Source organism: Microbacterium sp. cx-59 (assembly GCF_020805625.1).
Classification (GTDB): Bacteria; Actinomycetota; Actinomycetes; order Actinomycetales; family Microbacteriaceae; genus Microbacterium.
Window position 1 is genome coordinate 1 of the sequence record NZ_JAJHGO010000002.1, and the last position, 55,252, is coordinate 55,252.

General features: G+C 69.6%; 54 protein-coding genes, 1 tRNA gene and 1 pseudogene (1 of these 56 cut by a window edge). 38 read left to right on the forward strand and 18 right to left on the reverse strand.

Translation table 11 applies throughout. The features are described 5' to 3' along the window. Positions 1-3: 3 nt before the first annotated feature. The 4 genes from LMI96_RS01960 to LMI96_RS01975 are packed head-to-tail and all read left to right on the forward strand — an operon-like array spanning position 4 to position 4,726. The gene (locus LMI96_RS01960; protein ID WP_228360363.1) at positions 4-1,104 is read left to right on the forward strand and encodes a carbohydrate ABC transporter permease; all 1,101 of its coding nucleotides are present in this window, start codon (positions 4-6) and stop codon (positions 1,102-1,104) included. After that, the gene (locus LMI96_RS01965) at positions 1,101-2,027 is read left to right on the forward strand and encodes a carbohydrate ABC transporter permease (RefSeq protein ID WP_223720915.1); all 927 of its coding nucleotides are present in this window, start codon (positions 1,101-1,103) and stop codon (positions 2,025-2,027) included. The genes LMI96_RS01960 and LMI96_RS01965 overlap by 4 nt, the downstream gene beginning before the upstream one ends. After that, positions 2,024-3,970 carry a glycogen debranching N-terminal domain-containing protein gene (locus LMI96_RS01970; RefSeq protein WP_228360312.1) on the forward strand — a complete coding sequence of 649 codons (1,947 nt, stop codon included), beginning with the start codon at positions 2,024-2,026 and terminating at the stop codon, positions 3,968-3,970. Before LMI96_RS01965 ends, LMI96_RS01970 begins: the two co-directional genes overlap by 4 nt. A 9-nt stretch (positions 3,971-3,979) precedes the next feature. After that, positions 3,980-4,726 (forward strand): SUMF1/EgtB/PvdO family nonheme iron enzyme, encoded by a 747-nt coding sequence (locus tag LMI96_RS01975; protein WP_228360313.1) that lies wholly within the window; start codon positions 3,980-3,982, stop codon positions 4,724-4,726. Between the two features lie 28 nt (positions 4,727-4,754). On the opposite strand, the gene LMI96_RS01980 is transcribed toward LMI96_RS01975, so the two are convergent. After that, complete coding sequence (locus tag LMI96_RS01980; RefSeq protein ID WP_228360314.1) at positions 4,755-6,767, reverse strand: DUF262 domain-containing protein; 2,013 nt, start codon at positions 6,765-6,767, stop codon at positions 4,755-4,757. Between the two features lie 183 nt (positions 6,768-6,950). Here LMI96_RS01980 and LMI96_RS01985 point away from each other — a divergent pair, with 183 nt between their 5' ends. Further along, positions 6,951-7,724 (forward strand): hypothetical protein, encoded by a 774-nt coding sequence (locus tag LMI96_RS01985; protein WP_223720919.1) that lies wholly within the window; start codon positions 6,951-6,953, stop codon positions 7,722-7,724. A gap of 63 nt (positions 7,725-7,787) precedes the next feature. On the opposite strand, the gene LMI96_RS01990 is transcribed toward LMI96_RS01985, so the two are convergent. After that, positions 7,788-8,387 carry a helix-turn-helix domain-containing protein gene (locus LMI96_RS01990; RefSeq protein ID WP_228360315.1) on the reverse strand — a complete coding sequence of 200 codons (600 nt, stop codon included), beginning with the start codon at positions 8,385-8,387 and terminating at the stop codon, positions 7,788-7,790. 18 nt (positions 8,388-8,405) lie between these two features. On the opposite strand from LMI96_RS01990, the gene LMI96_RS01995 reads away from it, so the two are divergent. The 5 genes from LMI96_RS01995 (at position 8,406) to LMI96_RS02015 (ending at position 13,173) form a co-directional block, all read left to right on the forward strand. Beyond that, positions 8,406-8,945 carry a GNAT family N-acetyltransferase gene (locus tag LMI96_RS01995; protein WP_228360316.1) on the forward strand — a complete coding sequence of 180 codons (540 nt, stop codon included), beginning with the start codon at positions 8,406-8,408 and terminating at the stop codon, positions 8,943-8,945. Positions 8,946-9,072: 127 nt separating this feature from the next. Next, positions 9,073-9,858: a DeoR/GlpR family DNA-binding transcription regulator gene (locus LMI96_RS02000; protein ID WP_223720922.1), complete on the forward strand. Its 786-nt coding sequence runs from the start codon at positions 9,073-9,075 to the stop codon at positions 9,856-9,858. Then, complete coding sequence (gene pfkB / locus LMI96_RS02005; protein ID WP_228360317.1) at positions 9,855-10,799, forward strand: 1-phosphofructokinase; 945 nt, start codon at positions 9,855-9,857, stop codon at positions 10,797-10,799. The genes LMI96_RS02000 and pfkB overlap by 4 nt, the downstream gene beginning before the upstream one ends. A 23-nt stretch (positions 10,800-10,822) precedes the next feature. Further along, positions 10,823-12,871 (forward strand): fructose-specific PTS transporter subunit EIIC, encoded by a 2,049-nt coding sequence (locus tag LMI96_RS02010; RefSeq protein ID WP_228360318.1) that lies wholly within the window; start codon positions 10,823-10,825, stop codon positions 12,869-12,871. 32 nt (positions 12,872-12,903) lie between these two features. Continuing rightward, the gene (locus LMI96_RS02015) at positions 12,904-13,173 is read left to right on the forward strand and encodes an HPr family phosphocarrier protein (RefSeq protein ID WP_228360319.1); all 270 of its coding nucleotides are present in this window, start codon (positions 12,904-12,906) and stop codon (positions 13,171-13,173) included. A gap of 74 nt (positions 13,174-13,247) precedes the next feature. Here LMI96_RS02015 and LMI96_RS02020 read toward each other — a convergent pair whose 3' ends face one another. Continuing rightward, the gene (locus tag LMI96_RS02020; protein ID WP_228360320.1) at positions 13,248-13,886 is read right to left on the reverse strand and encodes an MBL fold metallo-hydrolase; all 639 of its coding nucleotides are present in this window, start codon (positions 13,884-13,886) and stop codon (positions 13,248-13,250) included. Between the two features lie 110 nt (positions 13,887-13,996). Between LMI96_RS02020 and LMI96_RS02025 the strand changes: the two genes are divergently transcribed. From LMI96_RS02025 to LMI96_RS16270, 4 genes are all read left to right on the forward strand, one after another. Next, positions 13,997-14,072: transfer RNA gene (locus LMI96_RS02025), tRNA-Glu, on the forward strand. Between the two features lie 237 nt (positions 14,073-14,309). Beyond that, positions 14,310-14,924, forward strand: coding sequence for a hypothetical protein (locus LMI96_RS02030; protein ID WP_228360321.1), 615 nt, complete (start codon positions 14,310-14,312; stop codon positions 14,922-14,924). A gap of 76 nt (positions 14,925-15,000) precedes the next feature. Next, positions 15,001-15,738, forward strand: a complete 738-nt coding sequence (locus LMI96_RS02035) for a YcnI family protein (protein WP_228360322.1) — start codon at positions 15,001-15,003, stop codon at positions 15,736-15,738. Between the two features lie 14 nt (positions 15,739-15,752). Next, positions 15,753-16,424, forward strand: coding sequence for a copper resistance protein CopC (locus LMI96_RS16270; protein ID WP_308015742.1), 672 nt, complete (start codon positions 15,753-15,755; stop codon positions 16,422-16,424). Between the two features lie 28 nt (positions 16,425-16,452). On the opposite strand, the gene LMI96_RS02045 is transcribed toward LMI96_RS16270, so the two are convergent. Further along, the gene (locus tag LMI96_RS02045) at positions 16,453-17,553 is read right to left on the reverse strand and encodes a DUF4349 domain-containing protein (protein ID WP_228360323.1); all 1,101 of its coding nucleotides are present in this window, start codon (positions 17,551-17,553) and stop codon (positions 16,453-16,455) included. Beyond that, positions 17,550-18,098 carry an RNA polymerase sigma factor gene (locus LMI96_RS02050; RefSeq protein ID WP_223720931.1) on the reverse strand — a complete coding sequence of 183 codons (549 nt, stop codon included), beginning with the start codon at positions 18,096-18,098 and terminating at the stop codon, positions 17,550-17,552. Before LMI96_RS02050 ends, LMI96_RS02045 begins: the two co-directional genes overlap by 4 nt. 143 nt (positions 18,099-18,241) lie before the next feature. Here LMI96_RS02050 and LMI96_RS02055 point away from each other — a divergent pair, with 143 nt between their 5' ends. Both LMI96_RS02055 and LMI96_RS02060 read left to right on the forward strand, forming a co-directional pair. Beyond that, entirely contained in the window at positions 18,242-19,303 is a 1,062-nt protein-coding gene (locus tag LMI96_RS02055; protein WP_228360324.1) for a TerC/Alx family metal homeostasis membrane protein, read from the forward strand. A 109-nt stretch (positions 19,304-19,412) separates the two neighbouring features. Beyond that, positions 19,413-20,400: pseudogene (locus tag LMI96_RS02060) on the forward strand (IS481 family transposase). A 748-nt stretch (positions 20,401-21,148) separates the two neighbouring features. Here the strand turns inward: LMI96_RS02060 and LMI96_RS02065 are convergent. Next, positions 21,149-22,462, reverse strand: a complete 1,314-nt coding sequence (locus LMI96_RS02065; RefSeq protein WP_228360325.1) for an LLM class flavin-dependent oxidoreductase — start codon at positions 22,460-22,462, stop codon at positions 21,149-21,151. Continuing rightward, positions 22,459-23,802: an O-acetylhomoserine aminocarboxypropyltransferase/cysteine synthase family protein gene (locus LMI96_RS02070; RefSeq protein WP_223720934.1), complete on the reverse strand. Its 1,344-nt coding sequence runs from the start codon at positions 23,800-23,802 to the stop codon at positions 22,459-22,461. Before LMI96_RS02070 ends, LMI96_RS02065 begins: the two co-directional genes overlap by 4 nt. A 239-nt stretch (positions 23,803-24,041) precedes the next feature. On the opposite strand from LMI96_RS02070, the gene leuC reads away from it, so the two are divergent. Genes leuC through LMI96_RS02100 form a run of 6 tightly spaced genes read left to right on the forward strand, consistent with a single transcriptional unit; the run spans position 24,042 to position 30,393 of the window. After that, positions 24,042-25,511, forward strand: coding sequence for a 3-isopropylmalate dehydratase large subunit (gene leuC / locus LMI96_RS02075; RefSeq protein ID WP_228360326.1), 1,470 nt, complete (start codon positions 24,042-24,044; stop codon positions 25,509-25,511). Position 25,512: 1 nt separating this feature from the next. Continuing rightward, entirely contained in the window at positions 25,513-26,124 is a 612-nt protein-coding gene (gene leuD / locus LMI96_RS02080; protein ID WP_223720936.1) for a 3-isopropylmalate dehydratase small subunit, read from the forward strand. A gap of 10 nt (positions 26,125-26,134) precedes the next feature. Next, positions 26,135-27,496 carry a UDP-N-acetylglucosamine 1-carboxyvinyltransferase gene (gene murA, locus LMI96_RS02085; protein WP_228360327.1) on the forward strand — a complete coding sequence of 454 codons (1,362 nt, stop codon included), beginning with the start codon at positions 26,135-26,137 and terminating at the stop codon, positions 27,494-27,496. Then, the gene (locus tag LMI96_RS02090; RefSeq protein ID WP_228360328.1) at positions 27,496-28,281 is read left to right on the forward strand and encodes a 1-acyl-sn-glycerol-3-phosphate acyltransferase; all 786 of its coding nucleotides are present in this window, start codon (positions 27,496-27,498) and stop codon (positions 28,279-28,281) included. The genes murA and LMI96_RS02090 overlap by 1 nt, the downstream gene beginning before the upstream one ends. After that, complete coding sequence (locus LMI96_RS02095; RefSeq protein WP_228360329.1) at positions 28,278-29,414, forward strand: NAD(P)H-dependent glycerol-3-phosphate dehydrogenase; 1,137 nt, start codon at positions 28,278-28,280, stop codon at positions 29,412-29,414. Before LMI96_RS02090 ends, LMI96_RS02095 begins: the two co-directional genes overlap by 4 nt. Next, a complete protein-coding gene (locus LMI96_RS02100; protein WP_228360330.1) occupies positions 29,314-30,393 on the forward strand; it encodes a D-alanine--D-alanine ligase family protein in 1,080 nt (359 codons plus the stop codon). The genes LMI96_RS02095 and LMI96_RS02100 overlap by 101 nt, the downstream gene beginning before the upstream one ends. Before the next feature lie 13 nt (positions 30,394-30,406). Here the strand turns inward: LMI96_RS02100 and LMI96_RS02105 are convergent, their stop codons facing one another. Further along, positions 30,407-30,874 (reverse strand): DUF3515 family protein, encoded by a 468-nt coding sequence (locus tag LMI96_RS02105; RefSeq protein WP_223720941.1) that lies wholly within the window; start codon positions 30,872-30,874, stop codon positions 30,407-30,409. 23 nt (positions 30,875-30,897) lie between these two features. Between LMI96_RS02105 and thiL the strand changes: the two genes are divergently transcribed. Next, positions 30,898-31,887, forward strand: coding sequence for a thiamine-phosphate kinase (thiL, locus tag LMI96_RS02110; RefSeq protein ID WP_228360331.1), 990 nt, complete (start codon positions 30,898-30,900; stop codon positions 31,885-31,887). Here thiL and rsmD read toward each other — a convergent pair. Both rsmD and LMI96_RS02120 read right to left on the reverse strand, forming a co-directional pair. Then, complete coding sequence (rsmD, locus tag LMI96_RS02115; protein WP_228360332.1) at positions 31,857-32,465, reverse strand: 16S rRNA (guanine(966)-N(2))-methyltransferase RsmD; 609 nt, start codon at positions 32,463-32,465, stop codon at positions 31,857-31,859. The two genes, thiL and rsmD, sit on opposite strands and share 31 nt — an antisense overlap. A 53-nt stretch (positions 32,466-32,518) precedes the next feature. Continuing rightward, a complete protein-coding gene (locus LMI96_RS02120) occupies positions 32,519-33,103 on the reverse strand; it encodes a 1-acyl-sn-glycerol-3-phosphate acyltransferase (RefSeq protein ID WP_223720944.1) in 585 nt (194 codons plus the stop codon). Positions 33,104-33,171: 68 nt separating this feature from the next. Between LMI96_RS02120 and LMI96_RS02125 the strand changes: the two genes are divergently transcribed. The 6 genes from LMI96_RS02125 (at position 33,172) to mutM (ending at position 38,387) form a co-directional block, all read left to right on the forward strand. Further along, positions 33,172-35,358: an ATP-dependent DNA helicase RecG gene (locus LMI96_RS02125; protein ID WP_223720945.1), complete on the forward strand. Its 2,187-nt coding sequence runs from the start codon at positions 33,172-33,174 to the stop codon at positions 35,356-35,358. A gap of 41 nt (positions 35,359-35,399) precedes the next feature. Beyond that, entirely contained in the window at positions 35,400-35,900 is a 501-nt protein-coding gene (gene coaD / locus LMI96_RS02130) for a pantetheine-phosphate adenylyltransferase (protein WP_223720946.1), read from the forward strand. Between the two features lie 145 nt (positions 35,901-36,045). Continuing rightward, positions 36,046-36,543, forward strand: coding sequence for a DUF177 domain-containing protein (locus LMI96_RS02135; protein ID WP_223721615.1), 498 nt, complete (start codon positions 36,046-36,048; stop codon positions 36,541-36,543). Between the two features lie 13 nt (positions 36,544-36,556). Then, a complete protein-coding gene (gene rpmF, locus LMI96_RS02140) occupies positions 36,557-36,766 on the forward strand; it encodes a 50S ribosomal protein L32 (protein WP_141894301.1) in 210 nt (69 codons plus the stop codon). Positions 36,767-36,776: 10 nt separating this feature from the next. Further along, positions 36,777-37,469, forward strand: a complete 693-nt coding sequence (rnc, locus tag LMI96_RS02145; RefSeq protein ID WP_228360333.1) for a ribonuclease III — start codon at positions 36,777-36,779, stop codon at positions 37,467-37,469. A 3-nt stretch (positions 37,470-37,472) separates the two neighbouring features. Next, positions 37,473-38,387 carry a bifunctional DNA-formamidopyrimidine glycosylase/DNA-(apurinic or apyrimidinic site) lyase gene (gene mutM / locus LMI96_RS02150; RefSeq protein ID WP_228360334.1) on the forward strand — a complete coding sequence of 305 codons (915 nt, stop codon included), beginning with the start codon at positions 37,473-37,475 and terminating at the stop codon, positions 38,385-38,387. 31 nt (positions 38,388-38,418) lie between these two features. Here mutM and LMI96_RS02155 read toward each other — a convergent pair whose 3' ends face one another. The 3 genes from LMI96_RS02155 to LMI96_RS16030 form a co-directional block, all read right to left on the reverse strand. Beyond that, the gene (locus tag LMI96_RS02155; RefSeq protein WP_223720950.1) at positions 38,419-39,498 is read right to left on the reverse strand and encodes a GNAT family N-acetyltransferase; all 1,080 of its coding nucleotides are present in this window, start codon (positions 39,496-39,498) and stop codon (positions 38,419-38,421) included. A gap of 38 nt (positions 39,499-39,536) precedes the next feature. Then, a complete protein-coding gene (locus LMI96_RS02160) occupies positions 39,537-39,794 on the reverse strand; it encodes a hypothetical protein (RefSeq protein WP_228360335.1) in 258 nt (85 codons plus the stop codon). Between the two features lie 181 nt (positions 39,795-39,975). Next, a complete protein-coding gene (locus LMI96_RS16030; protein WP_263317336.1) occupies positions 39,976-40,107 on the reverse strand; it encodes a hypothetical protein in 132 nt (43 codons plus the stop codon). A 181-nt stretch (positions 40,108-40,288) separates the two neighbouring features. On the opposite strand from LMI96_RS16030, the gene smc reads away from it, so the two are divergent. The 3 genes from smc (at position 40,289) to LMI96_RS02175 (ending at position 45,272) form a co-directional block, all read left to right on the forward strand. After that, on the forward strand, positions 40,289-43,804 hold the full coding sequence (gene smc, locus LMI96_RS02165) for a chromosome segregation protein SMC (RefSeq protein WP_228360336.1): 3,516 nt from the start codon (positions 40,289-40,291) through the stop codon (positions 43,802-43,804). 23 nt (positions 43,805-43,827) lie between these two features. Then, on the forward strand, positions 43,828-44,700 hold the full coding sequence (gene ftsY / locus LMI96_RS02170; protein ID WP_223720953.1) for a signal recognition particle-docking protein FtsY: 873 nt from the start codon (positions 43,828-43,830) through the stop codon (positions 44,698-44,700). A gap of 71 nt (positions 44,701-44,771) precedes the next feature. Next, positions 44,772-45,272: a DUF2004 domain-containing protein gene (locus LMI96_RS02175; protein ID WP_223720954.1), complete on the forward strand. Its 501-nt coding sequence runs from the start codon at positions 44,772-44,774 to the stop codon at positions 45,270-45,272. 6 nt (positions 45,273-45,278) lie between these two features. On the opposite strand, the gene LMI96_RS02180 is transcribed toward LMI96_RS02175, so the two are convergent. From LMI96_RS02180 to LMI96_RS02195, 4 genes are read right to left on the reverse strand one after another with little or no spacing between them, the layout of a single operon-like run. Then, positions 45,279-46,766: an ABC transporter ATP-binding protein gene (locus tag LMI96_RS02180; protein WP_228360337.1), complete on the reverse strand. Its 1,488-nt coding sequence runs from the start codon at positions 46,764-46,766 to the stop codon at positions 45,279-45,281. After that, positions 46,766-47,599, reverse strand: a complete 834-nt coding sequence (locus LMI96_RS02185; RefSeq protein ID WP_228360338.1) for an ABC transporter permease — start codon at positions 47,597-47,599, stop codon at positions 46,766-46,768. Before LMI96_RS02185 ends, LMI96_RS02180 begins: the two co-directional genes overlap by 1 nt. Then, positions 47,596-48,564, reverse strand: a complete 969-nt coding sequence (locus LMI96_RS02190; protein ID WP_228360339.1) for an ABC transporter permease — start codon at positions 48,562-48,564, stop codon at positions 47,596-47,598. The genes LMI96_RS02185 and LMI96_RS02190 overlap by 4 nt, the downstream gene beginning before the upstream one ends. Positions 48,565-48,590: 26 nt before the next feature. Further along, positions 48,591-50,237, reverse strand: coding sequence for an ABC transporter substrate-binding protein (locus LMI96_RS02195; protein ID WP_228360340.1), 1,647 nt, complete (start codon positions 50,235-50,237; stop codon positions 48,591-48,593). 104 nt (positions 50,238-50,341) lie between these two features. On the opposite strand from LMI96_RS02195, the gene LMI96_RS02200 reads away from it, so the two are divergent. Beyond that, complete coding sequence (locus tag LMI96_RS02200; protein ID WP_228360341.1) at positions 50,342-50,905, forward strand: TetR/AcrR family transcriptional regulator; 564 nt, start codon at positions 50,342-50,344, stop codon at positions 50,903-50,905. An 18-nt stretch (positions 50,906-50,923) separates the two neighbouring features. Further along, the gene (gene ffh, locus LMI96_RS02205; protein ID WP_228360342.1) at positions 50,924-52,477 is read left to right on the forward strand and encodes a signal recognition particle protein; all 1,554 of its coding nucleotides are present in this window, start codon (positions 50,924-50,926) and stop codon (positions 52,475-52,477) included. A gap of 2 nt (positions 52,478-52,479) precedes the next feature. Here ffh and LMI96_RS02210 read toward each other — a convergent pair whose 3' ends face one another. After that, positions 52,480-53,637 carry a glutamate--cysteine ligase gene (locus tag LMI96_RS02210; RefSeq protein ID WP_228360343.1) on the reverse strand — a complete coding sequence of 386 codons (1,158 nt, stop codon included), beginning with the start codon at positions 53,635-53,637 and terminating at the stop codon, positions 52,480-52,482. 185 nt (positions 53,638-53,822) lie between these two features. Here LMI96_RS02210 and rpsP point away from each other — a divergent pair, with 185 nt between their 5' ends. The 4 genes in view from rpsP to trmD are tightly spaced (at most 5 nt apart) and all read left to right on the forward strand, a layout consistent with a single transcriptional unit that may run on beyond the window. Further along, positions 53,823-54,233, forward strand: coding sequence for a 30S ribosomal protein S16 (gene rpsP, locus LMI96_RS02215; protein ID WP_223720962.1), 411 nt, complete (start codon positions 53,823-53,825; stop codon positions 54,231-54,233). A gap of 5 nt (positions 54,234-54,238) precedes the next feature. Next, positions 54,239-54,469, forward strand: a complete 231-nt coding sequence (locus LMI96_RS02220) for an RNA-binding protein (protein ID WP_228360344.1) — start codon at positions 54,239-54,241, stop codon at positions 54,467-54,469. Beyond that, positions 54,469-55,116, forward strand: coding sequence for a ribosome maturation factor RimM (gene rimM, locus LMI96_RS02225; RefSeq protein WP_223720964.1), 648 nt, complete (start codon positions 54,469-54,471; stop codon positions 55,114-55,116). Before LMI96_RS02220 ends, rimM begins: the two co-directional genes overlap by 1 nt. Position 55,117: 1 nt before the next feature. Further along, positions 55,118-55,252, forward strand: partial view of a tRNA (guanosine(37)-N1)-methyltransferase TrmD gene (gene trmD / locus LMI96_RS02230; RefSeq protein ID WP_223720965.1) — the 5' end (the start) only. It continues 555 nt past the right edge of the window; the window shows 135 of its 690 coding nt (coding positions 1-135); the start codon lies at positions 55,118-55,120; its stop codon lies beyond the right edge, outside the window.

A 55,252-nucleotide genomic window follows, 5' to 3' on the forward strand; every position in this document is an offset into this window, starting at 1 on the left:
GCGGTGCCCGTGCTCGCCGCGGGGCCCCGCCGCGCCGAAGCCCCCCACGCGGGACTTCGGCGCGGCGAGGCCGCCGCCGGCTGGCTCTTCACGCTCCCCGTGCTCGTCATCCTCGGTGTGTTCCTGCTCATCCCCGTGCTGATGGCGCTGTGGGTGAGCTTCTCCGATTGGAGTGGGCGCGGCAGCCCCCTCGCCTCGACAGTGGGGTTCGTCGGCCTCGACAACTACGCCGCGGTCACGACCGAGAGCGGGCTCGCCCGTCGCGACTTCGGCATCGCGCTCCGCAACAACGCCTGGTACGTGCTGCTGGTGGTACCGCTGCAGACGGCGCTGGCCCTGTTCCTGGCCGTGCTGGTCAACCGCGCGGTGCTGCGCGGGCGCGGGTTCTTCCGCACGGCCTTCTACTTTCCGTCGGTGACGAGTTCGGTCGCGATCACCGTTCTGTGGCTCTTCCTGTTCTCCACCTCCGGCGCCATCAACGAGGTGCTGTCCTGGCTCGGTATCAACGGGCCCAACTGGTTCAACGACCCGAGCGGGGTGCTTCACAACCTGCTCGGCGTGTTCGGGGTCACCACAGGTCCCGAGGTGCTGACCGGAAACGACTTCCTCGGGGTGAGCTGGTGGGACTGGGCGGCCGGCCCGTCGGTGGCCATGTCGGCGTTCATCCTGATGGCGATCTTCACCACATCCGGCACGTTCATGCTGCTGTTCATCGCGGGGCTGCAGAACATCGGAGCCGATGTCGAGGAGGCGGCGATGATGGACGGCGCGAACGCCTGGCAGCGCTTCTGGCGCGTGACTCTTCCGCAGCTCAAGCCGACGCTGTTCACCGTGCTGACGCTCGGCCTGATCGGCACCTGGCAGGTGTTCGACCAGATCTACACGGGCACCCAGGGCGGCCCCGCGAAGACGACGCTGACCCCCGCCTACCTCAGCTACGACTCCGCGTTCATCTCTCAGCAGTGGGGTCAGGGCGCGGCGATCGCCTTCGTGCTCTTCGTGATCATCGTGGCCTTCACGATCCTGCAGCGCTGGATCCTGCGGGATCGGCCCGTGTCGCGGCGTCGAGCCCGGCAGTACGAAGTGAAGGGCGGCCGATCATGAGCGGCATCACCCCCCTGCAGGCCGACGTGCTCGCGGAGCAGCGCGGCGCGGCGGCGGCGCCGGCTGCTCCGAAGAAGAGGCGCGTGGGGAGGCCCCGACGCGGGCTGGCGTGGCAGATCGCGCTCTATGCGCTCCTGCTCGCACTCGCGGCGATCTACATCGCCCCGTTCCTCGTGCAGCTGGCGACATCGGTGAAGACGGATGCGGACGCCGCCGCCGACCCGATGTCGCTCGTGCCGAACCCCCTGACGTGGGCGGCGTACGAGCGGCTGTTCCTGAACTCGGACTTCCCGGTCTGGTTCGCCAACTCGGCGGTGGTCACGGTGTTCGTTACGGCCGGGCGCGTGTTCTTCAACTCGCTGGCGGGGTACGCGCTCGCCCGGCTCCGCTTCCGCGGCCGTGGCGTCGTCTTCGCCGCGCTCGTCGCGGTCATGGCGGTGCCGACCGTGGTTCTGCTGATTCCGAAGTTCCTGGTGATCAACCAGCTCGGCATCTACGACTCGTATGCCGGCATGATCCTGCCGCTGTTGGTGGATGCGGCGGGCGTGTTCATCATGAAGAACTTCTTCGAGTCGATCCCGCCCTCGGTCGAGGAGCAGGCGCGGATCGACGGGGCCGGGTCGTTCCGGATCTTCTGGTCGGTCGTACTGCCGATGGCGCGGCCCGCGCTGATCACGATCGTGATCCTCTCGTTCCAGGGATCGTGGAACGAGCTGAGCCACTTCGTGATCTCGACGCAGTCGCCCGAACTCACGACCTTGACCAAGGGGGTCGCATCGCTGGCGAGCGGACAGCTCAGCCAGGGCAGTCAGTTCCCCCTGAAGCTCGCCGCCGCCGCCATCATGACGATCCCCGTCGCCGTGATGTTCTTCATCTTCCAACGCCGAATCATGAACGCCAGCGAAGGGGCCGTCAAGGAATGACCGTCGAGACGACCGCGGCAGTATCCGCGCAGCAGCCGTTCCTGCACGACGCGCTCATCGCCCTGCGCGCGCCGACCCAGGTGTGGTCCGCGCGAACGGGAGACCTGGGCACAGCGCCGATCCACGGGATCTACCACGGCGATGTGCGGCACGTGCGCCTGCTCGAATGCGCGGGCGAGGGCTCCGAGATCGAGTGGATCTCCGCCGCGGAAGAAGGGGCGAGCGACCTGCTGTTCGTCGGACTTCTGCGCGGACTCGATGGCGGCCAACCCGACCCGAGGGTGCGTCTCGAGCGTTCTCGACGAGTGGGCCCGGGCGCGCTGACCGAGACGTGGATGCTGCGTAACGGCCGGGACGTCGACGTGACCACCGAGCTCCGTCTCCGACTCGTCCCCGACTTCGCCTCGATGCACGACGTGAAAGCCGGGCAGCCCGGCGGTGGCGACGTGGACGTGCGCGTGGAGGGGGAGACGGCCGTGATCGTCTCCGGCCCGCAACGCAGCGTGCTGCGGGCACCGGAAGCCGAGATCGCAGTCGACGCGGACGGGATCCACGCGCGGTGGACGGTGACCGCACCGGCGCGGAGTGCGCGCACCGTCACCTTCGCGCTCGCCCTGCACGACGACGAGATCGTCGTCGCCGCGCCGGCGGACTCTTCGGCCGGGGGCCACGACGAGACGATCGCGGAAGGCCGCGCGCTCGAGCCCCGACTCGGCGCCTGGCTTCGCCGCGCGCTCTCCGATCTCGATGCCCTGCGGCTCGTGATCCCCGGCCAGCCCGCGGACGAGTTCTACGCCGCCGGCGCGCCCTGGTTCTTCACCCTGTTCGGGCGGGACTCGCTGTGGTCGGCACGCCTGGCCCTTCCGCGGGACGTCGGCATCGCCGCATCCACCCTCCGGGTCCTGGCCCGTCTGCAGGGGAGCATGGACAACGTCGACACGGCCCAGGAGCCGGGAAAGATCCTGCACGAGCTGCGGGCGACGGCGCTCGAGATACCGGGGGAGGGCGTCGTTCTCCCCCCGCTCTACTACGGGAGCGTGGACTCCACGCCGCTGTGGATCTGCCTGCTCGCGGACGCCTGGCGGGCCGGTATGCCGGAGCAGGAGGTGCGCGACCTGCTTCCCGCGCTGCATCGCGCACTCGAGTGGATGCTGGTCTCGGGTGACAGCGACGGAGACGGCTTCCTCGACTACATCGATCGCTCGGGTCGCGGGCTCACCAATCAGGGGTGGAAGGACTCGGGCGACTCGATCCAGTGGCGCGACGGTCGCTTGGCCGAGGGGCCGATCGCCCTGTGCGAGGTCCAGGGATACGCGTACGAAGCGGCCGTCGCAGCCGCCGACATCCTCGAGGCTCTGGACGATCACGACGATGGGCACGTTCCGGGAGACCTGCGCGAGTGGGCGGCGGCCCTCCGCGACCGATTCCGCCGGGCCTACTGGGTGAGCACGCCCGAGGGGCGCTACCCGGCCGTGGCGCTCGACCGCGACAAGCGCCCCGTCGACACGCTCACGAGCAACGTGGGCCACCTCATCGGCACCGGAATCCTCGACCCCGCCGAAGAAGCGCACGTCGCCGGTCTTCTGCTCGGCGCGACGATGTCGAGCGGGTTCGGCATCCGGACCCTGTCGACGGATGCGGCCGGCTACTGGCCGCTCTCGTACCACGGCGGCAGCGTCTGGGCCCATGACACCGCGATCGCCGCGCACGGCATGCTGCGCGCCGGGCTGGTCGAGGCCGCGGCATCCGTCGTGGGGGCGCTGCTCGACGCCGCAGAGGGATTCGACTATCGCGTGCCCGAGCTGCACGCGGGCGACCTGAAAGCGCAGACCGGCGCTCCGGTGCCCTACCCCGCGGCCTGTCGCCCCCAGGCCTGGTCGGCCGCCGCATCCGTCACCGCGCTGGCCGTTCTTCGCGCGGAGGCGTTGCGTCTGCGCGCGTAGAGTTCCGGGGTGACCGACATCGAGCTGGCCGCGATCCCCGGCGGCACCGTGACGCTCCACGACGCGCGGCGCCGCATCCGCCGGGACGTCGATCTCGAGCCGTTCGAGATCTCGGTGTACCCGATCACCCAGGATGCGTTCGGTGAACTGCTCGGCCTCGGCGGAACGCATCCGCGTCGCCCGGTCGTCGATGTGAGCTGGACGCGCGCGGTGCGATTCTGTAACGCGCTGTCGGAGTGGGAGGGGCTCGACGCGGCGTACACGTTCGACGGATCGGATGTGCGCTGGAGCGCGGATTCCGACGGTTTCCGCCTCCCCACCGAGGCCGAGTGGGAGTTCGCCTGCCGCGCGGGCTCGTCGGCTCCGCACTACGGCGCGCTTCCGGACGTGGCATGGACATCGCTCGACGGCGTCGGCGCACCGCAGAACGTCGGCGGCAAGATGCCGAACCTGAACGGCATGTTCGACACGCTCGGGAACGTCTGGGAGTGGTGCTGGGACCTTCTGGACCCGGCCCGCTACGGCGACTACCGCGTCTTCCGCGGCGGTGGGTTCGCCGACGACGCGTGGAGCGTGCGTGCCTCCGTCCGACGCGGCGGATCACCCGGTTCTTCCCAGGACGACGTCGGGTTCCGCGTCGCGCGCGGTGCGTCCGAGAACCCGGATGCCGCCCAGGGGTGGTCGCGGGCGGCAGACGACGAACGCGCCGCCTACGACGATCCGCTGCCGCCCGGCTGGACGCCGATCAGGCGCTGATCCGCGGGCCGGTCGATCGCCCGGCCGGTCAGTCGCGCATCGCGGTGCCGATGTAGGAGTACTTGACGAAGACCTCGGCGGCGATCCCCGCTTCATCGAGCACGCCCTGGATGGCGCTCAGCATGTAACCCGAGTCCCAGCCCATGTAGAGGAACGCGCCGTCGCCGAGCTCGTCCCACTGACCGTTCCACGCCTGGGCGTCGTAGACGGGCCCGCCGCGGCGGTCGCTGAAGGCGATGACCGCGCTGCGCGCGTCGGCCCACAGCCGTCTGAAGATGCGGTTGAAGAGTGCCGCGACGTCGTAGATCTCCCAGTGCTCGCCGCGGTACTCGACGTACGACCACTCCCGCTGCCAGCCGGGCGGGAAGCCGCGGCGCTGCGTCGCGTCGAGGATCGGGGTGAGATCGTCGTCATCGATCAGCACGTCGACCGGGCGCTCCCAGGTCGCGACGAACGTGTCGCTGAGGGTCACGGTGCGATCGGCGATCGCGGCCGTTCCCCACGCATCCCGCGCGGCCAAGGCGCGCGTCAGCGGCACGTCGCTCTTCGCGTAGATCGCGCGTTTGTCGGGGAACGACGCATCGAGGATCCGTTCGGCCAGTGGATCCTCCAGAAGCGCGAGGTTGCCGAGCGTGCGCGCCAGGGCGCGGTGGCTGTTCTGCTCGTCATCTGAGTAGTCCGCCCACACCCGCGTGTCGTCGCCGCTCCAGTCGTCACCCGGCACGAGCGGGAAGACGTGCTCCACGCCGAACTCGGCGACCGAATCGACTCCCGAGATGCGGCCCAGGACGTATGCCGGATGCGGCAGGTCGGTGTATTTGAGCGCGGCCCGCACGCGCACATCGGACGGGGTGATGCGCCCGAACGCGCGCCCGAGTTCTTCGGCGCTCTCGCTGCGCGCCCGGCACAGCCGGGCCACGAGACGGTCGTTCGATAGGCCGACGATCGCTCGTCGCACCAGCAGCGACTGGATGCTCTCGAGCACGGCCACGAGTTCATCCCGATCGGTCTCTCCGCGCACCCACTCGCCGTACGCGCGCAGCACGAGCGGATACATGCTGCGCCCGAAGGTGTTCACGTAACCCAGGTGCCGGGCGACGTGTTCGTCGGGCGCATGCGCGGGTTCGAGGAGCACCCGATAGATCTCGGAGAACTGCTTCCACTCGGCCGCGTGGTGGGGGAGCGACGCCGGATCGAGCACCGGGAACTCGCGACGGAACGCCTCGTACACGCCCCGGGGGGCCGCCCCGGCGAGCTCTCGCCCCGTGCGCATCACGAGGTAGTGCCGCCAGAAGTCGGCGATCGACGAGCCGGTGTTCTGTTCGATCGGCACCCAGAATGCGTCTTCGAGCGCCGTCTGTTCGGCGTGCGAGAGGCCCATCAGCACGTAGTTGTGAATGAGCTCGTGATCGCGGAGGGGTTCGCCGGTGGAGTTCAGGCTCTCGAAGATCTGCTGCGCGTTCGCGCCCGCGCCGAGCGCGATCGCGACGTGCTCCAGGCGCTGGAGTCCCCGCCAGATGCGCGGGGCCTCGTCGGCGCGGATCTGGCTGCGGAAGAATGCGTAGTTGTCGGCGAACCGCGACTCGGGCTCGTCGGCCCCGGGGGAGTGCCGGCCCCGCACGATGCTCTCGAAGACGCCGGCCCAGGCCCGGTGCGGGCGCAGCCGGGTGCGCTCGGGATCATCCGACCGCACGAGCACGCGCTGCGTCTCCGCCGCGAGCGCCGGGTCGCTGTCGGCGACGGTGTGCTGCAGCGCCGCGATCAGGAGCATGAGCGTCGTGATGCGCTGCTGGCCGTCGATCAGCACGAGCTCGCCCGCGTCCGCATCGCTGCCCCGGGACGACAGGATCGAGGCGAGGAAGTGCGTGTGCCCATCGCCGAGGTCGGCCACCGCGCGGATGTCGCCGAGGAGCTGCTCGCATGCGCCGATGTCCCAGCGGTATTGGCGCTGGTAGACGGGGACGACGATCCGGGTGTCGGATGCGGACAGCCAGGCGATCGTGTTCACGGCCGTGGCATCGACGTTGGTGGCGCTGACCATGTTCCTCGTTCTCGTCCCTCGACGTGCACTCCGACGGGTGGTCGGAACCACCCGCATCCCACTCTATGTGGATGCCCTCCGAGGCCCGCGTCGCCCCTCGGCTCGGCGGAACACGGGAGGTAGGCTGCCCTTACCAGGGCCTGTAAAAACTTCGCTGGCCCCAGAAGAAAGGCGTGATCCGTCATGGGTTACATCAAGTCTGCCGCTCTCGAAGAGACCGGCTATGTCGTCCTCGACAGCTATAACCAGGAACTCGATCCCAAAGAGTGGCTCGACATCGAGTACAACGACTGGAAGTCCTCGGGCGACACCCGGTTCGCCCCACTCGCCAGCGCCTTCGGCGACATCGAGTGCAACGGCTTCTGGAACCACAAGCCGCCGCGCACCGACAAGGACGGCGTCTGGATCGACTCGCAGGTCGCGAAGGCCCCGAACCTGGCCCGCCGCGCGCAGGAGCCGGGCGCGAACGTCGGCCGGTGCCGCGTGATCGAGCTGCAGCCGACGCCCTACGGCGAGACGCTGTACAACCTCCACCAGGACGACAACAACCGTCTGAACCCCGACGGCACCGGCTGGGTCGTGCGCGGGTTCTTCAACCTCACGAACGACACCGACAGCTTCTTCGTGCTCCGGGAGAACCGCACCGACCCGAAGGGCGAGGTTCGCATCGCTCTTCCGGCGGGTGCTCAGCTCATCATCGACACCCAGCGGCTGTGGCACGCCGCCACGCACCGCGGCACCGACCCGCGCTACTGCCTGATCACCTCCTGGACCAGCGGTCCGGAGCTCGACGCGTACATCGAGAAGTACAACGGCGTGCCGCACGCGCCCAACGTCGAGGTACCGCAGGAGGAGCTCGAGGCGGGCTACGCCGAGCAGGCGCGGAAGGATGCGGCCCGTGCCGCGTACTACGCGGCCAAGGGGCAGGCCGAGGTTCGCGCGATGAGCGAAGCCTGATCCACAGACCATCAGCGATGGCCCCGGTCCGCCTGGACCGGGGCCATCGCTGTGTCCGGGACGTCAGCGGCGAGGATGCGCCGACTTGACGAGCGCCACGATGTACCGGCACTCCGACGGGCCGGCATTCTCGAACGCGCAGTGAGCGGGTTCGCCGAGCTGCAGACAGTCGCCGGACCGGAGCTCGTGAACGTCGGCGCCCTCCCGGAATCGCAGGGCTCCGGACATGACCCAGATCTGCTGAGTGATGTGCCGATACGCCTCGGTGGGATAGTCGACCGATGCCCCCGGGGGAAGGGTCACTTCGATGAGCTCGATCGCCGCGCCGGTGGACGGCGAGAGTGCACGGCGGCTGTACCCGGACTCGGGATCCGTCCACACCGGTTGCTCGGCGGCGCGGCGCAGGCGGGCGCCGTCAGACTCGGCGCGGGCGATGAGTTCGGACAGCGTGAGACCGAGGCTGGCGGAAAGCCGGGCGAGCAGCGCCGCCGTCGGCTGCACATCGCCGCCCTCGATCCGCGCGATCATCGCGCGCGACACTCCGGACGACGTGGCGAGGCCCGAGATCGAGAGGGCCTGATCGGACCGCGCGGAGCGCACCGCACGGCCGAGCGCCGGTCCGAAATCGGCGGACGCTGCGGGAGTGTCACTATGTGCGCGCATAGTGCTTATTATACGAACATGAATCACGAGGGAACCACCCGAACGGCACAGCCGAGCGACGCTGCGGCGTGCGCGGCGATCTACGCCCACTACGTCGAGAACACGGCGATCACCTTCGAGACCGAGGCCCCCACCGAGACGGAGATGGCCCGTCGTATCGCGCAGGCGCAGGACCGGCACGCGTGGTTGGTCTGGGAGATCGATGGATCGGTCGTCGGGTACGCCTACGCCGGACCATTCAAGGCCCGCGCCGCCTATCGCTGGAGTTGCGAGGTGAGTGTGTATCTCCGCCCCGACCATCGAGGCGCGGGCGGGGGGCGGGCGCTCTACGACGGGTTGCTGCGCGACCTTCGCGCGCGCGGATATCGACGGGCGGTCGCGGCGATCACACAGCCGAATCCGGCCAGCATGCGATTGCACGAGCGCTACGGGTTCGAGGGGGCCGGACTGCATCGCCGGATCGGGTGGAAGCACAGGGCCTGGCACGACGTGGCGTGGGCGGAGCTCGATCTGATGCCCGGTGCGGATCTGCGCACACCTCCGGCGGAGCTGAGCTGACGCGGGGAGGGCGACCGATCGACGGGACTCCCGTCGAGCATCCGCGATTCGGGTGAATTCTCGCGGTCCACATCTCTGTGCTTATGTTGATTTGTGTTGTAATCTGTGGGCATCAGGGAGGATGGCCATGTACGCAACGGAGCGCCAAGACGAGATCGAGCGCATTCTGCAGCTCGAGGGACGACTCGTCGTCATCGACCTCGCGCAGCGTCTGGACGTCACCACCGAGACCGTTCGCCGTGACCTGGGCGTCCTCGAACAGCGCGGCGTGCTTCGCCGGGTGCACGGTGGCGCCGTCGGCGCCGACCGGTCGAGTACCCGTGAGATCTCACTCACCGAACGCATCCGTGAGCGGGGCGACGCGAAGGGATTGATCGCGGCGGCCGCCCTCGACGAGCTCGGCTCCGGCTTCGCCGGATCCGTCTTCCTCGACGCCGGGTCCACCGTCGGTGCGATTGCCGAACGACTGCCCGCCTACCTCGAAGCGACGCAGGGCACCGCGGATGCGGTCACCCACGCATACGCCCTCGCGCCGTCCCTGGCGGCATCCGACCGCGTCACCCTCACGCTCATCGGCGGTCGCATCCGCGGCGTGACCGGTGCTGCCGTCGGGGCGTCGACGACATCGATCGTCGCCGGCCTCCGCCCCGATGTCGCCTTCATCGGCACGAACGGCCTGTCGGCGGACTTCGGGCTCAGCACTCCCGACCCCGAAGAAGCGGCGGTGAAGCGCGCGATCGTCGCGGCGGCGCGCCGCATCGTGGTCGTCAGTGACTCGCGCAAGTTCGATACCGAACTGCTCGTCGGGTTCGCCCCCCTGTCTGCCATCGACACGCTCGTGACCGATGCAGAACCATCCGCCGAGCTCGCCGCGGCACTGGCCGAGGCGGGCGTGGAAGTGAGAGTCGCATGATCGTCACCGTCACCGCCAATCCCTCGCTCGATCGAGCGGTCACCCTCACCGAGCCGCTCCGCGTCGGCGAGGTGCAGGTTGCCGCGGGCGTGCGTGAAGACGCCGGCGGCAAGGGAATCAACGTCGCGCGCGTCGTCGCCGCCGCGAACGTCAAGACGCTCGCGGTTCTGCCGCTCGCCGACACGGATCCGTTCGCCACGGCACTCGCGGCGACGGGCGTTGCCGTGCACGCGGTGCCGATCTCGGGTCACGCGCGGTCGAACCTCACCGTGCTCGACCCCGACGGCACGACCACGAAGATCAACCTCCCGGGCCCGCACCTGGGCGGCGCCGAAGAGGCGGCCCTCCTCGAGAACGTCATCGCCGCCGCCGCGGGGGCCGACTGGCTGGTGCTCGCCGGATCCCTGCCGCCGGGCGCCGAGCCGGACCTGTACGTGCGCATCATCGCCGCCGTCCGCGGGGCCCACGGTGATGCGGCTCCCCGCATCGCCGTCGACACGTCGGGCCCCGCGTTGCACGCGGTCGTCGCCGACGCGTCGCCCGACCTGATCAAACCCAACGAGCACGAGCTCGCCGAGCTGACCGGTGCCGAGGCGGACCCTGACGATATCCCGGGCATCATCGAGCTCGCCGAGGGCCTCGTCGGACGTCGCGTCGGTGCTGCCCTCGTCACCCTCGGCGCGGCCGGCGCCCTGCTCGTCACCGCAGACGGCGCATGGGTCGGAACCGCCCCTCGCATCACCGCGGTCAGCACAGTCGGTGCCGGCGACAGCTCGCTCGCGGGATATCTCCTCGCCGACGTCGCCGGTCTCTCTCCGGAGGACCGCCTCCGGGGCGGCATGCGTTACGGCGCGGCCGCCGCATCCCTTCCTGGAACCCAACCCCCGACGCCGGCGGATCTGCCCACCGCCGACATCCCCGTCCGGCGCTTCAGCCGCTGACAACCCGACCACTGGAGGTCATCGTGTCTGACACCATCATCCCGGAGCTCGTCAGCCTTGACGAGAACCTGGGGGCCGACAAAGCCGCGGTCATCCGCGCGCTCGCTGCGCGCGTCGTCGCCGCAGGCCGCGCGACCGACGCGGAAGCGCTCTTCGCCGATGCGTGGGCGCGTGAGGAGAAGGACGAGACCGGGCTTCCCGGCGGCATCGCCATCCCGCACGCGAAGAGCTCCGCGGTGACGCAGGCGTCGCTCGCCTTCGCCCGCCTGACGCCGGGAGTGGATTTCGGTGCGTCCGACGGTCCCGCCGATCTCGTCTTCCTGATCGCCGCCCCCGAGCACGCGGCCGAGGAGCACCTCGCGGTGCTCTCGAAGCTCGCCCGGAGCCTCATGCAGGATCCCTTCACGAGTGCGCTGCGTTCCGCGGCCGACGCGGATGCCGTCGTGCACATCGTGCGCGAGGCGATCGGTGAAGAAACGTCCGCGCCGGCCGCCCCCGCCGCTGCGCCCGCTGCGGTGCCCGCCGCTGAGCCCGCCGCCGAGGCGTCGAGCGAGCTCCTGATCGACGGGCGCCCCGCCCGGATCGTGGCCGTCACAGCGTGCGCGACCGGCATCGCGCACACGTTCATGGCCGCCGACGCACTCACCGCCGCGGGCGTTGCCGAGGGCGTCGACCTGGTCGTCGAGCCGCAGGGCTCGAGCGGCTACAAAGCGCTCCCGCAGAGCGTCATCGACAACGCCGACGCGGTGATCTTCGCGACGGATGTGGACGTGCGCGAGCAGCAGCGGTTCGCGGGCAAGCCCGTCATCCGCTCCGGCGTGAAGCGCGGCATCGAGCAGCCGGTCGCGATGATCACCGAAGCCGTCGCCGCCGCGCGGAACCCCCGCGCCGCGCGCGTCGCGGCAGCGACCGCGGATGCCGCATCCGACGCGCCGACGCAGTCGATCGGCTGGGGCGCGAAGATCCAGCGCATCCTGCTCACGGGCGTCAGCTACATGATCCCGTTCGTCGCCGGTGGCGGTCTGCTGATCGCACTCGGCTTCCTGCTGGGCGGCTTCAACGTCACGGAGAACGCGGCGACTGTCATCACGCAGAACTCCTTCTGGGATCTACCCGCGGGCGGTCTCGGCCAGTACCTGGGGTCGGTCGCCTTCATGATCGGCAAGACGTCGATGGGCTTCCTCGTCTCGGCTCTCGCCGGTTACATCGCGTTCGCGATCGCCGACCGGCCGGGCATCGCTCCCGGTTTCGTCGCCGGTGCCGTGGCCGTGCTCATGAACGCAGGCTTCATCGGCGGCATCATCGGCGGTCTGCTCGCCGGATTCGTCGCCTGGTGGCTTGGACGCCTCAACCCGCCGCGCTGGCTGCGCGGTCTGATGCCGGTCGTGATCATTCCGCTCGTCGGGTCTATCGTCGCGTCGGGTCTCATGATCCTGTTCCTGGGCCGGCCGATCGCTGCGCTCATGGAGCTTCTGAACGACGGACTCACCAACCTCGCCGGCACCTCCGCGATCGTGCTCGTCGGCGTGATCCTGGGGCTCATGATGTGCTTCGACCTCGGCGGACCGATCAACAAGGTGGCATACGCCTTCGCGACCGCGGGACTCGCCAGCGCGTCGACCAGTGACATCCACGCCGTTCCGTTCCTCATCATGGGCGCCGTCATGGCCGCCGGGATGGTGCCGCCGCTCGCGATGGCGCTCGCCTCCACGGTGCTCGCGAAGAACCTCTTCACCCCCGTCGAGCGTGAGAACGGCAAGGCCGCCTGGCTGCTCGGTGCATCGTTCATCAGTGAGGGTGCGATCCCCTTCGCGGCGGCAGACCCGCTGCGCGTCATCCCGGCGTCCATGGTCGGTGGCGCCGTCACCGGTGGGCTCGCGATGGCCCTCGGCGTCTCGTCGCTCGCCCCGCACGGCGGCATCTTCGTGCTCTTCGCCATCGACCCGTGGTGGGGCTTCCTCATCGCCGTCCTGGCTGGAACCGTGGTCTCCGCCTTCGCCGTCGTGGCACTGAAGAAGTGGGTCGGGCGTAAAGAACTGGCCGAGGCAGAAGCGGTACCCGTCGCCGCCTGAGACAATAAACCCAAAGACGGAAGGAAACAGTCATGGCAGAACGTCAGGCAACCATCGCGAGCAGCTCCGGATTGCACGCTCGCCCCGCGAAGCTCTTCGTGCAGGCGGTGCAGGAGAAGAAGCTCCCGGTGACGATCGCCGCCGCCGGCGGACCCGACCTGAACGCGGGCAGCATCCTTTCGCTCATCGGACTCGGTGCGGCCAAGGGCTCCGTCGTGACGCTGAAGGCCGAGGGTGAGGGCGCCGAGAAGGCGCTCGACGAGCTCGTCGCTCTCCTCGAGACGGACCTCGACGCGCAGTAATTCGCGCAACGAACCAGAATGGCGGATGCCGCGGGCCCGAGTGGTCCGCGGCATCCGCCATTTCGCGTGCGGTGTTACAGCTCCGTGCTGTCGCCCGGCTCGAGAGCGATGAACTCGCCGCCGTTCTGCTCCACTGCCCAACGGAGCCGGCTGAGCCCCATGTCACGACCCGCGACCGACAGGGTCATGTCGTGCGTTCCGAAGACGCGGCGCGGCTTCACGGCGAGGACGAAGTCCATCGCGTCGCCGATCTTCAGCCACGGCGCACCCACGGGGGCCGCCAGCACCTCGACGGCGGCGCCCTTCGGCACGCTGTACGAGTCGCCCGGGTAGTAGAACGCATCGTCGACGAGAACGCCGACGTTGTCGATCACCGGGATGCTCTCGTGGATCACCGCGTGCTGGCCGCCGAAGAACTCGAGATGGAACGAGTCGATGTCGATGCTGTCGCCGGGGGAGACGACCGTGATCGGGTACCCCGGAGCCGCGTTCGCGAGACCCTGCGGCGCGACGATCGGGATGCCCGGGTTCGCCTTCAGGATGCGGTCGAGGTGATCGCCGGTCCAGTGGTCGGGGTGCTCGTGGGTGATGACGACCCCCACGATGTTGTCGAGGGGCTCCAGGGAAGCGGTGAAGACCCCGGGATCGATGATGAGCTTGCGGCCCTGCTTCTCGAGAGTGAGGGCGGCGTGCTCGTGCTTGGTGATACGCATACGACGAGTCAACTCCCGGTCTGCGGATGCGGCAAGCGGCGGCGCGCGGATGCCGGCTCGATTTGTCGCGTGCCGAAATCCCGTGCATAATTGAACGGTTGCCAAAATGCGGCCCCATCGTATAGCGGCCTAGTACGCTGCCCTCTCACGGCGGTAACGCGGGTTCGAATCCCGCTGGGGTCACCAACACGAGAAACCCTCGACCGAACGGTCGGGGGTTTCGTCGTTGGTGGGATGAGTGTGTTCTCTCGCGAGCTCGCCGAGGCGAGGGCGAACAGCCCAGATGAGGGCGATTCGCCCCGGAAAGCCCTCGTCTCGCGCAGATGTCCTCGCCTCAGCGGACAGGCGACCCGGCGCCGGAGCGGGGCGCGCGCCATCCGAAGCGTGTGAGCACGCCGAATAGGATGGGAGGGAAGGAGGGGCATGTCGTCTCGGGCTGATCGCGCAGGGCGCGTCTTCCGCGGATCCATCGCGGCCCTCCTGGCGACCTTCGTGGCCACCGTCTCCCACTCGGCCGCGACCGCCCATCCGCCGTCGCTTCTCGGCATCCTCCTCGGACTCGGTATCGCGGCACCCCTCTGCGTCCTGCTCGCCGGACGCACCCACTCGTGGTGGCGTCTCAGCATTGCGGTCGGCGCAAGCCAGGCGATGTTCCACTCGCTCCTGGCACTGCAGCTCGGCGAAGGGGTCGGCACCACGGCCTCGTCCGCATCGAGCCTTGCGCACGCGCACCACGTCTCGGGGTCTGCGGCCGGCGTGGTCATCGACGGTGCCGCGACGAGCCACACCGCCGAATCACCTTGGATGTGGGTGGCTCACGCCATCGCTGCGGTGATCACCGTCCTCGCCCTCGGCCTGGGCGAACGCGCCGTCCGGCTGCTCGCAGCGCTCGTGTCGCGCGCGTTCCGCGCCCTCATCCCCGGGCGCGCGATGCACCCGGCGCCCGTGCTGCCGGTGGCACGCCGCGAGCCCGCGGTGCTGTTCGGTCTTGCTCTGCTTTCGGTGATGCGGCGGCGGGGGCCGCCGGTGACGGCGTAACGCCTCGTCACCCTCACCCTTTTCCGCACGTCCGGCGCCTCGACGCGCCCGTGCGTATTCAGAAAGCAGCACAACCATGTCATCGAAGAACACAGTTCGTCGCGCCCTCGTGGGCCTGACCGCCGGCGTCGCCCTCGCGATCGCGGTGCCACTCGCCGCATCCGCACACGTCACCGTCAACCCGAATCAGGCAGAGCCTGGCAGCTACTCCGCGGTCGTCTTCCGCGTGCCCAACGAGTCCGAGACCGCCTCCACGGTGAAGCTCGAAGTCACCCTTCCGACCGACACCCCGTTCACGAGCGTGCGCTACGAGCCGATCCCCGGATGGACGACCACGATCGTGCGGTCGACGCTGCCGGCGCCGGTGGAAGTCGCTGGAAACACGATCTCCGAGGCCGCGACGAGCATCATCTGGGAGGCGGAGCCGGGCGCCGGTATCGCGCAGGGCCAGTTCCAGAACATGACCGTCTCGCTCGGCCCGGTGCCCGATGTCGGCAGCATCCTTTTGCCTGCCGTGCAGACGTACGACGACGGCGAGGTCGCCGAGTGGACGGCGACGCCCGACGAGGTCGCCGCCGACGACACCCTGGACCCGGCACCCGTGCTCTACGTCAACGACGCCCCGCCGGCCGACGAGCACTCGGGCAGCCACGCCACCGACACGACCGACCACGACACGACCGTGACCGCGGCCGCCCCGGCGGACCCGCAGGCCGGGGTCTCGCTCGGACTCAGCATCGCCGCGCTCGTGATCGCGGCCCTCGCGGCCGTCCTCGCCGCGTTCGGCCTGGCGCGTCGTCCGCGCAAGGCATGACCGGGGTGCCGCGCATGACCTCCTCCCGACCGAGACCCGCGCGCCGCGCGTTCGCCCGCGTGGCCGTCGTCCTCGCGCTGACCATCGGTGCGGTCGCCCTGGGGTCCCAGGGTGCTTCGGCGCACGACAGTCTGACCGGCACGACGCCGGCCGCGGGGGAGACCGCGGCGAGCATCACCGAGGTCTCGCAGACGTTCAGTGAGAACCTCATCGACGCCGGGGAAGGCAACTTCGCCGAAGTCACCGGACCCGACGGACTGCATTACGAGGCGGGATGTTCGGTGCTCAGCGGACCGACCATCACGACCCCGGTCGCCCTCGGGCCCGCCGGCACCTACCGTGTCGCGTGGCGCGCGGTGTCGTCCGACGGGCACCCCATCGCCGACGAGTACACGTTCGAGTACGCGCCGCCCGCGGGCACCGAGGCGGCCACGGGTTCGCCCGAGACCGCCTGCGCCGCGGTCGCCGCGGAGGAGGGCACCGAGGAGGGCACTGCGGAGGGCACCGAGGAGGGCACTGTGACGACCCAGTCGGATCCTGATGCGGATGCCCCCACGACCTCCGCAGCGGCACCCGCCGCGGGGTCGAGCGCCGATGGGCTGGCCCTCGGGCTCGGCATCGGCGGCGTCGCCGTCGTCATCGTCGCCATCGCGGTCGTCGTGATCCTGCGGTCCCGCCGCAGCTGACCGTCGCCGCCGCGCCCCACCGCATCCGCTATTCGTCGGATGCGGTGGGGTGTTCGCGCGTGCGCCGACGCGTGACGGCGCGCCGCACGCCCCAGACGATCGCTCCGACGAGTGCGACGAGCGCGATCCACGGGAGCAAGAATCCGAGCGCGACCACCGTGCCGTTGAGGGCGGCGATGAGGCCGTTCCAGCCCGCCGCGAGTCCGTCGCCGAACCCGGCCGGGTCCGCCTTCGCGGGGGCACTCTCGGGCGTGAGCGACACCGTCACGCCCGACAGCGCGACGCGGTCTTCGAGCGAGGCGAGCTGCTGGGTGTCGGAGTCGAGTGCGGCCTGGCGTTCCGAGAGCGCGGTCTCGGCCGCGATCAGGTCGCCCACGGACCCCGCCTGAGACATGAGCTCGGTCAGTCGATCGACCGAGGCCTGCTGGGCTGCGATCCGCGCCCGCAGATCGACGGTCTGATCGGTGACGTCGGTGCGGTCGAGGGTCGACGAGGTGACCTCGCCCAGCCCGCCGATGCTCTCGATGACGGAGTCGAGACGTTCGGCCGGCACGCGCACGGTGACCTGGCTGCCCGACATCGGCAGTGAGACGTCGCCCTCCAGCGGCTGCGCGCCGCTCGACCCGACGCTCGCCGATTCGACGTATCCGCCCTCGGTCTGCGCCAGGTCGGTGATCTCGGCGATCGTCGATGTGACATCGGCGACGGTCATCTGCACCCACCCGGTCGCGACGACATCGCGTCCCGCGGTCGCATCGCCGACCGTGTCGCGCGCCGCATCCCCGGCCGCGCCGGTGAAGGACTCCGGCGCGGCGCCGTCGACCATCTGACCCGGCTGTTCGAGCGCAACCTCGCCGGTGAGGGGCACCGCCGCACCCTCCACCGTCGACGATGATCCGCTGCTGCCGGACATGCTCGACGTCAGCCCCGGAGCGATCACTGCCGCCAGAGCCACGACCGCCACCGCGGCGGCCGCCCCGCCCCACACGCGGGGGCGCCACGTCTTCCGCGTCGCGGTGGGTGCGGCGGGCTGTGCGCTGCGGATGCTGTTCATCACCGTGGTCTCCATTCGATCGATCTGATCCGTCGTCGGCGGCTCCGGCAGCATCCGTTCGTCCTGTTCGTTCATGATGGGGTTCCCTCCTCGACGGTCCGCCGCAACCGGCCGCGGATACGGGAGAGACGGTTTCGGACGGCGCCGTGGCTGAGGCCGAGCGCCGCGGCCGCGGGGCCGTAGGCGTATCCCTCGGCGACGCAGAGCACGAAGATCTCCCGGTCGATGTCCGACAGGAGACCCACCTCGCGTGCGATGCGTTCGGCGAGTTCTGCGCTGACGACGTCCTGCTCCACGTCGACCGTGGCCGGCAGGTGCTCATCGGCCGGACCGACGACGTGCGCGCGTTCCCGACGACGCGCCCGCAGCCGATTCGCGCACGTGAAGCGGCAGATCGTCGCGAGCCAGGGGAGCGCGGACTCGCCCTCGAGCCGGAACCCGGTCAGCTTGCCCCACGCCGTGACGAAGGCGTCCTGAACGGCGTCCTCCGCATCCGTCCGGTCCTCCAGCAGCAGCACCGCAATGCGATACACCGCGTCCACGTGCCGGCGGTAGAGCTGGCGGAACGCTTCCGCCTCTCCGCCCTCCGCGCGCGCGATCAACTCCGCGTCCGTCGCCATGCCGTCCCCCTCGCCGATCCCGCCGGTCGATGTCTCTCACCCTCAGGTGTCCGGAGAATCCTGACCGTCTCACATGGATCCCGACAGAATCCGCCCCGCTTGTAGACTCGTGGCTTCCCCCCGCATCCCACGGAAAGGCTCTCATGGGCTACGAAATCCCCGTGTGGTTCGAGATCACGGCGCTCGTCGCACTGGTGCTCGTGCTGCTGGCCGACCTTCTCATCATCCTGAAGAGGCCGCACATCCCCTCCATGAAGGAGGCCACACTGTGGGTCGCGTTCTACGTGTCCCTCGCGCTGGTGTTCGCCGTGATCCTCTTCGGCGTGACCGGCAGCGGCGACGCCGCGGGGGAGTTCGTCGCGGGTTGGCTCACCGAGTACAGCCTCTCGGTCGACAATCTCTTCGTCTTCGTCCTCCTGATGAGCCAGTTCGCGGTTCCGCGTAAATACCAGCAGGAAGTGCTGATGGTGGGCATCATCATCGCGCTCGTGCTGCGCGGCGGCTTCATCATGCTCGGCGCCGTGCTGATCGAGAACCTCAGCTGGATCTTCTACGTCTTCGGGGCGTTCCTCATCTTCACCGCCTGGCGTCAGGCGTTCCCCGGCAAAGAAGACCACGGCGCCGAGACCGAGACCGGTCTCGTGCGGTTCCTTCGCCGCTTCATCAACATCAGCGACTCCTACGACGGGTCGAAGCTGCGCACGACGGTCGGGGGCAAGCGCATCTGGACGCCGATGATCCTCGTGTTCATCGCGATCGGCTTCACCGACCTGGTCTTCGCCATCGACTCGATCCCGGCCATCTTCGGCATCACCCAGAGTCCGTTCATCGTCTTCACGGCCAACCTCTTCGCCCTGATGGGCCTGCGTCAGCTGTTCTTCCTGCTCGGCGGCCTGCTCGAAAAGCTCAAGTACCTGCACTACGGAATCGCGTTCATCCTCGCCTTCATCGGCGTGAAGCTCTTCTTCCACGCGTTGCACGAGAACGAGCTGCCCTTCATCAACGGCGGAGAGCACGTCGAGTGGGCGCCCGACATCTCGACGCTCGCGTCGCTCGCGGTGATCATCGCCGCGATGGCGGTCGCGACGATCGCGAGCCTCATCGCCGCGCGCGCCGACGAGAAGAGCACGACCGACGCGGATGCGGCGGCGAAGGTCGCCCAGGAGAAGGGCACTCCGCCGACCGTCGAGCAGCCGAACGACTGATGTGCTGCCCAGGGACGTTGGTTGAGGTGTGACGCGATAGACGGGTGAGGACCTCCCGGTCGAGAGTGGAGCTGTCTAGTTCCCGCACTCGATGACCAAGGTGGTCCTCGTGACCCACGCTGACGCTGCTCTGACTCCTCGCCAACGGCTTCGGCTCGCCCGACAAATCGTCGATGACCGCTGGTCCGTCGCTGCGGCCGCCGACTATTTCCGGGTGTCTTGGCGTACCGCGGAACGCTGGGCGCGCCGCTACGCCGAGATGGGTGAGGCGGGAATGCTGGATCGTTCCTCCCGTCCGCACTCGAGCCCGAACAAGACGCCGCGGATGCTGGTGCGCAAGGTCGTGCATCTGCGGTGGAAGAAGCGGCTGGGGCCGGTCGGGATCGGCGCTCAGCTGGGGATGCCCGCCTCGACCGTTCACGCGGTCCTCACGCGGTGCCGGATAAACCGTCTCGGCCACGTCGACGTCCGCACCGGGGAACTCGCTCGACGATACGAGCACGAGTACCCCGGCTCGATGATTCACGTCGACGTGAAGAAGCTCGGCAACATCCCCGACGGCGGCGGCTGGCGCTACGTCGGCCGATTCCAAGGCGACCGCAACCGTGCGATCACCGCGGAACGGACCGGGAAGCGCGGCGTCGCCGGCGACATGATCACGGGGACCGCGTTCGTTCACGCCGTCATCGACGACCACTCCCGCGTCGCCTACGCCGAGATCCACGATGACGAAACCGCCGCCACCGCCGTCGCCGTTCTGCGCCGCGCGGTCAACTGGTTCGCCGCGCGTGGTGTCGTCGTCGAACGCGTGCTCTCCGACAACGGCTCCGCATACCGGTCCTTCGCCTGGCGAGACGCTCAGCATTCGACCGAAACGAACTCGCCCCTACCGGCCCCAAACGAACGGCAAGATCGAACGCTTCCACCGCACCCTCGCCGACGGCTGGGCCTACGCCCGGCCCCATAACACCGAATCAGCCCGTCGAAACGCGCTCCCGACCTGGCTGCACTCCTACAATCACCACAGGCCCCACACCGCGATCTGCGGCCACCCACCCATCAGCAGATTGACCAACCTGCCTGGTCAGCACAACTAGCGCACGATGGGAAGCGGAGTGAAGATCCGTCTCTTGGTGGACTGTGCATGCGAGCTCTCGTTCATGTTTGAGCGAGAGCTCGCATGCACATGCACTAACTATCGTGCGGTTTCTTGTCAGTTCGGAATGCTCCCACGAGTGGTCTGATGCCAGATAAAGCGAGAATGATTCCGCTGGCGACGCCGACGACGCCCAACGCGACGTTATACGCGATGTACGGAGTGCTTATCCCTGCAAGCGCGAGTCCGAGTGCGATGAGCAAGATTGGCAGCACAGCATCCTTCTTCATAGCTCTCACTATCTCCTAAAGCGAGCCGTCGAGTTCCACAAATCACGGCAGGGGCCTGACACTGCGGAGCCGCCGTTCACGACCGCGGCCAGGACACTCAAGACGTTCTTTCCCGCGATACCGCCGGCGATTCCCAGACCGGAGCCCGCGAGCCTCCAGTAGCACTGCTGTCGGAGCTGTTCTTCCCTGGCAGTCAATGCTGGCCCCTTCGCAAAGATGGGCTTGCCGTCCGACCCTGTGTAGCAGCCGACTGACGGCGAACAGTACGGAGCTGGCGCTGGCTGCCCCCATTGTGCGTGCGCTGCGGGAACAACGCCGAGCATCAGCGCTGCTGCAAGAATGATCGAGGAGAATACGTTTCTTTTTTTCATCTGCATGCTTTCTTCAATGAAATGGATGAACTGCCGCGAACGTACTGCAAGCGCGTGCTTAACCGCAATGAGCAAGTCTGCAATTCGACTAGAACGAGCGGAGGTTCGCGCGGAGTCCGCCCTGGTCGTACTCGTCGCGGAGGATGCCGCGACGGCGGAGGATCGGCACGAGTTCGTCCAGCATCCGGTGCACGGTGACCGGATGCAGGTCGCCCCACAGGAGCACGCCGTCGTTGCCCCAGTCGCCGAGCTGCTCGATGCGATCGGCGAGTTCGCCGGCGGTGCCGACGAACCCCGAGCCGTCGCGGAGCCGGCCCAGGCGCGCCTGCGCGCCGAGGATCTCCCGGAGCGGGGTGTCCGGGGCGTGGTCGCCGATCAGGCGACGGATGCTGCCGTGCGAGACGTGGTCGGCGAACACGCGGAGGTCGAGCGGAGCGTCGAGATCGAGCGCGGTGAGGTCGGTCTCCAGGTCCGAGGACTGGCGCCGCGCGATCGTGCGGAGCGTCTCCTCATCCGGATTCCGGGAGGCAGCCACCAGCCGATCGGCCTCCTCCGCCGACGAAACGAGGACGGGCTGGATGGCGAACAGCACCAAGATGTCACTCGCCGAGCGTCCGCGGGCTTCGGCCGCTGCGTGGATCTTCGCGCGGTAGGCGCGGATGCTCTTCTCATCGAGCGGGGCGAGCGCGAGCTGCACATCGGAGTTCGCGCCCGCGAACCCGAGGCCGCGACCCGACCCGCCGGGGGAGACGATGATCGGATCACCCTCGTGGAACGGCACGGCGTTGAGCGGCCCGTCGAACGAGAAGTACTCGCCGCGGTGCGCGGTGGGCAGCATCCGTGATCCGTCGGCGTACCGTCCGCTCGCGACATCTTCGAGGAGCGCGCCGTCCTCCCAGCTGCGCCAGAGCGACCGGATGCCGCCGAGCCACTCCTCCGCGCGGTCGTACGCCGCGTCGTGACCGAGGGGCGGGGCGGTGCCGAAGTGCCGGGCGCTGCCGGTGTCGGTGACGACGTTCAGGCCCAAACGGTCACCGCTCAGGTGCTGCAGCGAGGCGAACTGACGTGCCGCCGTGTACGGAAGGTACGCCGCGGGATTCACGGTCGGGACCACGCCGAGGTGCTCCGTGGCGGCGAACAGGTAGGGAGCGAGCAGGAGCGGATCGTGTTTGGGGCCCCCGAACGCGTGGCGCACCCGCAGGTCGATCGTGTCGGCGGAACCGAGAGACGGGGCGTCCTCGATGATCAGCAGGTCGAAGCCGGCCTGTTCCAGGGAGCGCGCGGACTCCTGGTACAGCCGGGGCTCGGTCCAGCGGTAGTTCCAGTCGAGATACGGATGACCCCACCCGTGCGGGCCGAAGCCGCGGGCCAGGAACCAGCCGAAGTGCTGCGGGCGACTCACCCGAGCACCTCGACCACCCGTTCGCCGGAGCCCGCCTGCGCGGCCGCGGTGAGGGCGCGGCGGGCGTCGGAGAGGAGGTCGTCGATCTCCTCGATGCCTATCGACAGGCGGAGGGTGCCGGGATGAACGCCGAGGGCCACGCGATCGGCCTCGCTGTGCTGCGCGTGGCTCGTCGTTCCCGGATGCAGCACGAGGGAACGGACGTCGCCGAGGTGCGTCATGTGCGTGAACACGCGCACGGATTCCACGAATGCGCGCGCAGCGGGCTCGCCGCCGTGCAGCGTCACCGTGAACACCGAACCGAATCCGCGCGGCAGGTAGCGCGCCGCAAGGTCGTGATGCGGGTGCGAGGGCAGGCCCGCGTAGTCGACCGATGCCACCTCGGGCTGTTCCTCGAGCCACCGGGCGAGAGCGAGCGCGTTGCCCGACTGCTCCCGAACGCGAAGGCTCAGGGTCTCGATGCCCTGGGCGACGAGGAACGCGTTGAGCGGCGACGGCGAGGGCCCGAGGCGGGGCGCCGTCGACTCCCGGATGTAGCCGATCCGGGCCGAGCCGCCGTGCCTCTCCCACACGCTCGGGCCACCGCTGCGGCTCGCCGCGACCAGATGCGGGAACAGGGCGCCCGCCCGTGCGGCGTCGAACCGGCCGTCGTCGATCACGACTCCGCCGAGCGCTGCACCGTGACCGGCGAGGAACTTGCTCGCCGAGTGCACGACGATCGCGGCGCCGTGCTCGATCGGGCGGAGGAGATAGGGGGTGGCGAAGGTGTTGTCGACGACGAGGGGGAGGGCGCGTTCGTCGGCCACCGCGGCGATCGCGGCGATGTCGAGGATGTCGTTCCGCGCGTTCGCGATGGATTCGGCGAAGTAGGCGCGGGTGTTCTCGCGGGTCGCTCGGCGCCACGCCTCCGGGTCGGAGACGTCGTCCACGAAGTCGACCGTGATCCCCAGGCGTGCGAAGTTGTCGAGCAGCAGGCCCCGCGTCCCCTCGTACACGTGGGTGGAGCAGACCAGGTGGTCGCCGGCGGAGAGCAGGCCGAGAAGCGCCGTCGACACCGCAGCCTGGCCGCTCGCGACGAACACCGCATCCGCTCCGCCCTCGAGATCGGCGAGGCGCCGCTCGAGCGCGTCGATCGTGGGGTTGCCGGTGCGGGTGTACCCGAATCCCGCGCCCGTCTGGAAGTGGTGTGCCGCGTGATCGAAATCCTCGAAGCGGAATCCGGCCGTCAGGTAGATCGGCAGCGCGCGCGCCGCAGCGTCGTGCCAGTCCGTTCCGGAGTGCACCTGCCGGGTGCTGAAGCCGGTGGCGCGGTCGCTGGCGTCGGAATTCTCGGTCGTCATGGCGGTCCTGTCACGTTCGGGTGTTGCGCACCAGCGTCGCATGCCGCGCCGCTCGGCGCTCGCGTGCTGAAACAGAGCGACACCGGGGTGAGGGCCGGCGGAGAACGTCTCGGTGGTAGCCTGGGCGCGTGCGGATCGCCCGACTCCTCCTTAGCGGCCGCGACGAGTCCTAGCCCCAGGCCACTCTCGTCGCGGAGTTTTCTGCGGGCTTGATCCACCGTCATTCAGGAGACAGAGCAGTGAGCACATCCGAGCACTCCGCAGCGTCCGCGCCGCGCACCCTGGCCGAAAAGGTCTGGGATAACCACCTCGTCGTGAAGGGTGAGGACGGCCAGCCGGACCTCATCTACATCGACCTCCACCTCATCCACGAGGTGACCAGCCCGCAGGCGTTCGACGGCCTGCGCGCCGAGGATCGTCCGCTCCGTCGGGTGGATCTCACGATCGCGACCGAAGACCACAACACCCCGACGCTCGAGATCCACAAGCCGATCGCCGACCCGACGAGCCGGCTGCAGATCGAGACGCTGCGTGCGAACGCGGCCGACTTCGGCGTCCGCATCCACTCCCTCGGCGATGCCGAACAGGGCATCGTGCACGTCGTCGGCCCGCAGCTGGGTCTGACCATGCCGGGCATCACGGTCGTCTGCGGCGACTCGCACACCTCGACCCATGGCGCGTTCGGCGCGATGGCCTTCGGTATCGGCACGAGCGAGGTCGAACACGTGATGGCGACGCAGACGTTGCCGCTCACGCCCTTCAAGACCATGGCGATCACCGTCGAGGGCCAGCTGCGCCCGGGCGTCACCGCGAAAGACATCATCCTCGCCGTGATCGCGAAGATCGGCACCAACGGCGGTCAGGGCTACGTCCTCGAGTTCCGTGGTAGCGCCATCCGCGCCCTCTCCATGGAGGGGCGCATGACGATGTGCAACATGTCGATCGAAGCGGGCGCGCGCGCCGGTATGGTCGCCCCTGACGAGACGACGTTCGCCTACCTCGAGGGGCGCCCGCACGCCCCCCGAGGACAGGACTGGGACGACGCCGTCGCCTACTGGCGGACGCTCCCGAGCGACGAGGGCGCGGTCTACGACGCCGAGGTGTTCCTCGACGCCGATCTGCTCGAACCCTTCGTGACCTGGGGCACCAACCCCGGTCAGGGCGTGTCGCTCAACGACGTCGTGCCCACGCCGGGCGACTTCGCGGACGCGAACGACCGAGTCGCCGCGCAGCGCGCGCTGGACTACATGGACCTCGTGCCGGGCACCCCGCTGAAGGACGTGCCCGTGGATGCGGTCTTCATGGGCTCCTGCACGAACAGCCGCATCGAAGACCTGCGGGCCTTCGCGTCGATCGTGAAGGGCCGGAAGAAGGCGGATGGCGTGCGCGTCATGGTCGTTCCCGGCTCGGCGCGGGTGCGGTTGGAGGCCGAGGCCGAAGGGCTGCACACGGTCTTCCAGGAGTTCGGCGCCGAATGGCGGTTCGCCGGCTGCTCGATGTGTCTCGGGATGAATCCCGACCAGCTCGCGCCGGGGGAGCGGTGCGCTTCCACGTCGAACCGCAACTTCGAGGGGCGTCAGGGCAAGGGCGGTCGCACCCATCTCGTCTCGCCGCTCGTCGCCGCGGCGACCGCCGTGCGGGGCACGCTCTCCAGCCCGAGCGACCTGGAACCCGCCACCGCGCCGGTGGCCGTCGGATCGGGGGTCTGAGATGCAGGCATTCACCACGCACACCGGAATCGCGGCACCGCTCAAGCGGTCGGCGGTCGACACCGACCAGATCATTCCGGCGGTGTACCTGAAGCGCGTCACGAAGACGGGCTTCGAAGACGCCCTCTTCGCGAACTGGCGACAGGATCCGGACTTCCTGCTCAATCAGCCCACTTACGCGGCGTCGTCGATCCTCGTGGCCGGCGCCGACTTCGGCACCGGTTCCAGCCGCGAACACGCGGTGTGGGCCCTGCGTGACTACGGTTTCCGCGTGGTCCTGAGCCCCAAGTTCGCCGACATCTTCCGCGGGAACGCGGGCAAGCAGGGTCTCGTCACCGGCGTCGTCACGGAGGCGGATGTCGAAGCCCTGTGGGCCGCGATCGAGGCGCAGCCGGGCGCGGAGATGACCGTCGACCTCGAGCGACGCGACGCGACGATCGGCGACCTCCGGGTCCCTTTCCAGATCGACGATTACACTAGGTGGCGGCTCTTGGAGGGTCTCGACGACATCGGGCTCACCCTCCGGAACGAAGACAAGATCGCCGCCTACGAAGCGCGACGCGAATCCTGGAAGCCGCGCACTTTACCGGTGCCGCCCCTTCCCGCACAGTGAGGCACCACATATGACACTGCTCGGCGACACCGCGACAACTGGCGGCCGGAAGGGCGAAGCGGGCGAGATTCTGGCGATCCGCGGCGGTCGACCGCTGCGGGGCACCGTGCAGGTGCTCGGTGCCAAGAACCTCGTGACGAAGGCAATGGTGGCGGCGCTGCTCGGCGAGAGCCCCAGCACGCTGCGCGACGTGCCCGAGATCAGCGACGTGGCCGTGGTCCGTTCGCTCCTCGAGGTGCACGGCGTGCGCGTCGACGAGACCGAGCGCGGCACGCTCGTGCTCGACCCGAGCGACGTCGAAAGTGCGCACTTCGAAGAGATCGACGCGCACGCCGGGGCGTCCCGCATCCCGATCCTGTTCTGCGGTCCGCTGCTGCACCGGCTGGGTCAGGCGTTCATCCCCGACCTCGGCGGATGCCGCATCGGCGACCGTCCGATCGACTTCCACCTCGATGCGCTCCGCAAGTTCGGCGCGGTCGTAGAGAAGCTGCCGAGCGGCATCCGGCTGTCGGCGCCGCGCGGACTGCACGGCGCGAACATCCACCTGCCGTACCCGAGCGTCGGGGCGACCGAGCAGGTGCTGCTCACCGCGGTGCGTGCCGAGGGCATCACGGAGCTCCGAAACGCCGCGATCGAGCCCGAGATCATGGATCTCATCGCCGTCCTGCAAAAGATGGGCGCGATCATCTCCTACGAGCCCAACCGCGTGATCCTCATCGAGGGCGTGCCGCGTCTCGAGGGCTACGACCACCGCGCGATCTTCGACCGCAACGAGGCCGCGAGCTGGGCGAGCGCCGCGATCGCGACCGACGGTGAGATCTTCGTCGCGGGTGCCCGCCAGCAGGAGATGCTCACCTTCCTCAACGTGCTCCGCAAGATCGGCGCGGACTTCGACGTGCGCGAGGACGGCATCATGTTCCGCCGCGGCGGCGACCTCCGCGGCGTCATGGTGGAGACCGACGTGCACCCGGGCTTCATGACCGACTGGCAGCAGCCCCTCATCGTCGCGCTCACGCAGGCGGAGGGTCGCTCCGTCGTGCACGAGACGGTTTACGAGAACCGCTTCGGCTTCACCGGTGCGCTCGTCAAGATGGGGGCCGACATCACGGTCTACCCGCACGGCCTGCAGGAGGGTCCGCGTCGCGTGCCCCGTCGTTCGCTCGAGCAGGCGGCGGTCATCACTGGCCCGACCCCGCTCCGCGCAGCCGACATCACGGTCCCCGACCTTCGCGGCGGGTACAGCCACGTGATCGCGGCGCTGACGGCCGAGGGCGAATCGACGGTCCGCAACATCGGCATCATCCGCCGCGGCTACGCCGACTTCCTCGACAAGCTCACCGCCCTCGGCGCCGATTTCGACGTCATCGGCTGATGACCCCGGGCCCCACCCGACGTCGCCGACTGTCGGCGGAGAAGACGCGTCCGAGCGTGTTCTGGCCGCTCGCGGCGATCGTCGTGCCGCTGGTCGGACTCATTGCGAAGATCGAGATCGAGGGCGCCGAGAACCTTCCCGAGGACGGCGCCTACGTGCTCGCGCCCAACCACTACAGCGAGATCGACCCGGTGATCGTGGCCGCTGCCGTGTGGCGTCTCGGTCGGGCCCCGCGCTTCATGGCCAAAGAGAGCCTGTTCCGGGTGCCCGTCCTCGGGGCGGCGCTCCGGGCGACGGGAATGATCCCGGTCGCGCGCGCCACGAGCGGCGCCGCCGCCAAGCAGGCCATCGAAACGGCGGAGAAGCTTGCGGCGCAGAGGGCGGGCGTCATCGTCTACCCGGAGGGCACGCTCACGCGTGACCCCGACATGTGGCCCATGCGGGGCAAGACGGGTGCGGCGCGGCTGGCTCTCGCCGGCGGGATGCCGCTCATCCCGATGGCGCACTGGGGCGCCGAACGTATCTATCCCCGCTACGGGAAGCTGAGCTTCTGGCCCCTCCGCAAGCGCGTTCGCGTCGTGATCGGGCCGGCTCTTGATCTCGACGGCTTCACCGACCGTGCGCAGCATCCGGCCGCGCAGCAGGAAGCCACCACCCTCGTGATGAACCACATCGCGGAGCTGCTGTCCGGGCTCCGCGGCCTGCCCGCGCCGGCGGAGCGGTGGAACCCGGGAGCGCACGGCCAGACCGAGACCGGTCGCCTCGGCCGGGACGGCGACGCGTGAGTCGTCGAACGGAAGTGCGTCCGCCCCGGGTCGCGGTACTGGGTGCCGGCAGCTGGGGAACGACCTTCGGCAAGGTGCTCGCCGACGGCGGTGCGCAGGTCGAGATGTGGGCGCGGCGCCCTGAGCTCGCCAACGAGATCCACACCGGCAAGCGCAACACCCGCTACCTGCCGGGGATCAACCTTCCCCGGTCGATGACCGCCACCGCCGACCTCGCCGGCGCGATCGAAGGCGCGGAACAGATCTATCTGTCGATTCCGAGCCAGTCGCTGCGTGAGAACCTCACCGTGCTCCGGGCGCTGCTCGCCGACAGCGACGTTCCCGTCGTCTCGCTCATGAAGGGCGTCGAGAAGCGCACGGGGCTTCGGATGAGCCAGGTCATCGAGCAGGAGCTCCGGATCGACCCCGCACGCATCGCGGTGGCATCGGGTCCGAACCTCGCGCTCGAGATCGCCCAGGAGCAGCCGACCGCTGCGGTCATCTCGTCGATCAGCGCAGAGACCGCCGCGGCCGTTGCCCGGCGCGCCCGCAACCGCTACTTCCGCACGTTCGTGAACGACGACGTGATCGGCACCGAGTTCGGCGGGGTATTGAAGAACCTCATCGCGGTCGCGATAGGCATCGTCGACGGCGTGGGGTACGGCGAGAACACCAAGGCGTCGATCATCACGCGGGGGCTCGTCGAGATGACGGACTTCGCGGTGGCGCAGGGCGCGAAGCCCGAGACGCTGCAGGGGCTGGCCGGACTCGGCGACCTCATCGCCACCTGCCAATCGCCGCTCAGCCGCAACAACACGGCCGGGCGCCTGCTCGGCCAGGGGTACAAGTTCCAGGACGTCGTCACGCAGATGCAGCAGACGGCGGAGGGGTTGGCCTCGGTCGCCCCGATCCTTCAACTCGCTCGCGCGAGCGGCGTCGAGATGCCGATCGTCGAGCAGGTCAAGCGCGTGCTCGACGGCACGATGAACCCGCGCGAGATCGCGCCCCATCTGACAACAGACGACGACACCCCCCAAGGGGAGAGGACGCAGCATGGACAAGCCGGTGGTGGCGGTGCTCTTTGGCGGTCGATCCAGCGAGCATTCGATCAGCTCCGCCACGGCGGGCGGGGTGCTGCGGGCGATCGATCGTGATCGCTACCGGGTGATCCCGGTGGGCGTCACGCGCGATGGCGCGTTCGTGCTCGAAGACGACGACCCCGACAAGTTCGCGCTCGATCCCGAGCACCTTCCCGAGGTCGCCGACAACGGATCGCGCGTGCTGTGGCCGGAAGCGGCCGGAGCGCGGCGGATGCGGGTGCGGACGGCCGACGGCTCGGTCGAGGAACTCGGCGATGTCGACGTCGTGCTGCCGATCCTGCACGGCAGCCACGGCGAGGACGGCACGATCCAGGGCTTCTTCGACACGCTCGAGCTGCCCTACGCGGGCGCCGGAGTGATCGATTCGGCCATCTGCATGGACAAGCACTTCATGAAGGTCGCGCTGCGCGGAGCGGGCGTTCCCGTGTCGCCGGGAATCACCGTGCGACGCGCGGATGCGGATGCCGCATCCGTCGTCGCCGCGATGGGCGATGCCGCCTTCCCGTGGTTCGTGAAGCCGGCGCGTGCGGGATCCAGTGTCGGCGTCTCGAAGGTGCACTCCGTCGACGAGCTGGATGAGGCGCTCCGCGTCGCCTTCGCGGAAGACGACAAGGTGCTCGTCGAGCAGGGGATCGTCGGCCGCGAGGTCGAAGTGGGCGTGCTCGAGGGCCGCGCGGGCGCCGAGAACCGCGCCTCGCTCCCCGGAGAGATCGTGCTCACCACACGCGAGTTCTACGACTTCGAGGGCAAGTACCTCGGCGGCGAGGGTGTCGACGTGGTCTGCCCCGCGGACCTGACGGAGGCGGAGATCGATTCGCTGCAGCAGATGGCGCTCCGCGCGTTCGCCGCGGTCGACGGGCGGGGTCTGGCGCGGGTCGACTTCTTCCTGTCCGCCGACGGTCCCGTCGTCAACGAGTTGAACACCATGCCGGGCTTCACCCCGATCTCGATGTTCCCGAAGTGCTGGATCGCCTCCGGGATGACCTACCCGGAGCTCATCTCCGACCTGATCGAGACGGCGCTCGCCCGATAGCGGACGCGCCCGGTCACTCGGTGCCGGGGCGCTCCGTGCACTCGCCGGTCTTCGGGAGCTTCGCGACGAGGGTTCCGAGCGCGTTCAGCACGTCGGCGCTGGATACCACGTCGTAGTCGAGGTACACCTCGACGGCCGGTGTGCGGCCGAAGCTGGTGAGGCGGTAGTTCGGGGCCTCGGTGTCGTCGATCAGCCAGTCGACACCGCCGGCCGTCTGGCACGGGAGGGTCGAGGGGCCCGGGGGTGTCACCCCGCAGGTCATGAGGATCGTGGTGGGGTTGCCCCACGCGCCGGTCGACTGCGCATCGGTCCACCGGCGGTCCTGCCCGGCGATCGAGGACGGCAGGTAAGCGGTCACCTCGGCGCAGAGCGGGTTGTTGGCGTCGCCGGCGGGCTCGAGCGCCACGGTCGACGAGCAGCCGCTGAGTGCGAGAGCGAGCGCGGCGAGGGCGAGGAGGGGGCGAAGACGCGGGCGTGGCACGTCTCCCAGGCTAACGTGGAGAGATGACCGCTCCCTCCGAAGACCCCACGGTCGGAGACCTCAGCGAGGGCCAAATCCTGCGCCGCATCCTGAGCCGTTTCGCACCGAGCACCGCCGAGATCGGTCCGGGCGACGATGCGGCCGTGATCGGGCTCGGCGGCGGCCGTGTGGTGGCCACCGTCGACTCCCTCGTGCACGGCCCCGACTTCCGCCTCGCCTGGACGACGGGCTACGACCTGGGTTGGAAGTCCGCGGTGGTGAACCTCGCGGATGTCGCGGCGATGGGTGCGCGTCCGGTCGCGCTTCTCGTGGCGCTGGCCATGCCCGAGCACACCCGTATCTCGTTCGTGGAGGCGATCGCCGACGGCCTGCGTGCCGCCTGCGAGGCGCTCGCGCCGGGATGCGCGGTCGAGGGCGGCGACCTCACGATCTCCGACACGCTGACGGTGGCGGTCACCGCGCTCGGTGCGTTGGACGGCCCGGCCGTGCGCCGGTCGGGGGCGCAGCCCGGCGACACGATCGCGCTGGCGGGTGCTGCGGGCGACGCGGCCCGCGGACTCCAGATCCTCTTCGACCGCTTCCGCGACAGCTCCGGCACCCCGGTGCGCGTGGACGACGCGGCCCTGACACCCGCGGAGCGCGACCTGGTCGCGGCGCAGCTGCGTCCGCATCCGCCGCTCGGCCGGGGACCCGAGGCTGCCCGCGCCGGGGCGACCGCGATGATGGACGTCTCGGACGGACTGCTGCTGGACGCCACCCGGATGGCGGATGCCTCGGGCGTCACCCTCGCGATCGACAGCGCGGCCCTCGGGCCGGATGCGGCGTCGGCTCTGTCGGGCGGCGAAGACCACGCCCTCCTCGCGACGTTCCCACCGGGATCCGTGGCCGATGGCTTTCGGCCGATCGGCGTCGTGCGGGAGCGCGGCGAAGCCCCGGTTCTCGTCGACGGAGCCCCCTACGCGGGGCGGACGGGCTGGGACCCCTACCGCGACTGGGATTCGTCGCGCGGCTGAACGGCGTCATCCGGAGCGTCGTGGGGCTCGGCCCAGAAGACCGTCGTGTCGCCGTAGGTGCGGGCACGCACCGCGTCGAGGCCCGCCGCGTTCCAGTCCGGTTCGACCGAGCGCTTGCCGCGCTCGACGACGACCAGGGCGGTGGGGGACAGCGTGGGCCTCAGGAGCGCGAGGGCGGCGGCGAGGTCGGCATCGGTCAGGTCGTACGGCGGATCGATGAAGACCAGGTCGAACGGGCCGACCGCGCGGGTGAGATACGCCGACACGGCCGCCCGGTGCACACGCGCGGTCACGTCGCCGCACGCACGCGCGACGCGGTCGGCGTTCCGGGTGGCCACGGATGCGGCGGGGCCGCCCAGCTCGACGAGATCCGCCGTCGAGGCTCCGCGGCTGAGCGCCTCGAGCGCGAGGGCGCCGGAGCCGGCGTAGAGATCGAGCACCCGGGCGTCGTCGATCGCGCCGGCGGAGTCGAGGGAGCCGAACATCGCTTCGCGCACCCGCTCGCTCGTGGGGCGCGTTCCCGATCCCGGTACGTCGAGGCGGATGCCGCCCGCGGCTCCAGCGATGATGCGCGTCACCGGAACAGCTTACCGACGCGCGTGCGCAGCCCGGGGACGGCGGGGGTGGTCTCTCAGAGGGGCGCGGCGGAGTCCGAGGTGGGCTCGTCGGAGAGGCGCGGCTCGGTGCGGAGCTCGGGACGGAATCCCGCCTTGTCGGCGTAGAAGGCGCGGATGCGGTCCATGTCGCCCGCGACGTTGCCGGTCATCTCGATCGTCGGGCCGAGGCCCGTCGACATGGTCGTGCGGTCGACGTACCCGAGCACGACCGGCATGCCCGTCTGTCGAGCGATGCGGTAGAAGCCCGACTTCCAGCCGGCGCCCGATCGGGTGCCTTCCGGCGTCACGACGAGGCCGAACACCTCACCGGTCTGGATGCGGGCGACGACGTCGTCGACGACGCGTGCCGGGTTGTTCCGGTCGACGGGGATGCCGCCGAGCGCGCGCATGATCGGCCCGCGCCATCCGCGGAACAGGCCGTTCTTCCCGAGCCAGCGCGCCGGGATGCCGAGTCGCCAGGCGATCGCGAGCATGAGGACGAAGTCCCAGTTCGAGGTGTGGGGCGCGCCGACCAGGATCGTCGGCCGGGTGGGAGCGGGTTCGGTGACGAGCTTCCAGCGACTGAACATCCAGAACAGGCGGGCGATGAGGCGGCGCATCGCCCCACCGTACGCGATGCCGCCCCAGCTCCTCCGCGCATGTCGGGAGCGCGTCCTAGACTTCAGGGATGCCGGTCACGCTCGACAGTCGCCTGGACGGCGTCCTGGGTGGGAAGACCGCATCCGCTCTGCAGCGATCGTTTCGGATGCACACCGTCGGCGACCTTCTCTCGCACTACCCGCGGCGCTACGCGAAACGTGGTGAGCTCACACCGATCGACTCGCTCGCCGTCGGCGAGCAGGTGACGATCGTCGCGCAGATCAAGAGCGTCTCCGAGCGCACGATGCAGAGTCGGCGCGGCTCGCTCCTCGAGGTCGTCATCACCGATGGTGTCGGCGATGTGAAGCTCACGTTCTTCAACCAGGCGTGGCGGATGAAAGATCTGAAGGTGGGCAGCCGAGGGATCTTCTCCGGCAAGGTGGGGGAGTACCGCGGGGGCAAGCAGTTCGCGCACCCCGACTACGAGCTGTTCGCGGGCGAAGACGAGGCGCTCATGAGCGCCCAAGCGTATGCGACGCAGCCGATCCCCATCTATCCCGCCACCTCGACGATCTCGAGCTGGCAGATGACGTCGTTCATCCGCACGGTGCTCGATCTGCTGGCGCCGCTCGATGATCCGCTGCCGCTCGATCTCCGTCAGCGGCAGCAACTGCTCGGCTTCGGTGAGGCGCTCGAGCGCATGCACCGTCCCGACTTCGAAGACAGCATCGCCCCCGCGGTGCGCACGCTCCGATGGCATGAGGCCCTCGTGCTCCAGACCGCTCTTCTGCAGCAGCGCGAAGCGGTGCGCGCGCTGGCGGCGACGCCGCGCCCCCCGGGATCTCTCCTCGAGCGATTCGACGCCGCGCTCCCGTTCGAGCGCACGCCCGACCAGGTGGCGGTGGGCGAGGCGATCGCTGCCGACCTCGTCGGGGAGTGGCCGATGAACCGGCTCGTGCAGGGCGAGGTGGGTTCGGGAAAGACGCTGGTCGCGCTGCGTGCCATGCTGCAGGTCGCGCAGAGCGGCGGGCAGGCGGCGCTCATCGCCCCGACCGAGGTGCTCGCGGCGCAGCATCTGCGTTCGATCACCCGGATGCTGGGCCCCCAGCTCGCCCCCGAGGTGATGCCGACTCTGCTGACGGGTCAGATGGGCGCGGCCGATCGGCGCCGGGCGGCTCTCCGCGTCGCATCGGGGCAGTCGCTCATCGTCGTGGGCACGCACGCGCTCCTGAGCCCGAAGACATCGTTCGCCGATCTCGCCCTCGTCGTCGTCGACGAGCAGCACCGGTTCGGTGTCGAGCAGCGCGAGACGCTTCGCGCGAAGGGTACGAGTCCGCATGCGCTCGTCCTTACCGCGACGCCCATTCCGCGCACCGTCGCCATGACCGTGTTCGGTGATCTCGACGTCTCGACGATCCGCACGATGCCCGCCGGTCGCGCAGGTATCGAGACCTTCGTCGCGCCGTTGGCCGAGCGACCGGGATGGTTCGCACGGGTGTGGGAGCGCGCCGCCGAAGAGGTGCGGAAGGGGCATCAGGTGTTCGTCGTGGCCCCGGCGATCGACATCGATCCCTCGGGCGCCCCGGTCGACGACGACTCGTCCGATCCGCCCGACCCGGCGAACGCGCCCGACGACCTCGACACCCCGGAGAGCAGTCGCACCCGGTGGGGCGTGGTTCAGGCGGCTCAGCTCCTGGCGGAGCACCCGCTGTTCGCGGCGCTCCGGGTGACGACGCTGCACGGCAAGATGCCGGCCGAAGAGAAAGACGCGATCATGCGCGCGTTCTCGGCGGGTGACATCGATGTGCTCGTCGCGACGACCGTGATCGAGGTCGGCGTCGACGTTCCCAATGCGTCGACGATGGTGATCCTGGATGCGGACCGCTTCGGAGTGTCGCAACTCCACCAGTTGCGCGGACGCGTCGGTCGAGGTGACGTGCCGGGCCTCTGCCTGCTCGTCACGGAAGCCCCCACCCGCACACCCGCGCGCTCGCGCGTGGAGGCGGTGGCCGCCACGCTCGACGGGTTCCAACTCGCCGAGGTCGATCTCGAACTCCGGGGCGAGGGCAACGTTCTGGGCGACGCCCAGTCGGGTGTCCGTTCGTCGCTCCGCCTGCTCCGGGTCGTCACGGATGCCGATCTCATCGCCATGGCCCGCGAGGAGGGCGAGCGGATTCTCGCCGATGACCCGGGGCTCGGCCGGCATCCGGGGCTCGCCGGGGCCATCGAGCGCCGACTCGACACGGTCGAGCGCGCCGCCCTCGCGAAGAACTGATCCGCAGAGTGGTCGCAGGGGGCGCCCGGTAGGCTGACCGCGTGAGCAATCGGATCGCTGTCGTCCCCGGTTCGTTCGACCCGCCGACCCACGGTCATCTGGACGTCATCCGGCGGGCGGCGAGTCTCTACGACCACGTGCACGTGCTCGTCGTGCACAACCCGGGCAAAGAGGCGATGCTGCCGATCGCCCAGCGCGTGGCGCTCCTGGAGCAGTCCATCGTCGACGACGGCATGGACGCGGGGCACCTGACGGTCGCCGCGTGGAGCATGGGCCTGCTCGTCGACTACGCGGTCGATGTGGGCGCGGGGGTACTGGTGAAGGGCATTCGATCCCAGGTGGACGTGGCCTACGAGACGCCGATGGCGATCGTCAACCGGCATCTCGCGGGCATCGAAACCGTGTTCCTCCTGCCCGACCCGTCGCACGCGCTCGTCTCGAGTTCGCTCGTGCGGCAGGTCGCGGGTCTCGGCGGCGATGTATCGCCGTACGTGCCGGCCGTTGTCGCGCGATTCCTTGACACCGGCGCCCGCGACATCTGAATCGCCGAGGCGGCGCACGTGCGGTGCCGCCCGCCGGAGCGACGGCCCGTTGCGGCGCCGCGCCAACTAGACTCGCGTGGTGAGAAACCAACGTCCCGGCCCGTTCAGCGTCAATGTGCGCGACATCGTCCGCCGACCCGGTGAGATGCGCGAAGTCGTTCGCGACGTCGCCCTCGCAGACAAGTGGGGCGAGGGTCTCGTCTCCGTCGCCGAGAAGGAGAGTGTCGACATCGACGCTCGCCTCGAATCGGTGCACGAGGGCATTCTGGTCTCCGGCACGGCGTCCGCGGAGGCGACCGGAATCTGCGGTCGATGCTTGATCGACATCGCCCTGCCGGTCGAAGTCGAGTTCCAGGAGCTTTTCGCGTATCCTGGAGAAGAAGCGGCTGATTTCGAAGTTCAAGACGACCACGTGGATCTTGAAAATCTGGTCAGGGATGCTATCGTCCTCTCGCTTCCGTTCCAGCCAGTGTGCCGGCCGGACTGCCCAGGTCTCGACCCCGAGACGGGCGAACGTCTGGCAGAGCACGCTGACACGGAGCCGCGCAAAGCCCTCGATCCTCGCTGGGCAGCGCTTGCGGACCTGGCCTCGGATCAGAACACCGAGCCGGGCGGGTCCGGACAGAGCACACAGACCTCGTAGGAAAGAGAAGACCATGGCAGGTAACCCCCCGAAGCGCAAAGTTTCGCGCTCGAACACCCGTTCGCGTCGCGCGCAGTGGAAGGCGACTCCCACCACGCTCGTCAAGACCGTAGAGAACGGCAAGACGGTGTACAGCCGTCCGCACCAGGCGAAGGTCGTCACCGACTCGCAGGGCACCGAGCTGTTCCTGGAGTACAAGGGCCGCAAGGTCGCCGACGTCTGATCGGTACCACGTGACTGACGTCACTGCGGATGTGTCCGCACTTTCCGAGAAGCTCGGGGTCGATATCGATCCCGAGCTTCTCGCACTCGCTCTGACGCACCGCTCGTATGCGTACGAGCACGGTCAGATCCCGCACAACGAGCGCCTCGAGTTCCTGGGCGACTCCGTGCTGGGTCAGGCCGTCACCGTGCGGCTGTACACCGCGCATCCCGAGCTCGACGAGGGTGCCCTGGCGAAACGTCGTGCCAGCGTGGTCTCGACGGTGGCGCTCGCGGAGGTCGCCCGTTCCCTCGGGCTCGGTCGATTCATCCTCCTCGGGCGCGGTGAGCAGCTCACCGGGGGTGACGACAAAGACTCGATCCTGGCCGACACCACTGAGGCCATCATCGGCGCCACCTACCTGTCGAAGGGCCCGGATGCGGCGACCTCGCTCGTGCTCCGACTCGTCGAGCCCCTGCTGGCCGATCCCGATCGCTACGGCGCTGCCGTGGATCCGAAGACGAGCCTGCAGGAACTCGCGGCGGCGCGCGGGTTCGCCGCGCCCGTGTACCGGGTCGAAGCGACCGGTCCCGACCACGCGCGCGTCTTCACGGCGACCGTGACGGTGGACTCGATCGTCGAACCGGGAACGGGCACCAGCAAGAAGCACGCCGAGATGGCGGCCGCGCTTCGTGCGTGGAACGTGCTCAGCGGCCGCGACTGAGCGATGCCCGAACTTCCCGAGGTCGAGGTCGTACGGGCGGGCTTGGAACCGGCCGTCAGCGGTGCGACGGTTCGCGCCGTCGATGTGCTCGACGAACGCGCGCTGACGCGGCATCTCGGTACGGGGGCGGAGTTCGAGGCTCGCCTGGTGGGCCGCCGCATCCGTTCCGCGGCGCGACGCGGCAAGTTCCTGTGGCTGCCGCTGGACGAGCACGGCGGGGTCGACGAGGCCCTCGTCGCCCACCTCGGCATGAGCGGGCAACTGCTCCTGCGTGCGCCCGGGGCGCCGCGGGAGCGGCACGAGCGGATCAGGCTGGCGGTCGAGCACCCGCACCACGGTGAGCTCAGTGTCGTGTTCGCCGACCAGCGCACGTTCGGGTCGCTCGCCATCGACGCCCTCGTCGCCACGCCCGATGGGCGGCCGGGTGGGCGGGGGAGCGACCGCCCCGCCGTCCCGTCGCAGGTGCAGCACATCGCGCGTGATCCGCTCGACCCCGCGTTTTCAGATGCGGCCTTCCGTGCGGCGCTGGCGCGGAAGGCGTCGGCGATCAAACGCGTGCTGCTCGATCAGACCGTGACGAGCGGAATCGGCAACATCTACGCCGACGAGGCACTCTGGGCGGCCCGCATCCACCCCGAGACTCCCGCTCTGGCGCTCTCGTCCCGCGCCGTCACGCGTGTGCTCGGTGAGGTGCGCGTCGTGCTCGAGAAGGCGCTCGCGGAGGGCGGAACGAGCTTCGACGCGCAGTACGTGAACGTGAACGGGCAGGCCGGGTACTTCGCCCACTCGCTCAACGCCTACGGCCGTACCGGACAGCCGTGCCCGCGCTGCGGTCGCCCGATCGTGCGCGTCGGATTCATGAACCGCTCGAGCCACTACTGTCCGCGGTGCCAGCGTCTCACCGCGGTCGCGGGCTGAGCCGCCGTCGCGGACGCGCGGGCGGATTCCGTCACTCGAGCACCTTCTTCCACGCTCCTTCGTATGTACGGGGAACGAACCCCAGCGCCTCGTTGATGTCGAGCATCGGCCGGTTCTCTTCGGCGTTGTAGGTGATGACGCGAGGTGACTCGGGCGCGATGTCGCGCCAGGCGAGGAGTCCCTCGGCCTTCACCAGCAGCCCGAGCCGGTGGCCACGGTGCGTCGACAGCACGAGGGTGTCCTCCTGGTTGGTGGCACGGGTCGGGTCCGCACCGATCACGAGTTCGTTGAACGCGCAGAGCTCCCCGGTTTCGATGTGCTGCGCGGCCGTCACCAGCATCCGCTGTCCGCCGTCGAGGTAGTGCGCGTCATGTTCGCGGAGGCGCGCGGCGTCCCAGGCCTCCTCGTCGGATTCGAGCCCCGCGGAGGGGGCGTCCGTCGACATGCGCGACTTCATCCATGCGAAGCCGTCGACGTACTCCTCCGGCGTGGGCAGCTCCCACTGCACCACGCGGTAATCGGATGCGGCCGCCCGCGCCCGTTCGGCGTGCGACTCGAGCGCGTCGCGTGACCCGAACAGGTCGTACACGCTCATGCGGACGACCTGTTCCAGGGTGTATCCGTGCCGGAGCAGGAAGCGCGCGGCGTGGTCACGGGGCACCGAACCGTATCCGGTCGGCGGAGCCAAGTGTTCGCCCTCGGCGGCGGTGTGCTCGACCCAGGTCTGGAGGATCGTGCGCCCCTCGTCGCGGGCTACCTGCTCGACGCGCGCGTGGGCGGCCGTACCGATGCCGCGCCCCCACGCTTCGCGCAGGAGTTCGATCAGCGCGTACGCCGTTCGCGACCCCGGCTCGAGCGGGACGTTGAGACCGACCCGCCCGACCGGACGTCCGTCGTCGAGCACGAGCCAGAGGTAGCGCCGCTCGCTCGCGCTCTCGTGGTAGAAGGGCAGGAGCTCGCCGGGCAGCGCGGCACTGTCATCGTGGCCCGAGATCTCCCGGTACACGCGATTGCGCACCTCGACGGTGCGGAGGAAGTCCTCCGCACCGTCGGCGTCGACGGATTCCGGTGCATGCACCGGGCGGATCTCGAGGGTGGACAGAGGGGACATGCGGGCACCTCCAGGTGCGGATGCGGCGGTGCCGCGGGTCATCGGATCGGTCGGTCGAACACGAAGTGCGCCAGAGCGCGGTCGTGTTCGGCGCGGGTGTCAGCGGCAAGCCGCATCCGCGCGTATACGTCGTCGGCAGCGCCGCGACGCTGGGAGCGGTGGCGGCCCCAGAGGAGCAGCCACATTCCGAGCCGCATGGCGGTGCGGTCGATGAGAGTCGTCCGTCCGAGCGGCATGGGCGGATGCGTCGCCTCGGCGGGTGCCGAGCTGACGACGCGGTCGTGCAGGGTGTTCATGATGGTCCTTCGTGGAAAGAGAGCAGGAAGTGGGGCGGGGCGCGATGCCGGGCATGCGCGACGGGCGGCACGCGAAGAAGCGAGGCGCGGATCGGCGGGGCGCCGAGAGACAGCGCGGAACCGAGGCGCACGAAGCCGACAGCGAGGCCCGGATGCGGGCAGAGTCGTCTCCTGCGCGGAGTTAGCCGGCGGTGTGCGTGCGGCTGTTCTGGAACGCCCCGAGACGGGTGCGGTTCCGGACGTCACCGAGGGCGGAGGTCATTCCGGCGGCGCGGCTGAACGGCGCTTCTGCGGGGGATGTGTGAATCATCATGATGACCTCCTTTTCGACATCGGTTACGGATTGGACAGTAGCGGGGCTGGGAGAACACTGTCAACATCCCGGGCGTGTCGCGGCGCGTCGCCGGCGGTCCGAGCGCGGGTCGGGGCGTGGCATCCGGCTGTCCTCGGCCCGCTCCGGTAGCGTGAACAGGATTCGACGTCGGAGGACAACCATGCACCTGAAGAGCCTGACGCTCAAAGGGTTCAAGTCGTTCGCGCAGCCGACGACGTTCGCTCTCGAACCGGGAGTGACGGCGATCGTCGGCCCGAACGGATCAGGTAAGTCGAATGTCGTCGATGCCCTCGCCTGGGTCATGGGCGAGCAGGGCGCCAAAACTCTCCGCGGCGGCAAGATGGAAGACGTCATCTTCGCGGGCACCTCGACCCGGGGGCCCTTAGGCCGCGCCGAAGTGCAACTGACGATCGACAATGCCGACGGCGCCCTTCCAATCGAGTACGCCGAAGTCACCATCAGCCGAACCCTGTTCCGCAACGGCGCGAGCGAGTACGCGATCAACGGCCAGTCCTGTCGTCTGCTCGACGTGCAAGAGCTGCTCAGCGACTCGGGGCTCGGGCGCGAGATGCACGTCATCGTCGGGCAGGGGCGCCTGGACACCGTGCTGCAGGCGAGTCCGGAAGACCGGCGCGGGTTCATCGAGGAAGCCGCGGGAATCCTCAAGCACCGTCGCCGCAAGGAGAAGACGCTTCGCAAACTCGAGGCGATGGAAGCCAACCTGACGCGGCTGAGCGATCTGGCCGGTGAACTGCGCCGCCAGCTGAAGCCCCTGGGTCGACAGGCCGAAGTCGCGCGCGAGGCCGCGACGATCGCGGCCGTCGTGCGGGACGCGAAGGCACGTCTGCTGGCCGATGAGCTGGTGGCGCTCCGTGCGGAACTCGCCGGCTACTCGCGCAACGAGCAGGAGCGGCGTGCTGAGCGCACCCTGCTGCAGGACCGCTCGGAGAATGTGCGCGCCCGCGTGGTGACTCTCGAGACCCAGGAGCGCTCCGCCGCCGTCGACGGGGCGCGCAGCGTCACGTTCGGTCTCGAGCGGGTGCAGGAGCGGTTGCGCGGGCTGTACACGCTGGCCGGCCAACGCCTCGCGCTCCTCGCCGACGGCGACGATGCGCTCGTGACCGCACCCACCGTGTCGCAGGCGGCGATCGACGAGGCCCGCGCGGAACTCGATGAGATCTCCGCGGGCGTCGGTGCGGCGCAGGATGCCGCGGTCGCCGCTGGACGCGACGTGACTCGCGCCCGCGCGGAACTGGACGCACTCGACGTCGACATCGCCGAGCAGAGCGCGCTGGTCTCGCAGCACGACATGCGGTTGACCGCCCTCCGCGGATCCGCGGACGCGGCGGAATCCGCCCTCGCGGCGGTTCGCGCGGCGGTCGAGCGACAGCAGAAGGCCCTCGACGCCGCCATCGCGCGCCGAGACGATGCCGCGCACGAGCTCGCCGGAGTGAACCCCGACCTCGTGCCGGAGGAGTCGTCTGCGGAGCATGCCGCGGCGTACGAGCAAGCGCAGCGCCGTGCGAGCGAAGCGGAGACGGATGTCGCCGGCATCCGCGAGCGACTGCACGCTGCCGAGCGGGAGCAGGACGCGCTGACGGCCCAGGTAGCGACCCTCGGCCGGGCGCTCGACGTGCGGACGGGAGCATCGGAGCTCATCGCGGGCGGAGGCTCCGGCATCCGGGGTCTCGTCGGGGATTCGGTCCAGGTGGCCTCGGGATACGAGGCCGCGATCGCGGCGGCCCTCGGGGCCGTCGCCGAGGGTGTGCTGGTCGACACGCGCGCCGACGCAGTGACCGCGGCGGGCACCGCGCGGTCGGGTGAGTACGGAGTCGTCGACATCGTCGTCGCAGAGACGTCCGCCGAGCCGCCCGTGCTGCCCGAAGCTCCGGGGATCGTCGCGGCACGCGATGTCGTCACGGCACCGGCGGGCGTGCTCGGGCTGCTGTCGCGGGTGGTGATCGCGAGCGACCTGTCGACGGCGCTCGACCTGGTCGCAGAGCACGAGAGCGACCTGACGATCGTGACCAGCGCGGGTGAGGTCGTGACCCGGTTCACGGTTCGCGCCGGGACGGGCCAGGGCCGCTCTCGTTTGGAACTCGCCGCCGAGCGCGACACCGCCGCCGAACGACTCGCCGAGATCACGGTCATCGCCGACTCCCTCCGAGAAGCGCTGACCGACCGTTCCCAGGATCTGGCCGCCGCCCGTGCGCACACGAAATCGGCGCTCACGGACCTTCGCGAGCACGACGCGGCGCTCGCGGCGCACGCGGAGAAGGTCAATCGCGCGACGGTCCGGCACGAGGCCGCCGTCGCGGAGTGCGAACGGCTTACGGCGACGCTTCGTCAGGTCGAAGCAGCCGTCGCCGAGGCGGAGGATTCGGCCCGCGTCGCGCAGGACCGACTCAGGTCGGCGCAGGAGGCCCCGCGGCCGATGCTCGACGTCTCTGCCCGCGACGGGATGCTGGCCGCGCTGGAAGAGGCGCGCGACCGCGAGATGCGCTCCCGGCTCGACGTCGAGACGCTGCGCGAACGCATCCGTGCCGGTGAGGCCCGTGTGGCCGCGCTCGAACGGCAGCGCGAGCGCGAACGGGCCGCCGCAGAAGAGGCCGCCCGTCGGGCGGTGCTCCGTCGTCGTCAGCGCGACATCGCCGCATCCGTCGCCGCGCAGCTCCCTGCGCTTCTCGACTCGGTCGATCGCTCGGTGGCGCAGGCACGCGTCGAGCTCGCGACCGCGGAGTCCGCCCGGACGGCGGTGACCGCTGAGCTCGCCGACGCGCGCCGGGAGGAGAGTGCGCTCCGAGAGCGGTTGAGCGGGCTGACCGAGAGCGTGCACGGGCTCGAGCTCCGCATCCACGAGAAGCGCCTGCACGTCACGTCGCTCCTCGAACGCGTCCAGAGCGAACTCGGCCTGAGCGAAGATATTCTCGTTTCGGAATACGGTCCGGATCAGGGGATCCCCGACGCCGCGGCGGACGACTCCGACGAACCTCAGACGCGTCCGTATGATCGCGCGGAGCAGAAACGTCGTCTGCAGGACGCGGAACGCACACTCGGACAGCTCGGCCGGGTGAATCCGCTCGCGCTCGAGGAGTTCGCCGCGCTCGAGCAGCGCCACACGTTCCTCACCGAGCAGCTGGCCGACCTCACCCAGACCCGCAGCGACCTGTTGACGATCATCGCCGACCTCGACGAGCGGATGCAGACGATCTTCGTGGCGGCGTTCGAGGACACGCGGGTGGCCTTCACCGAGGTATTCCCCATCCTCTTCCCGGGCGGGACGGGCAGCATCGCGCTGACCAACCCGGACGATCCGCTGTCCACCGGAATCGAGGTGTCGGTGCGTCCGGTCGGCAAGAAGGTCGAGCGGCTCTCGCTGCTCTCGGGTGGCGAGCGATCCCTGGCGGCGGTCGCGCTGCTGGTGGCGATCTTCAAAGCCCGGCCGAGTCCGTTCTACATCCTCGACGAGGTGGAGGCGGCGCTCGACGATGCCAACCTCGGGCGCCTGCTCAGCGTGTTCGAGCAGCTGCGCGAGTCGAGCCAGCTCATCGTCATCACGCATCAGAAGCGCACCATGGAGATCGCCGACGCGCTCTACGGCGTCTCGATGCGTCAGGACGGCGTCTCGGCGGTCGTCGGACAGCGCGTGCGTGAACGCGAGCGGGAAACCGCATGATCGCCGCCGCGTAGGCTGGGGGCATGGCCGAGAGATCGTGGTCGCTGGGGCGCGCCCTGCGGGGGATGTTCGTCAAGCCCGTCATCGACGAGAGCACGTGGGACGACCTGGAGACGGCGCTGTTGACGGCCGACTTCGGTCCCGACATCTCCGAGCGGCTCGTCGACGAGCTGCGTGCGAAGGTCGACCGTTACCGGACGACCGACCCGCGTGACCTGCAACGCATGCTGAAAGAGACGCTCGAAGAGCATTTCGCGAAGTTCGACACCACGCTGCGGCTCACCGAACGCCCCGCCGTCGTTCTCGTCGTGGGCGTGAACGGCGTCGGCAAGACGACCACGATCGGCAAGTTCGCGCATTTCCTCCGCCGGTACGACCGGTCCGTCGTGGTGGGAGCGGCGGACACGTTCCGCGCGGCCGCCGTCGATCAGTTGGCGACCTGGGCGGAGCGGGGTGGGGCCACGATCGTCCGCCCGCAGCACGAGGGGCAGGATCCCGCATCCGTGGCGTACCAGACGGTGGAGCACGCGAAGGCGGCGGGGACGGAGATCGTGCTGATCGACACCGCCGGGCGGCTTCACACCAAGGGCGGCCTGATGGACGAACTCGGCAAGATCCGTCGCGTCGTGGAGAAGCAGGCTCCGATCAGCGAGGTGCTGCTGGTGCTCGACGCGACGACGGGTCAGAACGGGCTGTTGCAGGCGCAGGCCTTCCTCGAGCAAGCGGGTGTCACGGGCCTCGTGCTGACCAAGCTCGACGGGTCGGCCAAGGGCGGCTTCGTGCTGGCGGTGCAGGAACGCACGGGAATCCCGGTCAAGCTGCTCGGTCAGGGCGAGGGCATCGGTGACCTGACCGGCTTCACCCCGCACGTATTCGTCGACGCGCTCGTCGGCTGAACCGCCCTTCCCGCGGCGGCGCGCCGCGCGTCGGACTTCCTCCTCGACGGCCGTGCTGATTACATGGGGGGATGGCGATCGAGCACGACTTCTTCGGCCTCCTCGAGTCCGGGCCCGACGGATCCATCTTCTGGTCCGAGAACGTGGAGTTCGGCGACCAGTCGGTCACCGTGGATCTCACCGCGCCCGACCAGGAGGACGTCTCCCAGGGGGCGCTCGACGTCGCGGCGTCGCTCGTCTCGTCGCTCGAGAGTCTCGACATGCTGGCGCGGAACGCAATGATCACCGAACTCGACGACCGCACGAGCGAGGTGACCGAGTACATCCTGCAGCAGCAGGCTCGTTTCGGTGAGACCCTGCCCGACCTCCTCGTCGATCTCTCGGGAGACGTGCACGTGGACGTCATCCGGTCGTTGCAGTTCACGAGCATGACGATCCTCGCCGACGAACACGGCGGCTCCGATCCGTTCGCGGTGCTCGAATACGCGCTCGACGCCGACGAGACCGACGACGTGCTGCTGGTGAACCTCGACTCCGAAGGCAAGGTGCAGTCGGTCACGAGCGCCGACTGAGTCCTCTCAGAAGGTGCGCGCGGCCTGCACGAGTTCGCGCGTGAACGCTTCCCTCGGGCGGGCGAACACCTCTTCGGTCGGTCCGGTCTCGACGATTCTGCCGGCGCGCATCACGGCGACCCGGTCGCTGATCTTCCGGATGACCGCGAGATCGTGGGAGATGAACACGAGTCCCAGACCCGTCTGACGCTGCAGAGTCATCAGCAGCTCGAGGATGCCCGCCTGGGTCGTGACGTCGAGCGCCGAAACGGGTTCGTCGCAGACCAGGAGATCGGGATCGGCGGCGAGCGCGCGAGCGATCGCGACGCGTTGACGCTGACCGCCGGAGAGCGTGGCGGGGCGGCGGCCGAGCAGCGAGGCATCGAGACCCACGCGCTCCAGGAGCGATTCCGGAGTGGCGGTGCCCTTCACTGCGGCGGTACGGAGGATCCGCCGGACGCTCCACCGCGGGTCGAAGGACGCGGCGGGGTCTTGCGGAATGAGTCGGATGCAGCGCGCGGTGCGCGAGATGACGCCCGCGTCGGGGGATTCCGCGCCGACGAGCAGGCGCGCGAGCGTGGACTTCCCAGACCCCGACTCTCCGACGACCCCGATCGTCTCTCCTGCGCGCACCCGCAACGCCACGTCGTCGACCGCGTCGATGCGGGACCCCTGTGCGGACCGGTAGCGGCGCACCAGCCCGGTCGCCGTCACGAGATCGTCTCCCGGAGCGGCGGAGAACGGCTTGGCGCCGCGCGGCGCGGCCGCGACGAGAGCACGGGTCACGTCGTGTCGGGGGGCGGAGAGGACCTCCGCGGCGGGCCCGGTCTCCACGATGCGACCGTGATCGATCACGGCGATCCGGTCGGCGATCGCCGCGACGGCGGCGAGGTCGTGGCTGATGAGCACCAGCGCCCGGCCCTCGTCGCGGAGACGTGCGAGGAGGGCGAGGATGCGGGCGGCGACGGTCGCGTCGAGCGCGGTGGTCGGCTCGTCCGCGACGACGAGTCGTGCACCCCCGACGAGCGCCGACGCGATGAGGGCGCGCTGCCGCATCCCGCCGGAGAGCTCCTCCGAACGTGCTTTGAGGTGATCCGCGGCGCGGGGGAGGCCCGCGTCGTCGAGGGCCGAGATCACCCGCAGGCGGCGGGCCGCTCGTCGGACGCCGCGGATCGCGAGCGTCTCACCGACCTCGGCCTCGGTCGTTCGCAGCGGATCGAGCGACTGCAGGGCATCCTGCAGCACCAGGGACACCTCGACGCCGCGGACCGCGCGCCATCCCCGTTTCGAGAGCCGGCGCACGTCCGTCCCGCCGAGTTCGAAGCGGCGTGCGGCGACACGCGTGCCGGGGTCGTCCTGCGTCAGACCGAGCAGCGTGCGGGCGAGGACCGACTTGCCCGCCCCGGATTCGCCCACGACCGCGAGGCACTCGCCGGCGGCGACCGCGAGGTCGATGCCGTGCAGCACCTCGCCCGATCCCGGGAGCGAGACGGTGAGTCCGTCGATGTGCAGCATCACGCACCTTCTCTCGCGGCGAGGCGCCGGCCGAGAACCGTCAGCGCGGTCGCCGTGACGACGATCGCCGCGCCCGGGAAGATCGTCATCCACCAGGCGGTCGAAATGTAGACGCGCCCGGCGTTGAGCATCGCGCCCCACTCCGGAGACGGCGGGAGCGCGCCGAAGCCGAGGAAGCTGAGCGCGGACACCCATACGATCGCTTGGCCGATGCCGAGGGTTGCGACACCGACGAGCGGCCAGAGCGCGTTGGGGGCGATGTGCCGGCGGAACACCTGCCACACCGGTGTTCCCTCCAGGCGGGCGTAGGCGACGTAGTCGCTTCGCGCGACCCCACGGACGCGTGCGCGCAGGATGCGGGCGTAGCCCGGGGCGGTCGCCGCGCCGATGGCGAGGACGGCGGCATCCGATCCCGGACCCATCACCGCCACTAGCAGCAGCGCCATGACGAGTGTCGGCAGCGCGAACAGCACCTCGATGATTCGCCCGAGCGCGGCGTCCAGCATCCGCGGACCGAGACCGGAGGCGAACCCCAGCACGAGACCCGCGCCGATGCCGATCGCCGTGGCGGCGAGTCCGATACCGACCGACGGCGCCGTGCCGTGCACGATGCGTGTGAAGATGTCGCGCCCGGACTCGTCCGTGCCGAACGGGTGCCCCCACGCGGGCGGCGAGAACGCGTCGGCGGGGGAGATCGCGAGCGGATCGCCCGGGGCGAACAGGCTCGGCCAGATCGCCGCCAGGGCGATCATGAGCATGGCGATCGCGGCGATCAGACCCGCCGGGGCGAGTCCTGCCGTGACGCTCCGGACGCGGCCGGCGATCAGGCTCACGAGCCGACCGCCACATCGGCGGGCGTGGCCACGGCGCTGCGGCGGGTCCGGAGCCGTGGGTCCACGACGAGCTCGAGCGCATCGACCAGCACCATCACGACGACGTAGACGAGCGCGACGACGACGACCGCTCCGATGACGAGGGGCACGTCCCGCTGCATGGCGCCGTCGATGAGGAGGCGCCCGAGCCCGGGGCGCGCGAACAGGGTCTCCACGACCACGGCGCCGCTGAGAAGGCTGCCGTACGCCCAGCCGGACAGCGCCAGCGCGGGCAGACTGGCGTGGCGGAGAGTGTGCCGGAGCAGCACCCGGGACTCCGAGGCGCCGCGCGAACGCGCGGTGACCGCGAATGGCGCCGCATCCGCGTCGGCCAGCGAATCGCGCATGATCTGCGCGAGGAAACCGGCGATCGGCACGGCCAGCGTGATCACCGGGAGGATGAGCCCCGCGGGATCCGCACCGGAGCTCGTCGCGGGAAGGATGCCGAGGTTCGCGGCGAAGACGAGGATCAGCACCGCCCCCAACCAGAACTGGGGCATGACGGTCGCAACGACTTCCGCCCCGCGCACGAGGGCGGCGACGGAGCGTCCGATCCGGCCGCGTGCGGTGCGGGCGATCAGAGCGCCGGTGAGCGCGAGGACCCACGCGAGCACGAGCGCGAGCGAGGCCAGGAGCAGCGTCGACGGCAACTGCGCGCCGATCAGCTCCATGACCGGTTGGCGGCGCGCGTACGAGTCGCCCAGCTGGAGGGTGGCGGTGCGCCCGAGCAGCAGCGCGTACTGCCAGAGCAGCGGGGCATCCAGACCGTAGGTCTCCCGCGCGCGCGCCACCGCCTCCTCACCGGCCTGCGACCCGGGTCCGCCCAGGATGGCCTCGAGCGGGTCGCCGGAGGCGCGGAGGGCGAAGAACACCACCGTCGTCACCACCCACACCACCAGCACCGCCGAACCCAGGCGGGCAAGCATCCACCGCGCGACCCGCACGGGCGGGATCAGCCGTTCAGCTGCGCGTCGACGAACGTCGGCGTCGCGACCGTGCCGAGCGTGCGCACTCCGGTCACCCCGCGGGTGAGGAAGTGGTTCTGCTGGTCGTACAGGGGCAGGATCGCATAGCTCTCCAGAATGATCTGCTGGGCCTGCGCGTAGAGGTCGGCGCGCTCCGCCGCATCCGACGCCGATGACGCGGCGTCCAGGAGCTGGTCGAGCGACGGGTCGGACAGCTGCGCGTGGTTCGCGAAGTATCCCGACGGTGCCGGGGTGATCCCGTCGGAGTCGTAGAGGATCCGCAGGACGTCCGGACCGACCTTCGTGTACGGCGCGCTGACCGCCTCGTACTCGTTGGCCGCGAGAGCCCCGTACCAGCTGGAGAGGTCCATCGGTGTGAGCACGACGTCGAACCCGACCCCCGCGGCGTTCGCCTGGATCTGCTCGAACAACGACTGCTCCGCGGCGACCGACTGGTTCGTGCTGACCGGGAAGCGCACGGTGAGGCGCTGTCCGTCCTTCGTGCGGACCCCGTCCGCATCCTTCGCGGTCCACCCCGCCTCGTCGAGGAGGGAAGCGGCCTTCGCGGCATCCGTCGTGAATAGATCCGGGTCGGAGATGCCGACCGGCTCCGTGCTGGCGAGGGCGGAGTACGAGCGGTCCACGGTGCTGAGGTACAGCGCGGCGATCCCCGGATCGGGATCGGCCGCGCGGATGAACGCCTCGCGGACGCGGATGTCATCGAACGGCGCCTGGCCCGCGTTCAGTTCGATGCGGTTCGACGAACCGGGTCGGGGTGCGTCGATGTGGGTGATGTCGTCGGAGTTCTCCGCGGCGACGATCGCGTCGGGCTGCGGGTTGTCGATGACGTCGACGTCGCCGGACTGGAGCGCGGCCCAGCGGGTTGCCGCATCCGGGATGAAACGCCATTCGATGGCGTCCAGATGGGCGGCGCCGTCGTTCTCCGTCTCCGAATCAGGGGTTGCGTAATCGTCGTTGCGGACGAGAGTGATCTGCTGCTGCGGAACCCACTCGTCGACGATGAACGGACCCGTGCCGATCGGGGCGGCGCAGTTCTCGTCGGTGCCCCGGGCGAGGCCGGCCGGCGACTCGATCGCGGTCCACTGCTGGCTGAGGGATTCGAGGAGCGCCGAGTCGGGGGCCGAGAGATGGAAACGCGCGTGCGTGGCATCGACCGCCTCGACCGAGGCGACCTTCGCGACGGCGAGGTAGCCGGTCGACGAGCCCGTGTCGGGGTTCTGCAGGTGCTCGATGTTCGTCTTCACCGCGGCTGCGTCGAGCGGGGTGCCGTCGGTGAACGTCACGTCGCTCTTGAGGGTGAAGTCCCAGGTGAGTCCGTCGTCCGACACGGTCCAGTCCGTCGCCAGCCAGGGGGTGATCTCGCCGGTCGAGTTACGACCGACCAGCGGCTCGAGATACTGCGTCGAGATGAGGGCCTGCGGGTAGTTGCCGCCCACGTGTGGGTCGAGGCAGGTGGGCTCGGCGTCGCCGGTCGCGTAGACGAGCGTGCCCCCCTCGGCGGCGGAGGGCGTGCTGGCCGGTGCGGCGCACGCGGTCAGGGCGAGCGCGGTGGCGGCGCCGAGAGCGAGCAGGGAGAGGATGCGGCCGCGGGGCGCGGCGAGGACGCTGTGCATGGGTGTGCCTTCGCTGTGAGGTGCGGACCGCCGACTTTCCGGATGCGGTCCAATAAGTCGATCCTAGGCCGTCGCACGAGAGCCGAGGTCCGTATGCTGTGGGCATGCCCGCATCCGCTCGCTCCGGGCGCCCCCGTGCCTCGTCGCGCGAGACGATCGCCGAGGCAGCCGGCGAACTCTTCCTCGAACGCGGGTACGACGCGACATCCGTCGCCGACATCACCCAGCGGGCCGGGGTCGGGCGGTCGAGCTTCTTCAACTACTTCGCCTCGAAGGCCGACGTGCTCTGGTCCGGACTCGACGACCGGATCGGCCGAGCCGAGGAGGCGCTCGCCGGGGGTGCGGGTGTGCGTGCGGCGCTCGCCGAGATCGCCGAGGACTTCGCCCCCGACTCGCTCGCCCTCGCGATCACCCACGCGCAGGTCATGGGACTCGGCAGTGAATGGGAGCGGGAACGCGCGGTCCGGCAAGCGCGCGTGCAGCGCGCCGTCGCCGTCCGATTCGTGCGGGAGGGCGCCGGTGATCTGCACGCGGAAGTCGCCGCCGCCGCCTACGCGGGAGCGGTGCTGGCGGCCGTCTGGACGTGGGCCGACCGTGCGGGAAGCGGCGCGTCGCTGCCGGATGTGCTCGACCGCGCGCTGGACCTCGCGGCGCGGGCGGCGCCGTAGCCGTAGAATCGGGGAACCATGGCGACTTTCGGCACCCTCTCCGACCGGCTCACAGAGACCTTCCGCAACCTTCGCACGAAGGGCAAGCTCACCCCCGCGGATGTGGACGGCACCGTCCGCGAGATCCGGCGCGCTCTGCTCGACGCGGACGTCGCGCTGGTCGTGGTGAAGGAGTTCACCGCGAAGGTGCGCGAGCGCGCCCTCGGCGATGAGGTCAACCGGGCCCTGAACCCCGCGCAGCAGGTCGTGCAGATCGTCAACGAGGAGCTCGTGACGATCCTCGGCGGCGAGCAGCGTCGCCTGCAGTTCGCGAAGAACCCGCCCACCGTGATCATGCTGGCCGGCCTCCAGGGCTCCGGTAAGACCACATTCGCGGGCAAGCTCGCGCGCCTGCTCGAGAAGGACGGCCACACCCCGCTCCTGATCGCGGCCGACCTCCAGCGGCCGAGTGCGGTGGATCAGCTGCGGGTCGTCGCCGAGCGTGCCGGCGCCGCCATCTACGCGCCCGAGCCGGGCAACGGCGTCGGTGACCCGGTGAAGGTCGCTCGCGACGGCGTCGAGTACGCGAAGCGCCAGCAGCACGACATCGTCATCATCGACACGGCCGGTCGCCTCGGCGTCGACGCCGAGCTGATGAAGCAGGCCTCCGACATCCGTCGGGCCACATCGCCCGATGAAGTGCTCTTCGTCATCGACGCGATGATCGGTCAGGATGCGGTGAACACCGCCACAGCCTTCCAGGAGGGCGTCGACTTCACCGGCGTCGTGCTGTCCAAGCTCGACGGCGACGCACGCGGTGGCGCGGCGCTCTCGGTCGCCTCGGTCACGGGCCGCCCCATCATCTACGCGTCCACGGGTGAGGGCCTCGACGATCTCGAGGCGTTCCATCCCGACCGCATGGCGAGCCGCATCCTCGACCTCGGCGACATCCTGACCCTCATCGAGCAGGCGCAGGGCGCGTTCGACGAGGCGGAGGCGATGAAGGTCGCCGAGAAGCTCGCGACCGAACAGTTCACCCTCGAAGACTTCCTCGACCAGCTTCAGCAGATGAAGAAGATGGGTTCGATGAAGAAGATGCTCGGGATGCTCCCGGGTATGGGGCAGATGAAGCAGCAGCTCGACAACTTCGACGAGCGCGAGATCGACCGCACCGAGGCGATCATCCGATCGATGACGCCGGGGGAGCGACGCAACCCCAAGGTGCTGAACGGATCGCGGCGCATGCGCATCGCGAAGGGTTCGGGCATGACGGTCACCGACGTGAACCAGCTCGTGCAGCGCTTCGATCAGGCTGCCAAGATGATGAAGACCGTCGCCCGCGGCGGGGTACCCAACGTTCCGGGAATGGGCTCGATGGGCCGCCCGGGGGCCTCGAGCAAGCGAGGCAAGCAGCAGAAGGCGAAGGGCTCGCGGTCGGGCAACCCGGCGCGTCGCGCGGCAGAGAACGCGAACGCCCCGGTCGAGGCGGCCGCTCCCACGGGCTCCGGCTTCGGGCTCGGTGGAGCGCCGGCGACGGGGGCCCCGAGCGCCGCGGATCTCGCCGAACTGCAGAAGCTCCTCGGCAAGGGCTGAGGCTACCGGTCCTGCAGCACGTCTCGACGCGAGGGTCCGTTCCGGAACTCGCGGATGAGGTGCTGCACGACCGCGCGAAGATCGCCGTCGGCGGCATCGGCGATCGCGAGCTGGCGCTGGTAGCTCGCACCCTGCGCGACGATCGTGTCGAGGCCGGCGAGTTCTTCGCCGCACTTCAGCTCGTCGGCGATGTCGCGGATCTCGGCGAGTGTTTCGGCGAGGTGGTCGGAGACGAGCAGTTCGCGTCCGTCGGAGCCGACGATGAGCTCCGCGTCCATTCCGTAGCGGGCGGCGCGCCACTTGTTCTCCCGCACGAACCACGGCTGGAGTTCGACGAGGTCGTCTCCCGCATCCAGTCGTCGCGAGAACCATTCGACGAGCACCTGTGCGAACGCGGCGACCGCGGAGAGCTCGGGCAGAGTCGACATGCCGTCGCACGCGCGGATCTCGATGGTTCCCCACTTCGGTGCGGGCCGCACATCCCAGCGCACCTCGCTGGCATCCTCCATGACGCCCGTTCGCACCATGTCGTCCAAGTACGCCTCATAGGCGGCCCAGTCGGTTAGCGGCCAGGGGAGCCCCGCGGTCGGCAGCTGCTGGAAGACGAGGGATCGGTTCGAGGCGTACCCGGTGCGTTCGCCGGCCCAGAAGGGACTGGACGCCGAGAGGGCCTGCAGATGCGGCAGGTAGACCGTGAGGGCGCGGATGATGGGCATGACCTTCGTCACGTCGTCGACTCCGACGTGCACGTGGATGCCCCAGATCATCATGTTGCGGCCCCACCACTGGGTGCGCTCGATGAGGGTGTGGTAGCGCGTCTTATCGGTGACCTGCTGGTCGAACCACTGCGCGAACGGGTGGCTTCCCGCGCAGAGCAGCTCGATGCCGCGGGGATCGGTCACTTCGCGAACGGCGGCGATCGCGTCGGCGATGTCGTCGACGGCGGCTTCGACCGTGCCGCCGACACCGCTGGTCACTTCGACCGTGTTGGTCAGCAGCTCGCCGGTGATCGAGAAGCGTTCTCCGGCGACCTGATCGCCGATGGCGTCCAAGACTTCGGGTCCGCGGGGAACGAGGTCGCCGCTGGCGCCGTCGGCCAGCATGATCTCCCATTCGAGGCCGACAGAGGAGCGCGGGGAAGTCGCGAAAGGCACCGTCACGGGGGAAAGTCTGACATGTGAGCCGGTTCGGTTCGCAGCATGGCCCGTCATCTGGCAAAATAGGACGCTGGATCGTCGTCCGACCCTCTATCCGACCCGATCCGCCCCCTTCAGAGCTTCCGCCGGGTGTGCACCCCACTCTCCAGGCGCCCAGTTCAACCACCTTCCACACATTCAGGAGAATCGTGGCTGTCAAGATCCGTCTCAAGCGACTCGGCAAGATCCGTGCGCCGTACTACCGCATCGTCGTGGCCGACTCGCGCACCAAGCGCGATGGTCGTGTCATCGAGGAGATCGGCAAGTACCACCCCACCGAGCAGCCCTCGTTCATCGAGGTCGACTCCGACCGCGCGCAGTACTGGCTCGGCGTCGGCGCACAGCCGACCGAGCAGGTCCTCGCGCTGCTGAAGCTCACCGGCGACTGGGGCCGCTACCAGGGCGACGCCAACGCCGTCAGCACCGTCCAGGTCGCCGAGCCGAAGCAGCCGTTCTCGGTCGACGCGTCCAAGAAGTCGGTCGTCAAGCCGAAGGCCGAGAAGAAGGCCGACGCACCTGCCGAGGCGCCCGCCGCCGACGCTGAGAACACCGAGGCGTAATCATCGTGCTGTCCGCCGCGCTCGAGCACGTCGTCAAGGGGATCGTCGATCACCCGGACGCCGTGCGTATCGTCTCGTCCACGTCGCCTCGCGGTGACGTGCTCGAGGTGCACGTCCACCCCGATGATCGGGGTCGCGTGATCGGGCGCGGCGGTCGCACCGCCAAATCCCTCCGCACCGTGATCGGCGCCCTCGCCGACGGTGCGCGCGTCCGCGTCGACGTCGCCGACGACTGATGAGTTCCCCCCACACCGCCAAGACCCAGCTCCGCGTCGGCCGCCTCGTGAAGGCCCACGGACTCAAGGGTGCGATGAAGGTCGAGCTCTACACCGACGACCCCGACGGGCGTTTCACGCCGGGGGCCTCCTTCACGCTGCAGGTTCCCGACTCGTCGCCGTGGTTCGGAAAGAGCGTCACGGTGCGCGAGTTCAAATGGATGAACTCCCACGCGGTGCTCTTCCTCGATGGAGTCGAAGACCGCTCCGCCGCCGAGACTCTCGTTCGCGCGATCCTCTGGATCGATCAGGATGCCGAGACCGAGTCGGGCGAAGACGATGCCTGGTTCGATCACCAGCTGGTCGGACTCGCGGTGGTCCGCGACGGTCAGACCGTCGGCCGCGTGGCGCGTGTCGACCACATGCCCGCGCAGGATCTGCTCGTGATCACCGCTTCCGATGACCGCGAAGTGCTGGTGCCCTTCGTGAAGGCCATCGTCCCCGAGGTCGACGTCGCTGCGGGCCGCGTGATCGTGACCCCGCCGCCCGGGCTGTTCGAAGAGCTTCCCTCCGACGACACCGACGAGGATCCCGCCCCCGAGGAGCCCGAGTCCGCCGAGGACGCCGACACTGTCGAGGATCCGGCCCCGACCGACCCGAAGGACTGACGTGCGCATCGACGTCGTGACGATCTTCCCGGCGTTCTTCGACGTCCTCGAGGTCTCTCTCCTCGGCAAAGCGCGAGGCAACGGCATCCTGGATGTGCGCGTGCACGACCTGCGCGACTACACGAACGATCGTCAT

What these genes read in the sequence shown, in the direction of transcription:
- LMI96_RS02035 (WP_228360322.1), top strand. Translation starts at nt 15,001, where the DNA reads ATGTCATCGAAGAACACAGTTCGTCGCGCCCTCGTGGGCCTGACCGCC.
- LMI96_RS02055 (WP_228360324.1), top strand. Translation starts at nt 18,242, where the DNA reads ATGGGCTACGAAATCCCCGTGTGGTTCGAGATCACGGCGCTCGTCGCA.
- LMI96_RS02190 (WP_228360339.1), bottom strand. Translation starts at nt 48,564, where the DNA reads ATGCTTGCCCGCCTGGGTTCGGCGGTGCTGGTGGTGTGGGTGGTGACG.
- pfkB (WP_228360317.1), top strand. Translation starts at nt 9,855, where the DNA reads ATGATCGTCACCGTCACCGCCAATCCCTCGCTCGATCGAGCGGTCACC.
- LMI96_RS01985 (WP_223720919.1), top strand. Translation starts at nt 6,951, where the DNA reads ATGGGTTACATCAAGTCTGCCGCTCTCGAAGAGACCGGCTATGTCGTC.
- ftsY (WP_223720953.1), top strand. Translation starts at nt 43,828, where the DNA reads ATGGCCGAGAGATCGTGGTCGCTGGGGCGCGCCCTGCGGGGGATGTTC.
- leuD (WP_223720936.1), top strand. Translation starts at nt 25,513, where the DNA reads ATGCAGGCATTCACCACGCACACCGGAATCGCGGCACCGCTCAAGCGG.
- LMI96_RS02070 (WP_223720934.1), bottom strand. Translation starts at nt 23,802, where the DNA reads ATGACGACCGAGAATTCCGACGCCAGCGACCGCGCCACCGGCTTCAGC.
- LMI96_RS02160 (WP_228360335.1), bottom strand. Translation starts at nt 39,794, where the DNA reads ATGAACACCCTGCACGACCGCGTCGTCAGCTCGGCACCCGCCGAGGCG.
- LMI96_RS02155 (WP_223720950.1), bottom strand. Translation starts at nt 39,498, where the DNA reads ATGTCCCCTCTGTCCACCCTCGAGATCCGCCCGGTGCATGCACCGGAA.
- murA (WP_228360327.1), top strand. Translation starts at nt 26,135, where the DNA reads ATGACACTGCTCGGCGACACCGCGACAACTGGCGGCCGGAAGGGCGAA.
- LMI96_RS02015 (WP_228360319.1), top strand. Translation starts at nt 12,904, where the DNA reads ATGGCAGAACGTCAGGCAACCATCGCGAGCAGCTCCGGATTGCACGCT.
- LMI96_RS02200 (WP_228360341.1), top strand. Translation starts at nt 50,342, where the DNA reads ATGCCCGCATCCGCTCGCTCCGGGCGCCCCCGTGCCTCGTCGCGCGAG.
- LMI96_RS02120 (WP_223720944.1), bottom strand. Translation starts at nt 33,103, where the DNA reads ATGCGCCGCCTCATCGCCCGCCTGTTCTGGATGTTCAGTCGCTGGAAG.
- LMI96_RS02000 (WP_223720922.1), top strand. Translation starts at nt 9,073, where the DNA reads ATGTACGCAACGGAGCGCCAAGACGAGATCGAGCGCATTCTGCAGCTC.
- thiL (WP_228360331.1), top strand. Translation starts at nt 30,898, where the DNA reads ATGACCGCTCCCTCCGAAGACCCCACGGTCGGAGACCTCAGCGAGGGC.
- LMI96_RS02030 (WP_228360321.1), top strand. Translation starts at nt 14,310, where the DNA reads ATGTCGTCTCGGGCTGATCGCGCAGGGCGCGTCTTCCGCGGATCCATC.
- LMI96_RS01995 (WP_228360316.1), top strand. Translation starts at nt 8,406, where the DNA reads ATGAATCACGAGGGAACCACCCGAACGGCACAGCCGAGCGACGCTGCG.
- LMI96_RS02100 (WP_228360330.1), top strand. Translation starts at nt 29,314, where the DNA reads ATGGACAAGCCGGTGGTGGCGGTGCTCTTTGGCGGTCGATCCAGCGAG.
- LMI96_RS01990 (WP_228360315.1), bottom strand. Translation starts at nt 8,387, where the DNA reads ATGCGCGCACATAGTGACACTCCCGCAGCGTCCGCCGATTTCGGACCG.
- mutM (WP_228360334.1), top strand. Translation starts at nt 37,473, where the DNA reads ATGCCCGAACTTCCCGAGGTCGAGGTCGTACGGGCGGGCTTGGAACCG.
- LMI96_RS16270 (WP_308015742.1), top strand. Translation starts at nt 15,753, where the DNA reads ATGACCTCCTCCCGACCGAGACCCGCGCGCCGCGCGTTCGCCCGCGTG.
- ffh (WP_228360342.1), top strand. Translation starts at nt 50,924, where the DNA reads ATGGCGACTTTCGGCACCCTCTCCGACCGGCTCACAGAGACCTTCCGC.
- LMI96_RS01970 (WP_228360312.1), top strand. Translation starts at nt 2,024, where the DNA reads ATGACCGTCGAGACGACCGCGGCAGTATCCGCGCAGCAGCCGTTCCTG.
- rimM (WP_223720964.1), top strand. Translation starts at nt 54,469, where the DNA reads ATGAGTTCCCCCCACACCGCCAAGACCCAGCTCCGCGTCGGCCGCCTC.
- LMI96_RS02020 (WP_228360320.1), bottom strand. Translation starts at nt 13,886, where the DNA reads ATGCGTATCACCAAGCACGAGCACGCCGCCCTCACTCTCGAGAAGCAG.
- LMI96_RS02175 (WP_223720954.1), top strand. Translation starts at nt 44,772, where the DNA reads ATGGCGATCGAGCACGACTTCTTCGGCCTCCTCGAGTCCGGGCCCGAC.
- LMI96_RS02045 (WP_228360323.1), bottom strand. Translation starts at nt 17,553, where the DNA reads ATGAACGAACAGGACGAACGGATGCTGCCGGAGCCGCCGACGACGGAT.
- LMI96_RS02195 (WP_228360340.1), bottom strand. Translation starts at nt 50,237, where the DNA reads ATGCACAGCGTCCTCGCCGCGCCCCGCGGCCGCATCCTCTCCCTGCTC.
- LMI96_RS02090 (WP_228360328.1), top strand. Translation starts at nt 27,496, where the DNA reads ATGACCCCGGGCCCCACCCGACGTCGCCGACTGTCGGCGGAGAAGACG.
- LMI96_RS02180 (WP_228360337.1), bottom strand. Translation starts at nt 46,766, where the DNA reads ATGCTGCACATCGACGGACTCACCGTCTCGCTCCCGGGATCGGGCGAG.
- LMI96_RS01965 (WP_223720915.1), top strand. Translation starts at nt 1,101, where the DNA reads ATGAGCGGCATCACCCCCCTGCAGGCCGACGTGCTCGCGGAGCAGCGC.
- LMI96_RS01980 (WP_228360314.1), bottom strand. Translation starts at nt 6,767, where the DNA reads ATGGTCAGCGCCACCAACGTCGATGCCACGGCCGTGAACACGATCGCC.
- LMI96_RS02135 (WP_223721615.1), top strand. Translation starts at nt 36,046, where the DNA reads ATGCGCGAAGTCGTTCGCGACGTCGCCCTCGCAGACAAGTGGGGCGAG.
- LMI96_RS16030 (WP_263317336.1), bottom strand. Translation starts at nt 40,107, where the DNA reads ATGATGATTCACACATCCCCCGCAGAAGCGCCGTTCAGCCGCGCCGCC.
- LMI96_RS02125 (WP_223720945.1), top strand. Translation starts at nt 33,172, where the DNA reads ATGCCGGTCACGCTCGACAGTCGCCTGGACGGCGTCCTGGGTGGGAAG.
- rpmF (WP_141894301.1), top strand. Translation starts at nt 36,557, where the DNA reads ATGGCAGGTAACCCCCCGAAGCGCAAAGTTTCGCGCTCGAACACCCGT.
- LMI96_RS02050 (WP_223720931.1), bottom strand. Translation starts at nt 18,098, where the DNA reads ATGGCGACGGACGCGGAGTTGATCGCGCGCGCGGAGGGCGGAGAGGCG.
- smc (WP_228360336.1), top strand. Translation starts at nt 40,289, where the DNA reads ATGCACCTGAAGAGCCTGACGCTCAAAGGGTTCAAGTCGTTCGCGCAG.